Raw genomic sequence first — 56,420 nt, 5'->3', positions numbered from 1 at the left:
GCGTCACCGCCGTACTTCACGGTGACCCCGGCGTCCGCCGCCGCGTCGCCCACGGCCTCGCGGACCGCCGACCGGTCGGCGTCCGTGACGTCCGAGACCTTCTCGTCGAAGCCGAGCTGCGCGATGGCGACCCGGCCGTCCGGCGAGACGGCGCGCGCCCCGAACGGCTCGGCGGCGGAGGCGACGGCGGGCACATCGGCGACCCTTTCCACGGCGGCGAGGACGGCCGCGCGGGGCGCGGCGTCGGTGAGCCTGCGGCCCTTGTCGACCGTGAAGACCAACTGCCCGGAGGCGTTGGCCTGTTCCGGGAACGCCCCCTTGATCCGGTCGAGCGTGGTCTGCGCCTCCGTGCCGGGGACCTTGAACTCCTCGCTCGGCCGTTCCGAGAACGCGGCCGCGGCGCCGCCGAGCAGCACAAGCAGCGCCACCCAGGCGACGAGCACCGCCCGGCGGCGTACGAAGGCGAACCGGCCCAGGCGGTACAGGAATGTCGCCATGGGTCCCTCCCTTGGGTCATGGGGTCGGCGGGCCCCTGCGGACCCCTCCCCCACGCACTGTACGCACGACTTGGTCAGGTGACAAAGTCGAGCGACAACGTCGCCCGCCCGAATGGGCCGATCCGGTCGATACGATGGCCCCGTGGCCCACATCCCCGCCGCCGAACGGCGCCCCCAGCTCGTCCAGGCCGCCATCGACCTGATGGCACGCGAAGGCATCGCCGCGGGCAGCACCCGCGCGATCGCCGCGGAGCTCGGCGTGGCCCAGGCGACGGTGCACTACACCTTCGGCACGAAGAAGGAGCTGTACGCGGCGGTCCTCGAGCGGCTCACCGGGGACATCCTGGAGCGGGTGCGGACGGCCGCCCCGGGCGAGGTGTCCTTCGACGGGACCGTGCAGGCCATGGCGCGGGCACTGGGCGCGAGCCTGCGCGAACGCCCCGGCCAGTACCTGCTCATGACCGAGCTGTACGTCCTCGCGCTGCGCGACCCCGACCTGCGCGAGATGGCCGCGGAGCAGCAGCGCGGCCTGGAGGACACGACGGCCGCCCTCGTCACCGAGGTCTCGCGGCGCAGCGGCACCGACCCGGCCGTGGACGCGCGCACGATGGCGCGCTTCTTCCTCGCCGGGTTCGACGGCCTCGCGATGCAGCACCTCACGGCATCGGCACCCGGCGACTCCGGCGGCCCCCTTGAGGCCGACCTCGAACTGCTCGTGGCGTCGTGCCTGGAGCTGGCGTGCAAGGACCCGCGGGGCTGAGGGGCGCGTCCGGACGGGGCGGGGGCGCGTCCGGGCGGGGCAGGGGGCGCGCGTGGCGGGGAATCACTCCCACGGACAAGGGGGTGCGGGTCGCGCCTTCTTGTCGGGTCCGCCCAGGTTCGGGACCGTTGCGTTCATGATGAAGCGAACCACGAGGACGGCCGCCCTGGCGGTGGCGGGCGCCGCGCTGCTCCTGGCCCCGTTCACCACCGGGCACGCCGTCGCGGCCACCGGGGCCCCGGCCGCCGCCAAGTCCCTCGCCGCCTGCGAACACGGCGGCCCCCACACCGACTTCAAGGGCACCAACATCCACATGCGCAACAAGCCCGGCGGGAGCCACGTCGGCTGGGCCAACCAGGGCGACTGCGCGTACTGGTACCAGGCCGACTCGGGCCCACGCGTGCAGTGCCCCGACGGCAGCCACACCGTCGCCTGGCAGCTCGTCCAGAACAAGCGCACCGGCGTCGTCGGTTACGTCTCGGCGTGCTTCCTGGGCTGAACCCCGGCCGCCCGCCTCACCTCGCCCACGTCGGCCGCCATGTGACCGTGCCGTCGTGGGCGAGCCCGGCGGCGGCGAGGTGGTCGCGGAGCACCGCGAGGGCGGGGTGCGGATTGGTGTCGTACCAGAGCAGCGAGTGCGGGTAGACCGGCGTCGGGTCGCGCAGCGGGATCAGGCGCAGGTCGTGCCCGGCGGGCCAGACCAGCGGCGTCCGCTCGCTGAGGAACGTCGCGAGCGTCGTCGACTCCGCGATCGTGTCCAGCAGGTACTCGATGCCGAAGTTCGGGCGTCCCAGCGTCTCGATCACGCACCCGAACGTCGCCGCGAGCGCGTCGTAGTACGCCGCCCACTCCGTGCCCGCCTCGTTCCCCGGCATCCAGATCCGCTGCCCCGCGAGCCGCTCCGGCGCGAGCGCGCTCTCCGCCGCGAACTCGTGCGCGGGCCCCGTGAACAGGTGCATCGGCTCGTCCAGTACGGGCATGGCCTCGATGTGGTCCGGGAGCCGCCGCCCCGGCATGGTCACCGCCCGGAACGTCGCGTCGATCTCCCCCGACTCCAGCGCCGCCACGGCCGCGTCCACGCCGTACAACGTCACGATGTCCAGCTCGACCTCCGGGTGCGCCCGGTGGAAGTCCCGCACCAGACCCGCCGTCGCGACCCTGCGCCCCACCACGTCCACCCGCAGCGCCCGCTTCCCCGGCCGCACCGAGGCCGCCGCCCGCTCCTCCGCGAGGGCCAGCGCCCGGGCGTGCGGCAGGAACGCCTGCCCGTCGATGGTGAGCCGGGCGCCCTGGGGCGTCCGGTCGAACAGCCGCACCCCCAACTCCTTCTCCAGCGCGGCCACCCGCTTGGACACCGCCTGCTGCGTGACCCCGAGATCGACGGCGGCCTCCTGGAACTGCCCGGACTCGGCGGCGGCGAGGAACGTGCGTACAGCGTTGAGATCCACGGCGACAGACTAGGGGCACAACCAGGGGTTGTCCGGCGGGGGCGGGAGGTTGTTTGCCCCGGGGTGGGGTGCCTCGTTTTGATGCCGGTCGGCGGAGGGGATCGCGGCGGCGGATGTGGTGTGCGGCGGTCGTCGGGACGGCGGAGAAGGAGGCTCGGGATGGCGGTCGGGGACGTGCGCGAGCGGGTCCCGCTGGGGCGCGGGTTCCGGTGGCTGTGGGCCGCGTACGCGATCAGCTCCTTCGGCACCCGGTTCGCCTTCGACGCGTTCGCGCTCATCGCGGTGCTCGTCCTGCACGCCGGGACGGGGCAGGTGGCGCTGCTCTCCGCCGCCGGGCTCGCGGTGGGGGCGGCGGTGGCGGTGCCGCTCGGGCCGTGGGTGGAGCACCGACGCAAGCGGCCGGTGATGGTCGCGGCGGACCTGGTCCGGTGCGCGGCCCTGCTCACCGTGCCCACCGCGTACGCCCTCGACCACCTCACCTTCGCCCACCTGCTGGTGGTGGCAGTGACCGTCTCGGCCGCCGACATCGCCTTCGGCGCGGCGGCCGGCGCCTGCCTGAAGGGGCTCGTACCCCCGGAGGGCCTGCTCACCGCCAACGGCCGCCTGGAGTCGACGTCCTGGACGGCGACCGCACTCGGGCCGCCGCTCGGCGGGGCGGCGGTGGGGATGTTCGGGCCGGTGGTGACGGTGGCGGCGGACGCGGTGAGCTATCTGCTGTCGGCGGTGGGGATCCGGGCGATCGGCGGAGGCGAAGGCCGCGCTGCGGCGATGGCGAAGCCTGCGGCCGGGAAAGCGCCCGCGGCCGAGAAAGCGCCCGCAGCCGGGAAAGGGCCCTCCGCCACGACGAGCGGACCGCCCCGCGTCCGCGCCCGCGACCTCGCCGACGGCTGGCGCTTCATCCTCGCCGACCCGGCCCTGCGCCCCCTGTTCCTCAACACCGTCCTGGTCAGCGGCCTGATCATGGCGACGGCCCCGCCCCTCGCCGTCCTCATGCTCGGCCCGCTCGGCTTCGCCCCCTGGCAGTACGGCCTGGCGTTCGCGCTGCCGTGCCTCGGCGGCCTGGTCGGCGCCCGCCTCTCCCCCGCCCTCGTCCGGCGCCACGGCGAACGAGCCGTCCTGCGCACCGCCGGAACGCTCCGCGCCTGCTGGCCCCTCGGCCTGGCGTTCGTCCACCCGGGCCCGACCGGCCTCGCCCTCGTCATGACCGTCGAGTTCGGCCTGATCACCTGCATGGGCGTCTTCAACCCGGTCTACGCCACGTACCGCCTGACCCGAACCCCACCCGACCGCATCACCCGCACCCTCTCGGCGTGGTCCATCACGAGCAAGGCGACGGTCGCGACCCTGACCGCCCTCGGCGGCCTCCTGGCCACCCTCACGACCCCCCGCACGGCGATCACCACGGCAGGACTCCTCAGCCTGGCGACGCCGTTCCTGCTGCCGCGTCGCAGCAGCAGAAGGGACCGCGAGCTGGTGCGAGGCCGTCAGCCGGAGAGTGCCGAGTGAGCGGACACGATGGTGTACGCGGCTTCGGCTCGCCGGCCTTCGGGAGTGTCGGCGGGGGCGTGGGCAAGGAAGTCGCGAGTGGCGCCGGTGAAGTTGATCGCCCCCTCAGTGAGAACAGTGACGTGGTCGGCTTCCTCGGCGAGGTCGGCGACGTCGTGGGTCGACATCAGAACCTGGACCTCGTCGGTGGCGAGGTTGAGGACCAGGTCACGAAACACACGGCGCTGGGTGGGGTCCATTCCGGCGGTGGGTTCATCGAGGAGCAGCACGCGGGCGTCGTGGACGAGGGCTGATGCGACACCGACCCGCCTGAGCTGACCACCGGAGAGCTGCTTGGTCTTCACCTCTGCCCGGTCCTTCATCTCGACCCGCTCGAGGGCGGCGGCAGCAGCGGTCCAGGCATCCGCGCGATTCATGCCTTTGAGCCAGCCGGTGTAAGCGACCTGCTCGCGAGCGGTGAGGCCTGTCATGGCGGTGATCGACTGAGGCATCCAGGCGACTCTGTTGCGGTACTCGCGGGACGTGGACGCCAGGCGCCCCAGGCGTACGGCACCCGCGGCAGGCTGGTGCACGCCTGCGGCCAGCTTCAACAGGGTCGACTTTCCAGCGCCGTTGGGGCCGAGCAGAACCGTGAAGCCGTGGGGTGCGGTGTAGGAGAGCCGGTCGATGATGCGCGGCTTGTTGCGCCCGTAGGCGTAGGACACGTTGTCGAGTTCAACTGGCATGTGAGGGCAGGCCTTTCACGGGGCACGGCGGGCCCGGGCTTGAGCGACCAGGCCGCCGACGAAGACGGTCGAGCAGATGGCGAGGGAGGGGATGCTGGCGGGAGTGTGCAGAGTGACGGCCCAGGGCCAGGGGCGATCGAAGTCCGCGTAGCCGAGGAAGACGATGGCGAACACCCAGCCCACCGGGGCCACCGTGGCGGCCTGGGGGTGCGCGGCTCCGGCGAGCAGCATGACGCCGGTGAGGAAGGCAGTGTTGCGGCCTGCCACGGTCGCCTCGTCCGAGCCGGAGAGGCCACCGACGACGAGGCTTGCCAAGACTGCGGCCAAGACGCACGCCGCGACCAGGAGTGTGTCGAGGCGGCGCACGTTCCGCATAGCCACTTCCTCGGCCTCGACAAGGCGTTGGGCCAGGCTGTGGGCGAGCGTCGACGTGATCACCAGCGGAACGAGCTGGAGCAGGAACACGCGGTTGCCGCCCCCGCTGAGCATGCCGGGGAGTTCGATGGCTCGGTCGTGCGCGACGGAAAGGATCAGCGCGAAGACGACCGTGCCGGGCAGCAGCACGGTCCCCAGGCGCCGGGCCTTGACCCACCAGATCACGACTGCGCCTCCTGCCCCTTGCCGATGCCGCCGAGGCGGCAGGCCTTCGCCTGTTCCTCGTGGAACCACGCCGCCTGACGGCTGGCGGAAAGCTTCGATGCGTCACCCGCGCGCTCCCGTACCTTCGCCAGGACCTGGCCGGGGTTCTCGAAGACACCGCCATACTCCCCCTTGCGCCAGGCCAGATACGGCTTGTCGGCGTCGATGACCGTGGCCGCCCACAGCATCGCGGCGTCGTGGTTGACGACGTAGTCGGCGGAGGGAGCGGACTCGAACGAAACCGGGAAAGCACAGGGGAAAGTGATGCTCGCGCGCAGGACTGCGTAGCGGATGGAGGTCATACCTCCGCCCGACTGCCCGGCTTGCCGGGACAGCGGGAGCCACCACATCGTGTCCGACGAACGCTCGCGGTCCCGGCCGTTGAGGAGGCTGTCGGACACAGTGTCGGGCATACGCACCTTCGCCCCCGCGGCGCGGAGCCCGGTCACGGACTTCACGATCTCCCGGCGCACGGCGTCGAGTCGGTCGACCGCGCCACCGGTCTCTGCCATGCACACGCGCGGGGCACTGCCGGTGCAGCGAGCGGCGGCATGCCCGGCGGTCACAGGGCCATCCGCGATGGCCCACCCCGACGCGACGTTGGCGCACGACGCCATGACCGCCGCAGCAACCACACCGGCTGCACCACGCGTCGCCCACTGCCGTCCGCGCTCCACCCGGATCCAGAACGCTGCCACCGCAGCTGCCAACGCCGCAACGAACAGGAACGGAACGACCATGGTGGCCGCGCCGTACTGCTCACCGAAAGCGAGCGACGTATCCGGCTGACCCGAAACGTGCCGGGGCCACACCGGGTCGTCGTACTTCACCGTTTCGACGATCACGTAGAACACGCCGACGGCCGCCAACGGGGCGGCGATCAGCCGAGGAGCGACATGCCCAAGGGCACACCCGATCACCGCGTACGCACACACGATGCCCATGGCCATGAACAGCGGCGCCAGCGCGGCCGGCGTCGGCAGCAAACGGGTCTCAATCAGCCGCATCACCACGGGCAGCACAAACACCAGCCACCCCGCGGTGACGACCGGCAGCAACGTGTGTGCTGCCACCCGGTACCGGGACCGCCCGGGTGCGAGCTGCCACACCCCGTCCCGCTTCAACCGCCCGCCCTCCCACACGGCAAGGCCGACCGTGATGGCGTACGCGAAGGAGTAGAAGTAGGACAGCGCCGCTTCGACCTCCGCGGGCGCCCAGAGCGGCCCCGAGATGACTTCCTCGTACGAGTCCTCGAAGTGCAGGGCGTAGAAGTAGTAGAAACCGATGATGCCGAGCCACACGGGCGCGGTCCACACCGCGGGGGAGGTGCGCAGTCGGGTGCGAAGGTTCAAGGAAGGAGACCGCTCTGTGAAGAAATGGGGGAAAGCCGGGAAGCCAAACAGCGCTTCCCGGCTCTGCGTCACGTCGAGTCAGCCGTGACTAGTCGGCCTTCGAGACGTCGACGTACACCTTCTTCACCGACACCCGGGCGTGGGTGTACTCGGATCCGTTGAGCTTGGGGATCGTGAAGTACCGATTGTCACCGTTGGAAGAGTGCACGTCCCACTCGCCCCGGGACGTGTGGCCCGAACCCTTGAAGCAGTTCGTGAACCGCTTCGAACCGAGGCTCTTGTCGAGGGCGAACGGGATGGCCTGGTGCAACTGCACGTCGAGGGAACGCCCGGTGGCACCGTCCATCGTGCAGCCAGTGAACTTGATCTCCGTGTAGTCGTTGTCCGCCCAGTGACGGGACTCCTTGTTGCCGGGCCCCCAGCCACCGACCGAGCTGGTGAAGTTCCTGGCCTGGATCCCGCCCTGCTCAGCATCCGGCGCCTGCAGTTCGAACAGCCCGTCCTCATCCGGGCTGACAGTCGACGCGTCGTCGCTGACCTCGGCGCTGTCGCCGACCGGGACGGTGTCGTCCGCAGTGGCAGCGGTGGCGAACAGCGTGCTCGCCGCAAGAGCGCCTACGAGTACGGCTGACGTGCGAGTGAGAATGCGACGACCGGTCGCAACAGTGGTGATGGTCACAGGAGTCCCCCTCCAGAACATACTGTTCGGGCACAGTCGAAATCCCCGCCTTGTGAGCATGGCGTGCCTGCTTGGTGAAGATCATCTAAACGCTCACCCAAGTAACTCGCCGTGATCAAGACCACACCCAGCCGACACGTCATCCAAAGGTGTCTGACGCGGGCTACTTCACCGCCCACTTGATGGGCTCCTTGTAGAAGCCCTGGGAGTACGTCACGTTCTTGACCTTCGACGTCGCCGGAATCAGGTACGGCTCGCACACCGTGCGCTCCTCGTTCTGCTTCCAGATGTCCTCGCTGCCCAGTTCCTTGGCGCCGTTGAGGAGGTTGCAGTCCTTGGGTGTGCTGGCGAGCGTGCCGATGAGGATGAAGCGGGTCGCGGGCGCGCCCGCGTCGGTCTCGGCGCCGATGTCGCCCATCGGCCTGGCCTCCTTGATGGCGGGGCCGCCGACGTGCTTGGCCTTCACGTAGATCCAGGCGATCTTCTTGTCCTTGTACTTCTTCGGGTCGTCCAGCTCCTTGAGGTCCTCGGGCTCGCCGAGGGACACCTTCGTCGGCGTGATCGAGAACTTGCCGGTCTTCTTGTAGCTGGTGATCTCCTGGACCGGGCCCGGCCGGCCCAGCTTGAGGTTCTTCGGCGCCTCGTCGGCGGCCTTCGACGCGCCGGGCTTGCCGCCCTTGTCCGAGTCGCCGTCGGACGAGCCGCACGCGGTCACCGCGAGGGCGGTGATCACACCCACCGCCGTCAGACCGAGAGACCGGTAGTTCCGCCTACCGCGCAGAGTGCTCATGTGTTCCCCGTGGTCCCACGCCGTGTCCGCCACGGCGCTCTGATCATTGCGACCGCCCATGGTGCCCTGTGCGCCCGAACCCGTCGGCCCCGGCCCCCCTCGACGTACGCTCGGTGGTGACAGGCAGGCACGTTCCGGCACGTTCCGGTGGCCGGTGGGAGGAGAACCCCGTGAGCACCCGGCAGATCGAGGGCGGCGCCGACGCGGCGGAGGTGGCGCGCACCGACGCCCTGGCCCGCGAGGTCTTCATCGGCCTCGCCAACAAGTGGGCCATCCTGATCGTCAGCTCCCTCGGCGAGCGCACCCTGCGCTTCACCGAACTGCGCTCCGCCCTCGACGGCGTCAGCCACAAGATGCTCACCCAGACCCTGCGCGGCCTCGAACGCGACGGCGTCGTCCACCGCACCGTCCACCCGACCGTGCCGCCGCGCGTCGAGTACCGGCTCACCGACGCGGGTGTGGCGCTGCTCCGCACCATCGACGGCATGTGCGACTGGACCCATCGGTACATGGCGGAGATCGAGACGGCCCGGAGTCGGTTCGACGCGAGGCAGGGGGAGGCCTTCGGGTAGCGGGGGAGGCTTCGGGTAGCGCGGACCCGTCCCTCGCCGCGCCTCAGAGGATCACGTGCGGCAGGAACCGGGCGTACTCGTCCGTGACAAGCCCCGCCGATTCCCGTATCCCGAGCCCCGCCGCCTCGTCCCCGACGACCCACGCCCCGAGCACCACACGGTTGCCGTCGAAGTCGGGCAGCGGCGCCAACTCCTGGTAGCAGCAAGGCTCTTGGGGTACCGACAGCGGGGCACCCACCTCGTGCACGGTCACGCCCGCACCCTCCCGGCCGAGCAGCGGCTTCGTCACGTACCCCGTCGTCGTGGCGAGTTCGCGCGGCCCGTCCAAGTAGGCGGGCAGCAGGTTCGGGTGTCCGGGATACAGCTCCCAGAGGACCGCGAGCAGCGCCTTGTTGGACAGGAGCATCTTCCAGGCGGGCTCGATCCACAGCGTCGTACCCGTACCGCCGCCGTTGTCGAGGGTCTCCAGGACGTACGGCGCGAAGCGGTCCGTCGTCAGCCACTCCCAGGGGTACAGCTTGAAGCAGGAGCGGATGAAGCGGAGGCGCTTGTCGACGAAGCGGCGCGAGAGCCGGTCCCAGCCGATGTCCTCGACGGCGATGGCGTCCGTGGCGAGGCCCGCCTGCTCGGCGGTCTCACGCAGGTACGCGACCGTCATCAGGTCCTCGCCCAGCTCGTCGCCCGCCGAGTGCGCGAAGTACAGGGGGCTGCCGGGCGGGAGAAGGCGCGCCTGCTCCCTCCAGGCGTCCACGAGACGCTCGTGCAGGGAGTTCCACTGGTCGGCGCCCGGGAAGCGCTCCTCCATCCAGAACCACTGCGGGCTCGCCGCCTCCACGAGGGAGGTCGGGGTGTCCGCGTTGTACTCCAGGAGCTTCGCGGCGCCCGTGCCGTCGTAGCGGAGGTCGAACCTGCCGTACAGGGAGGGGAGTTCGGCGCGTCGGCGCCAGGCCTCGGCGACGAGGGCGGCGAGGCGCGGGTCGGTGATGCCGAGGTCGGCGAGGCGGTCCTCCCGGACCAGGTGGTCGGCCGCCGCGAGGCACATGGTGTGCAGCTCCTCGACGACGTCCTCCAGGGCCTCGACCTCGGGCAGGCTGAAGACGTAGTACGCGGACTCGTCCCAGTACGGGCGCAGTTCGCCGTCGGGGTGGCGGGTCAGCGGGTAGATGAGGCCCTGCTCCTCGACGGTCTGCTGCCAGCCGGGGCGGGGGGTGATGGTGCGGCGTTCCACGGCGCGACGCCCTCGCCGCTCAGCCGCCGCCGGAGCCGGAGCCGGAGCAGCCGAAGCCGTCCCGGTCGACGGCCTCGCTGCGGCTGAAGGTGCCGTCGTCGGCGTAGCCGCGGCTGACGTCGGCGTCGTAGTACCAGTCGGCGTCGCCCTTGCCGTAGGCGCGAGCGCTGCCGCCGCTCCCGCACAACTGGTCGCTGACGACCCGGTACCCGCTGAGCACGTCGTAACTGTCGCGATCCACGCACCGCTTGTCCGGCTCGGAGCCGCAGGACGTGAGGGCGGCGGCGAGGACGCCCATGGAACCGAGGGCGACGGTGCTTGACCGCACCCGCCGCCGCTTCCGTATCTCTTCCGGCATGGCCTTGTCTCTCCCCCGTTGCTCACCACGTTGCGCGTGCGAAACGTATCGACGACGCAGGGTAGATGACCACGCGGCGCGCCCCGCCGACGGGGCGGGCGAGGCTCCCTGATCTACTGTCCTTTCGTGTCTCTTGGGATGATTTGCGCGCTCGGTTCAGCGGTCTGCTTCGGTACGGCCTCGGTGCTCCAGGCGGTCGCCGCGCGCGCGACCGCGCCCGGCACGGGCTCCGGCGTCGACCCGGCCCTCCTCCTGCGTGCGGTACGTCAATGGCGGTACGTCGCCGGGCTCGCCCTCGACGGCCTCGGCTTCCTCCTCCAGATCGTCGCCCTGCGCTCCCTGCCCATCTACACGGTCGGCGCCGCGCTCGCCGCGTCCCTCGCCGTCACGGCGGTGGTCGCGGCGCGGCTGCTGCGGGTGCGGCTCAGCGGAACCGAGTGGGGCGCCGTCGGCGTGGTCTGCGCGGGGCTCGCCATGCTCGGGCTCGCCTCGGGGGCCGAGGGCGACGAGACGGGGTCGACGGGTCTGCGGTACGCGATGCTGGCGGTCGCCGTGGCCGTGCTGCTCCTCGGTGCGGCGGCGGGGCGGCTGCCCGACCGGGGCCGGGCCCTCGCCCTCGGTCTCGGCGCGGGCTGCGGCTTCGGCGTCGTCGAAGTCACCGTCCGCCTCATCGACGGCGTCTCCCCCGGCGCCCTGCTCACCAACCCCGCGGCCTACGCCCTCCTGCTCGGCGGCGGCGCCGCCTTCCTCCTCCTCACCTCGGCCCTCCAACGCGGCTCGGTCACGGCCGCCACGGCAGGCATGGTCATCGGCGAGACGATCGGCCCCGCCCTGGTCGGCGTCGTCTGGCTCGGCGACCGCACCCGCGAGGGCCTGGGCTGGCTGGCGATCCTCGGCTTCGCGGTGGCGGTGGCGGGGGCGCTGGCGCTCGCGCGGTTCGGGGAGGCGCCGGAGGGGGTGGCCGCGGGGGAGGCGTCCGGGGCCGAGCGGTAGCCCTTACGGCAGACACCGTGCGACGCCCGTCACGGACATGGTGCGACGCCCGTCACGGACACCGGTCGGTGTCCGTGACGGGACGCGGACGCGCTTACCGCGGCTCGACCCCTACCACTTCAGGGGGGTCACTCGGAAAGGAACTCGGCAGGCCCGGCAGAGCGATGCTCTTGCTCAGCGCAGCCACCAGGAACTCGACCGCCCCTCCTTCGAAGGTCCACCAGTCGTCGTTCCTGCCGCTCACCACCACGCGCCAGGAAGCCGGGTCCTTGGAGTTCACCTGCCAGTAGAACTGGTCGCCGGACAGGGAAGATCCCCAGCCCAGCAGTCCGCCCTCCGCGGGAAAGGGAACGTAGCCGTGGCTCTCGTCCACGTCGCTCAGGTCCTGGAGGGTTTCCGCGGTCTCGCGGACACCGGAGACGAACGCGCTTTCCTTCCCCGGACTCGGCACCGTCACCCAGAGGAAGTCGTCGAAGACGAGAACCGGGTAGGCGTCCCCCAGCGCGCGGTAGTCGGGAGGCAGCGCCGTGCCCAACTCGTCCTCGATGACCTGCCAGTCCACTCCTCGCTGTCCTTCGGCCCGCCACCGCGTCAACGACGGCACCGTCCGCTCCAGTTCAGCAATGATCAGCATGTCGCCTGCCACCCCGGCTCGTTCTTCACGGTCTTCTGGAACAACAGGCCCTCCCGGGTGTGCGCCGTCATGGTGATGCTGTCCGGTATCCCGTTCTTGTTCGAGTAGTTCAGTCGGCCCGAGTACTGTACCCAGTTGTCCGCCTTGAGCTGCTTCACCATCTTGTTCTCGCAGCGCTTCATTCCGCTCGTGTTCATGCGGCTATAACCGGTGAACAGGTTCTCGGCGCGCCACTCGCCCCGGAACTTGTCACCGATGATGTGGGAGCGGTGATAGATCGGCTTGCCATCGGGTCCCACGTTGTCCGCCGGGTCGGGGAACCCGTGCACACTCACCGATGCCCCGTCGTCACGGTCGCTGCCGACCGGCTTCACATCGCCCGGGCATATCAGTGCCGTCGCACCCTGCGGTCTGTCGTTCCCGTCCAGCGGCTGGTACTGATAGCGCTTCGACCTGGGCTCGTCTTCACACCGCTTCTTGTTGTCGCGGGTGCCGTTGCGTGAACTCCCGTTGGACTCACCGCCGAAGACCGCGCTCGCGGCCTTCTCCACGAAGCTGTCCACGGCCTTGTCCCAGGGGTTCACGTCGATGACCCCGGCGATCCTGAGGGCGCTGAAGGTGAGCCCCACGGGATTGCGCTTCCCGGCCAGCTTCGCGCCGCCCTTCGCGGCCCCCTTGAAGCCGTTCGTCAGGCCCTCCCGCATGCCCTTGAACGTGTTGGTGATGCTGGGGATGCCGAAGTCGTGGCCGTCGTACTCCAGGAACGTGGTGGGGTTGCCGCCCGCGAACGCGTAGCGGTTGCCCGTCAGCGGGTCGGATCCCAGCTCCATGTCCGCCAGCGCCCCGGTGTACATGTCCCGGGTCGTGAAGCGGTTCAGTCCGGGGCTGTAGTCCCGGAACCCCATGTCGTAGGTCCCCGATGCCCCGTCCCAGCGCTTGGAGTTGAAGCGGTACGGGTTGTACGACTCCTTCGTCGGGTCGGTCGCCGTGGGCTTGTCGATGCCGGTGAAGTCGGCGGGGTCGGCGTTGCCGTAGGCCGTGTAGCCGTACGTGGCCTTGGCGTTGCCGTCCTTGTCCGTGAGGGACTCGACGTCCGTGTGGCTGTTGTAGCCGTAGTAGGTGTCCTCCGTCTTGCCGTCGGCGGCGTGCTTGACCTGGGACAGGCGCTCGCCCCAGGGGCTGTACTGGTAGGACTTCGTCAGCTTGCCCGCGACGTCCTCGCTGAGGACCTCCCCGGACATGCCCAGGTAGTTGAAGTCCGTCTTCTTGCCCGCGGAGTCCGTGCGGTTCGCGGTGCGGTCCAGCGGGTCGTAGGCGTACGTCGTGGCCTTCAGGGCGCGCGCCGCACCGTCCGCCTTCTCGTGCCGCGTGACACGGTCGAAGCCGTCGTAGGTGTTCCGCTCCACCACCTGACCGCCGCTCGTCACCGTCTCCTGACGGCCGAAGGGGTCGTACTGGTACCAGGCCTCCGCACCGCCCGATGCCGCCTTCAGGAGCCGGTTGCGGTCGTAGCCGTACGTGGTCGTCTTGCCCTTGACCGTCTGGGAGATGACGTTCGCGTTGTCGTCGTGGACATAGGTCTCCGTCCCGGCCCCGTCCCCGGTGCGGGTCGACTTGGACAGGCGGTCCGCCGGGTCGTAGGCGTACTCCGTGGTGGAGGAGAGGTACTTCGAGGCGTCGTCGGCGTTCATCTTCTTCGCCTCGTCGCGCGCCTTGTTGCCGTTGGGGTCGTAGGCGTAGGTGTGCGAGGAGACAAGGGTGCCGTTCGGCTTCTTCTCCGTCTGGGACTTGAGGGCGCCGTCCAGGTGGTAGGTGTAGTCGACCGTGTTCTTGTTGGCCTTGGTCTCCTGCTTCTTCTCGCCCCGCCAGGTGTAGTCGTACGACGTGGTCTTCGGGGACGTGTCCGACGGCGACTTGCCGACCGACGCCGTCTTCACCAGCTCGCGCAGGTCGTAGGTGTACTTGGCGTACTGGTCGGGGTGCGTGAGCGTCTCCGGCTGCCCGTTCGCGTCGTACGTGTACGACGTGGCCTTCTTCTCCTGGCCCGCCAGCGCCTCCACGACCTTCTCGACCTGGTTCAGGCCCGTGTAGGAGATCGTGTACGCGTCGACCTTCGTGCCGGTGGACTTGTCGTCGATCGAGGTGAGGTTGCCGTTCACGTCGTAGGCGTACGCGAAGCGCTTGCGCTCGGTGTCCGCCGCGGCCGGGGCGTCGCGGACAAGCTTGACCTTCGAGGCGCCCGCGGCCTTCAGCGTGGTGAACTCGTTCCTCTTGTACGCCTTCTTGTCGAGCTTGATCCAGCCCTTGCCGTCACCGGGACGGTCCGCGTACGCCGTGTACGTGCCGGACTTGGGGATCGGCAGCTTCCACCCGGCGCTCCCGCGCTTCTGGGCCGCCTCCCCCAGGACCTCGTTGCGGCCCACCGGAATCCCGTCGTCGTCCAGCGACTTGAGCTTCCCGTCCGGGTAGTGGCCCCAGCGCATGGTGCGGCTCGAGGAGCCCGCGGCCGAGGTGAGCTGGCGGGCGCTCTGCTGGCCGAGCTTGTTGTAGTCGTAGGTCGTGGTGATGTTCCAGGCGTCCTTGGACGACTTCACCCAGCCGTTGTCGTAATACCCGTAGGCCGTGTCGTTGCGGGTCTGCTCGCCCTCGGACGGCGGCATCGAGACCTTCTCGACCCGGCCCACCGCGTCGTACGTCGTCTCCGTCCAGACCTTCCGGTTGTAGCGCGGGTCCTTCGGGTCGTACGGCTGGATCTGCCGCTTGGGGCGGTTGAGTTCGTCGTACGTGGTCTCGGAGACGAAGGCGTCCGGACGGTCGGCGGCCACGCTGCGCGGCGTGAACACCTTGATCCGGTTGCCGACCTCGTCGTAGCCGAACTTCGTCGTGCGGAGCGTCTTGTCCGCGTACGGGACCTCCGTCACGGCGAGCTTGCCGCGCTCGTCGTAGTGGTTCTTGGTGGTGTTGTTCTCCTGGTCGGTCGTCGACACGACCAGGGAGTCCTTGTCGTAGGCCTGCTTGGTGGTGCGCCCGGCCGCGTCCGTGACCGCGACGACCCGGTGGTTCATGTCGTAGTCGGTCTTGGTGGTGTAGTCGTCGGGGTCGGAGGTGGCGTTCTTCTTCGGGTCGATGACGCGGACCGGGTTGCCCACGCCGTCGTACAGGTAGCTGACCTTCTCCTTCTTGGCGTTGGTGACGGCGGTCAGCTGGTAGATCTCGTCGTAGGTGTTCGTGGTGACGTAGTCGTCGGGGGTCGACGGGGTCGCCACGCCCTTCGGCTCCGTCGTCGTGCGCAGGTTGCCCACTTTGTCGTACGTGTAGAGCGTCCTGCGCTCGCCGGACGTGTCCGTGTCCTTGGGCGCGGTGGCCGAGGTGACCTGGTCGGCCTTGTCGTAGACGGCCGTCGACACCGCGTCGTTCGGGGCGGTGGACTTCTCGACGTTGTCGTTCGGGTCGTACACGGGCGCCGGGGTCGTGATGTACTCGCCCGCCGCCTGGTCCTTCGGGACCTTCGAGACCAGCGGGCGGCCGTAGGTGTCGTAGGTCTGGGTGGTCTTCTTGCCCAGCGCGTCGATGGCGGCGGTGACCTGGCCGCGCTCGTCGTACTCGGTCTTCGTGACCTTGCTGAGGGCGTCCGTGGTGGTGCGCGGATAGCCGGACGGCGCGAAGTCCGAGTAGAGGGTGGGGTTGCCGACCGCGTCGGTGGCCTTGGTCAGCTGGCCGTACGCGTCGTAGTCGTACGTCGTCGTGTAGTCGCCGTCCGCGGGGGTCGAGACGCCCTTGGGGTCGGTGACCTTCTTCAGGTTGCCCTTGGCGTCGTGGCCGAACTCCCAGGTCCGGTTCTCCGCGGAGGTCTTCTTCCGCAGGTCGGCGACGTAGCCGTCCTCACGGGTCTGGTACTCGTAACGGGTCGCGTGCGCCGGGGACTTGCCGGGCGCGCAGTCCGCGGCGGGCGGCACGCCGTCCTTGTTCTCCTCCGCCGACCGCTCCCACAGCGGATAGCCGGTCTTCTCGTCGTAGCAGTAGGCCGTCTTGGCGCCGTTGTTCTCCTCCAGGAGCGTGACGTTGTTGTCGCCGTCCCAACTCATCTTCGTATGCTCGGACTTGGCGTTGACGACCTTCACCGGACGGTCGCCGTCGTCGGTCTCATAGGTGGCGGAGTTCCGCTCGGCGTCGGTGACCCGGGTCTCGTCGCCGCCGCCCTGCCGCTTCTTGTACGCGAAGTCCGTCGTGCCGTCGAGGCGGTCCGTGACCGTCTTCGTGGACCAGCGGTAGTCGGTCTCGGCGGTGACCGAGTAGTCGAGTCCTGTGCTGTGGCCGCGCGGGTCGGTGACCTTCGTCAGCTTCGGGTTCTTGGCGCCCTGCGTCGCGTCGTACGTGAACTTGAAGACCTTGGGCTGCGCCGATCCGTCGCCGTCGGTGAGGCGGCCGAGATGGCCCTTCTCGGTGTAGTGGAAGGCGACCTTGCGCCCCGAGACGTCCGTGACCGACTTCAGGTGGTCGTAGATCCTCGGGTTCCAGAGGTCCTTGCCCGAGGCCTTCTCGCCCTTGTCGTCGATGTACTCGTAGGTCGCGTCGCCCGGCCGGTAGTAGTCGAGCTGGAGTGTCGTCCGCGCCGACGGGTCCTTGATCCGGGTGAGGAACTTGACGCGCCGGTTGCCGGAGTCGCGCAGCTCGTACTCGTACGTCTGCGTGTTGCCGTTCTTGTCGACGACCGAGGTCAGATAGCCGTCACAGCCGATCAGGAAGCGGGTGCCGTCCGGGCGGGTCAGCGTCCAGGCGTCCGGCACCTCGGGGTCGACGCCCGGCAGGCACGACGTGCGCGCGCCCTCCTTCGCCTTCAGGCGGTAGTGGTACCCGGGCGAGGGCTGCCACTGCCCGCCGCCGTCCTTCCGGAAGATCTGCTGGGTGCCGTCGCCGTCGACGACGTACGCCTCGCCCGGATTCACGTCCGGGTGGAAGTCGAGCACGGCGCCGAGCCGCAGCGGCCCCGACGCCTGCGCCGACCAGCCGTGGCCCAACTGGCCGTCGGAGGTGTCCTGCGCGTTGTACGTGAAGCGCGCGAAGGTGTTGATGCCGCGGCCCGGGTTGCTGAACGCGTCGTACGACCAGACGGCGTTGCCCGAGCCGACGTTGGACATCAGGGTCGAGCCCGCGCCGGTGTTCTTGCCCGTGTACGCGTGGTACTTCTCCAGGCCGAGCCGGTCCGCCGTCGGGTCCTCGACGGCCGTCGCCTGGGCGAGGCCGCCGATGCCGGGCTTCTGCGACAGCCAGGAGTCGTCGGCCTTGTTGTAGACGTCCCAGGTCAGGGTGAAGCCCGCGCGCCGGTTGCCGTCGACGGGCGGGGCCTTGACCTCGGCCCGCACGGTCGCGGACGCGCCCGCCGCGAGGGCCGGGACGTCCGTGCGCAACTGGTTGTCGCCGGACGTGGCGTCCGAGCCGTCCGGGAACGCCCACCGGTAGCTGAGCTGTCGCTCGCCCGCGGGCCAGGCCGAGGTCGTCGTGTTGGTGACCGTGACCGTCACCGGGTAGGTGTTGCGGGCGGTCATGCGGGTCGGGGTGCCCGGGGCGTAGTAGGTGTCCCAGGGGGTGGGGGTCGCGTAGACGACACCGAGGCGGGCGCGGCCCGGGTCGGCCGCCTCCGCCTTCACCGGCAGACCCTGGCCGGCCTTCGGGTCCTTGAGCCAGCGGCGGGCGAGGGCCGTGGCGTCCCGCGACAGGTCCTTGCCGTTCCCGGCCCGCAGGTGGACCCGGGCGTCGAGGACACGGGCCTTCTTCGGGATCCCCGCCATCGAGAACTCCAGCGCGTCCCGGGCCTTCCCCGCGCCCTTGTCCGCCGCCGTGACGCGGAGGGTGTGGCCCGCCTTCGGTACGCCCACGCGCCGCACCGGTGAGCCCAGCAGCCGGCCGTCCTTGGTCTTCACCAGGACCCGGTACGCGTAGCGGCGCCCGGTCTCGGTGCGGCTCGACTGCGGGGTCGGTGCGGTGGTGGTGTCCCGATGGCGCGTGGTCCCCTTGCCGAGTTCGGCCACCAAGGTCGATGTCGTCGGCCGGAAGTCCGCCTTCGGCGAGCGGTGCAGCTGATAGCCGACGACGTCGCGCCCCTCGGCTCTGGGCCAGGAGAGCTCGGGGCCGGTCGCGCGGACGACCGAGGGGGGCCTGATGGCGGTGGCGCCGTCCGCGCCGTAGGTGACCTTCAGGCGTGGGGAGTTGCGGGGATAGGACCGCTTCGGCGGGTCCTTCGGCGGATCGGCCCGGGGCTCCGGGGCGTCCACCTGTCTCTGTTCCGGTACGGCGTCGGGCTCCGACGCGAAGGCGATGTGCGGCAGCGCCGTGGCGACCACCGCCGAGATGACGAGGGCGGCTAACGGCCCGCGATGACCAGTTCTCACTGTGCCGACTACCTCTCTGCGCTTCCGAATGAGGGCAGCACGGAGTGCCGCCCCGTGGAATTCCAGGAGCAGGGAACGGAAAACTGGGAGGAGTTCTAGACAGGTGTGCGAGCTCGGGTCAACTGGCCGCAGAAGTCCGGCAGTTGACGTCTCATCACGACAAGAGCGGAGATCTCGGCCGTGCCGGGACCCGTCGGTGCCCGGGGGTGCGCGGGCGCGGGGCGGTCAGGCCGTGCCCGTCAGGAGGCGGCGGGTGCGCTCCGGGGCCCACTCGGGGATCTCGGCCAGGAGGTCGGCGAGGGACACGGAGGCCAGGCTGGCGCGCCACGCCGTGTGCGCGTCGGCCATCCTCGCCGCGATGGGGCACGCCGCCCGGCAGTCCTCGGCGGGCAGCGCGCCGCGCCCCTGCTGCCGGATCTCCCGGCATTCGTACGGAGAGGCCGCACCGTCCACCGCCTCGACGATGTCGAGCAGCGTGACCTCGGCCGCCTGCCGCGCGAGCCGGAAGCCGCCCCGCGGGCCGGTCGTCGCGGCCAGGACGCCCGCCTTGACCAGGGGCTGGAGCTGCTTGGCCAGATACGCCTGCGGCACGCCGAAGTGGCCCGCGAGCTGCGCCGCCGACGCGGTCGCCCCCGGCTCCAGCTGCGCCAGCGACGTGGCGCAGTGCAACACCCACTCGGTACTCACAGGCAGCTTCATGGCGCCGAGTCTATCTCGGACATCCCGGATCCCGGATATTGCGGATAGATTAAGTCCGAGATACCGTTTGCCGCATCGAGCGCGACCAGGCACACACCGACACCCAGGGGAGAAACGTCATGCGTATCGCCGTCGCCGGAGCCACCGGGAACATCGGGGCCCTCACCGCCACCGCCCTGGAGAAGGCGGGCCACGAGGTCGTCCGCATCAGCCGCTCACTCGGCGTGGACCTGCTCACCGGCGAAGGGCTCGACGCCGCCCTCGCGGGGGCGGACGCCGTCGTCGACACCACCAACTGCACGGCCACCGACCCCGAGGAGACCGTCGCGTTCTTCGGCACCGTCACACGCAACCTCCTCGCCGCCGAGAAGAAGGCGGGCGTCCGCCACCACGTGCTCCTCTCCATCGCCGGCATGTCCCGCGTCGACGGCAACGCCCACTACGTCGGCAAGCGCGAGCAGGAGCGCCTGGTCGCCGAGGGCCCGGTGCCGTGGACCATCGTCCCGGCCACGCAGTTCCACGACTTCGCCGAGATGGTGGCCGCCTGGACCGAGCAGGACGGCGTCGCCACGATCGCGCCCCTCCTGGTCCAGCCGATCGCCCCCGCCGACATCGCGGACGTCCTCGCGGAAATCGCGACAGCCCCCCAGGCGCAGGGCCGCTACGTCGACGTCGCGGGCCCCGAGACCCAGGACCTCGTCGACATGGCCCGCCGCACCCACCAGGCCCGGGGCCACGAGGTCAAGCTGATCCCCACGTGGTCGGGCCCGTTCGGCACGTCGATGGCAGGCGAGGTGCTGCTCCCCGGCGAGGGGGCACGGATCGCACCGACGACGTTCGGGGAGTGGCTGGAGGGGCAGAGGAGCGTCTAGCGCACGCTGAACTTGAGGCCCAGGCGAGGGAATCCAGCCCGCCCGCCCCTTGAGGCCGAGGCGAGGGATCCAGCCCACCCGCCCCTTGAGGCCCAGGCGAGGGATCCAGCCCACCCGCCCCTTGAGGCCGAGGCGAGGGATCCAGCCCGCCCGGCGTTTGAGGGCGAGGCGCGGAGCGCCGATGAGGGGGAACAGGGGCGCAGCCCCATAGTCAAGGCAGCGCCCGGCACAACGCGTCCAACGCCGCCGCCCACGCGTGATCGGGCGGCGTACCGTACCCCACGACCAGCGCATCCTCCGAAGGAGCCACAGCCAGAGGGTGACGAAACCGCGACACCCCCTGAAGAGCAAGCCGCTGCCAGTGCGCAGCCTGGACCACGGCCTGCTCCGACCCCGGCGGGAGCCGCACAACCGCGTGCAACCCCGCCGCGATCCCGGTGACCCGCACATCCGGCGCCCGCTCGGCGAGCGCGGCGACCAACTGGTCCCGCCGCCGCCGATACCGCAGCCGCGAGGCCCGCACATGCCGGTCGTACGCCCCGGACGTCATGAACTCCGCCAGCGTCACCTGGTCGAGGGAGCTGCTGGCGGCCCCGGCGGCGTACTTCAACTCGGCGACTTCCAAGGCGAGTTGGTCAGGCAGCACCATCCAGGCCAGCCGAAGGCCAGGGGCCAGCGACTTGCTGGCCGTGCCGAGGTAGACGACGCGGTCGGGGTCGAGCCCCTGGAGCGCGCCGACCGGCTGCCGGTCGTAGCGGAACTCCCCGTCGTAGTCGTCCTCAAGGATCAGCCCGTCCGCGCGCCGCGCCCAGTCGACGGCCGCCGCCCGCCGGTCGGGATGCAGCGGCACACCCATCGGGAACTGGTGGGCAGGCGTCATCAGGACAGCCCGGTGGTCCGCCAACCCGTCGGTGCGGGTGCCGAGTTCGTCGAAGGCCAGCGGGACGGTGCGAAGCCCGGCCCGGGTCAGCCGCTCCCAGTGGAGGTCGAGGCCGTACGACTCCACGGCGACGCTCCGCAGCCCGCGCGCGTGCAACAGCTCGCCGAGGAGGGTCAGGCCGTGCGCGAACCCGGGCACGACGACGATCCGGTCCGGGTCCGCGTGCACGCCCCGGGCGCGGGCGAGGTAGGACGCGAGGGCTGTGCGCAGTTCGACGCGGCCGCGCGGGTCCTCGTAGCCGAGTACGTCGTCGGGGGCGGCGGCGAGCGCGCGGCGGGCCGCCTTCAACCACTCCGCGCGCGGGAACGAGGCCAGGTCCGGCGTGCCCGCCATCAGGTCGTACAGCGGGGCGCCGCCCGTTCTCGGCGGGCGCGCGGGCGCCACCGGCCGCGGCACCTCGCGCTCGGCGACCCGGGTGCCCGAGCCCTGCCGGGCCGTGAGCCAGCCCTCGGCGACCAGGTCCGCGTACGCGTCGGCGACCGTGTTGCGGGCGACGCCGAGGTCCACGGCGAGCGTGCGGGAGGAGGGGAGACGGGTCCCGGGGGCGAGGCGGCCGCTCCTGACCGCCTCGCGCAACGCGTCCGTGAGGCTCCTGCGGACTCCCGAACGGACACCCGGCCGCGCACCCGCGCCCGCCGCGTCCAGGTGCAGGTCCACACTCCAGCCACCGCTGCCGGACCCCTCTCCACCGCCGCGATTGGCCCAGGAATCATCCATGGGAATGGACCATACCGGTGGGCTAATCACGGCGTACGTTCGACACCATGACGACGCACGCGGACAGTGACCGCCTCCCCGAGCACCTCCCCCGCCTCAACATGGCCGAGCACGCCCCCGAGGCGTACAAGGCCATGATCCAGTTCGCCGCCGCCGCCAAGAAGGGCGTCGACCCGGTCCTGTTCGAACTGATCCAGATCCGCGCCTCGCAGATCAACCACTGCGCCTTCTGCCTCGACATGCACACCAAGGACGCGCTCGCCGCGGGCGAGAGCGTCGAGCGGATCGTCCAGCTCAGCACCTGGGAGGAGTCCAAGCACTTCTACACGGCCAAGGAGATCGCGGCCATCGAGCTCACCGAGGCCGTCACCGTCCTCACCGACGGCTTCGTGCCCGACGACGTGTACGAGCGCGCGGCCAAGCACTTCGACGCGCCCGAACTCGCCCACCTGATCGCGGCGATCACCCTCATCAACGGCTGGAACCGGTTCGCGGTGACCTCCCGCATGGTGCCGGGCCACTACACTCCGGGCTCCACCGCGCACCGCCCCGCCGCCCTGCGAGGAGAGCCCAAGTGACCGCCACAGCCCAGGCGTTCGGCGCCCTGCACCGCGGCCGGGCGCCCGCCGAACCGCTCGTCCTGCCCGGCCCCTGGGACGCGGCGAGCGCCCGCGTCTTCGAGGAGGCCGGGTTCCCCGCCCTCGCCACGCCCAGCGCGGGCGTCGCCGCGTCCCTCGGGTACGCCGACGGGGCCGTGCCGCCGCGCGAGATGTTCGAGGCCGTCGGGCGGATCGCCCGCGCCGTGTCCGTGCCCGTCAGCGCGGACGTCGAGGACGGGTACGGTCTTCCCGCCCGGAAGCTGGTCGGGCGGCTGCTCGACGCCGGGGTCGTCGGGTGCAACCTGGAGGACTCCTGGGGGCGCAAGGACGCCGCCGCGCCCGGCACCCTCAAGGATCCTCACGAGCAGGCCGACTACCTCGCCGCCGTGCGGGACGTCGCCGGGGGCGAGCTGTTCGTCAACGCCCGTGTCGACACGTACATCCGCGGGGTCGCGGATCTGGACGAGACCCTGCGGCGGGCCCGGCTCTATGTCGAGGCCGGGGCCGACTGCGTCTACGTCATCAAGGCACCGGTCGACGTGATCCCCGCCCTGCGGGACGGGATCGAGGGGCCCCTCAACGTCGTCTTCCTGCCGGGTGGGCCGTCGCCCGAGGAACTCGGTTCGCTGGGGGCCACGCGGGTCACCTTCGGGCCGGGGCTGCTGTTCCGGGCGATGGACGCGTTGCGGGGGGTGGCGGAGGGGCTGAGGTAGGTCCTCGCGGGGGCGCCCCAGTCCCGCCCCTTCTCCGAAACCGGGGGCTGCGCCCCCTGGACCCCCGCTTTATCGGCGCTCCGCGCCTCGTCCTCAAACGCCGGACAGGCTGAGAATCACCCGCACATTCCCAGCCCGCCCCGGCACCTATCCAGCCCGTCCGGCGATTGAGGACGAGGCGCGAAGCGCCGATTCTGCGGGGGCTGTCCCACCCACCCGGGACCTCCACCCACGGGGGTCCAGGGGGCGCAGCCCCCGGTTTCGGTGAAGGGGTGGGACTGGGGCGCCCCGCGAAGGCAGCCGCTACTTCGGTACCCACCCCCGCCACTTCGCCTCATTCGCGTCGATCCACTTCTTCGCCGCGTCCTCGGGCGACATCTTCTGATCGGCGATCATGAGGGAGACCTCGTTCTGGTCGGCCTCGGACCACTTGAACCGCTTCAGGAACTCCGCCGCCTTGCCACCGTTCTTGGCGAAGTCGGCGTTGAGGAACTTCTGGAGGGGCGTGTGCGGATAGGCGCACTTGATCTTGGCGGGGTCGGCGTCGCAGCCCTCCTTGTAGGCGGGGAGCTTCACCTCCGTCATGGGGACCTTCTTGAAGAGCCACTGGGGCTTGTACCAGTAGGTCAGGAAGGGCTTCTGCTGCTTGGCGAACTGTTCGATCTGGGTGATCTGGGCGGCTTCGGAGCCCGCGAAGACGACCTTGTAGTCCAGGTCGAGGTTCTCGACGAGGGCCTTGTCGTTGGTGACGTAGGACGGGGAGCCGTCCATGAGCTGGCCCTTGCCGCCGCTCTCCGGCGTCCGGAAGTCCTTCGCGTACTTGTTGAGGTTCTTCCAGTCGGTGACGTCCGGGTGCTTCTTGGCGAAGTACGTGGGGACGTACCAGCCGATGTGCCCGGTGACACCGATGCCGCCGCCGGGGACGATCGTCTTCTTGTCCTTGATGTAGCGCTGCTCCTGGTCCGGGTGGCCCCAGTCCTCCATGATCGCGTCGACGCGACCCTGGCTGAGGGCGTCCCAGGCCGGGATCTCGTCGATCTGGACCTTGTCGACGCGGTAGCCCAGCTCCTCCTTGAGGAGGTACTCGGCCACGGCGACGTCGGCCTGCGCGCCCACCCAGGACTGCACGGACAGCGTCACGGTCTTGGCGCCGGCCGCGTTGGCGTACGGCGACGCCTGCTTGGACATGTCGGCCTTGCCGCAGCCGGAGAGGGCGACGAGGGCGCCGAGTCCCGCCACCGCGGCGGTCACGCGTGTACGTACCCGCATGGTCAGGCTCCCTTCTTCGCGCGGCGTTCCGTCGGCTGCGTCACGCGGTCCAGCATCAGACCGAGGCAGACGATGGCGATGCCGCCGACCAGACCGGTCGCGAGGTCACCGCGGGCGAGACCGGCGAGCACGTCGTAGCCGAGACCGCCACCGCCGACCAGACCGCCGATGACGACGACGGCGAGGACGAGGACGACGCCCTGGTTGAGGGCGAGCATCAGCGCGGGACGGGCCAGCGGGAGCTGGACCTGGCGCAGCTGCTGCCAGCTGGTGGCGCCGAGCGATTGCGCGGACTCCATCGCGGCGGGGCTGACCTGGCGCAGGCCCTGCGTGGTGATGCGGATGACGGCGGGCAGCGCGTACACGACGGCCGCGGCGACGGCGGGAGCACGGCCCACGCCGAACAGGGCGACCACCGGGATGAGGTACACGAACTGCGGCATCGTCTGGAAGACGTCGAGGACGGGCCGGAGCAGCGCTTCGAGGCGCTTGCTGCGGGATGCCGCGATGCCGATCGCGAAGCCGAGGACGACGGTCACGGCGACGCCCGCGAGGACCTGGGAGAGCGTGTCCAGGGAGGCGTTCCAGACGTCGAGGACGCCGATCGCCGCCATCGCGAGGACGGCGGTGAGCGCCGTCTGCCACGTGCCGATCACCCAGGCGAGGGCCGCCACGATCAGGAGCACCGACCACCAGGGCAGCCCCTGGAGGCCGTCGCGGATCGGGTCGAGGACGTACGTGGTGAAGTGCGCGGCCCAGTCCGCCGTGCCGCCGACGACGGGCACGCCCGTGTACAGGTGGTCGACCATCCAGTCCTTGGCGGTGTTCACGGGCTCGGCGATCTGCACGACCCAGCTCGTCGGCCACTCCAGGCGGTCCGCGAACCTGGCCGCGAGGGCGCAGGCCAGGGTCACGGCGGCGGCGATCGACCAGCCGCGCCAGCCGCGCAGCGGCGAGTTGTCCTCGGCGTGCGCGCCGAGGCGTTCGCCCGCCGCGCCGGTGACGCGGTCGAGGACGACGGCGAGCAGCACGATGGGGATGCCGGCGGCGAGGGCCTGGCCGACGTCGACCGTGGAGAGCGCCTGGTAGACGCGGTCACCGAGGCCGCCCGCGCCGATCACGGACGCGATGACGGCCATGGAGAGCGCCATCATGATCGTCTGGTTGAGGCCGAGGAGGAGCTCCTTGCGGGCCAGCGGCAGGCGCGCGGACAGCAGGCGCTGGCGTGCGGTCGCACCGAGGGACGCCACCGCCTCCATCACGCCACCGTCGGCGCCGCGCAGGCCGAGGGCCGTCAGACGGGCCATCGGCGGGGCCGAGTACACGACCGTCGCGAGGACGGCCGCGGGCACGCCGATGCCGAAGACGAGCACGACGGGCAGCAGGTAGGCGAAGGCCGGGAGCACCTGCATGGTGTCGAGGACCGGGCGCATCATGCGGAAGATCCGGTCGTTGAGTCCGGCGGCGAGGCCGAGCAGCATGCCGAGGACCACCGACGCGAGCACGGCGACGACCATGAGCGCGAGCGTCTGCATGGTCGGCACCCACATGCCGAGCAGGCCGCAGGCGGCGAACGCGGCGGTCGCGAGGGCGGCGAGCTTCAGGCCCGCCACACGCCAGGCGATGGCGCCCGCGGCGACGGTGACGCCCGCCCAGCCCGCGGCGAGCAGCACCAGATAGACGCCGCGCACGGACAGCACGATGGCGTTGGAGATGTGCCCGAAGAAGTAGGTGAACAGCCAGTGGCTGTCGCGGTTGTCGATGATCCAGTCGCTGGCCTTGGTGAGCGGCTCGGACACGTCGACGGTGAGCGCCTCGGGCCAGGCGCCGGAGGCCCACTTGGCGTTGAGGATCGGTACGGCGACGGCCGCGACGACGGCGAGCAGCAGGAGCTTGACGACGGCGCGGCGCCGCAGCAGGGCGCCGATCCCGGTATCTCGTACCGGGGTGGACGCGGTGGCGGTGGCCATCAGGAAGCCACCTCGCCGGTTACCTCTTTACGTATCGAGGGGCCCGCCTTCGCGGCCGGACCGCCGCGCCCCGCGGCGCCCTTGGGGGTCACGCCCGCGACGACGCCGAGCAGCTGCTCGTGGTCCACGACGCCGAGGCACCGGGCGCCGTCCATGACGCGCGCGGGGAAGCCGGAGCGGGCCACGGCCTCGATGGCCTCGGACACCGTGGCGTCGGGCGCGATGGCCGGGCCCTTGGTGTCCTCGTCGGCGTCGGAGTCGACGGGCCGCATCGCGCTGCGGCAGGTCATGACCTGCTCGCGCGGCACGTCCCGGACGAAGTCGCGTACGTACTCGTCGGCGGGCGAGCCGACGATCTCCTCGGGCGTGCCGAGCTGGACGACGCGGCCGTCGCGCATCAGGGCGATGCGGTCGCCGAGCTTCAGGGCCTCGCTGAGGTCGTGGGTGATGAAGACCATGGTGCGGCCCTCTTCGCGGTGCAGGCGGACGACCTCCTCCTGCATGTCGCGGCGGATCAGCGGGTCGAGGGCGCTGAACGGCTCGTCGAAGAGCAGGACCTCGGGGTCGGCGGCGAGGGCGCGGGCGAGACCGACGCGCTGCTGCTGGCCGCCGGAGAGCTGGCCGGGCCTGCGCTGCTCCAGGCCTTCCAGGCCGACCTTCTCGATGACCTTCATGGCCTTCTCGCGGCGCTCGGCGCGGGCGACGCCCTGGATCTCCAGGCCGTAGGCGACGTTGTCGAGGACGGTGCGGTGCGGGAGCAGGCCGAAGTGCTGGAAGACCATGGACGCGCGGTGGCGGCGCAGTTCGCGCAGGCGGTTCTTGTCCATGGCGAGGACGTCCTCGCCGTCTATCTCGACGGAGCCGGAGGTCGGCTCGATGAGCCGGGTCAGACAGCGCACGAGCGTGGACTTGCCGGAGCCCGACAGGCCCATGACGACGAAGACCTCGCCCTTCTTGACCTCGAAGGACACATCGCGCACGGCGGCGGTGCAGCCGGTGCGCTCACGCAGTTCCACGGGGTCGAGGCCGGTCAGCTCGGCGTTGCCCGGGACGGTCTCGGCCTTGGGGCCGAAGACCTTCCAGAGGTTGCGCACGGCGAAGACGGCGTCCGTGGCCGCGTCGGCGGCGGGGGTGACGGTCGCGGTGTCGCTCATCGGCCGTCACCTCCCAGGATCTCGGCACATTTCTCCCCGACCATGAGCACTCCGATCATCGGGTTCACGGCGGGCATCGTCGGGAAGACGGATGCGTCCGCGATACGGATTCCTTCGAGGCCCCGGATCTTCAACTCCGGGTCGACCACGGCGAGTTCATCACCGGAAGCTCCCATTCGGCAGGTGCCTGCCGGGTGGTAGACGGTGTGCGCGGCCTTGCGCACCAGCTCGCCGATCTCCGCGTCGTCGGTGACCTCGGGGCCGGGGAACACCTCACGCTTGAGCCACTTCTTGAACGGCTCGGCCTGCGCGACCTTCCGCGCCAGCTTGATGCCGTCGACGAGCGTCTGCCCGTCGTAGTCGCCCTCGTCCTCGAAGTACTTGAAGTCGAGCGCGGGCTTGACCTCGGGGTCGGCCGACGTCAGGTAGAGACGGCCGCGGGCGCGGGACTTGGGGATGTTCGGCGTCATCGACACGCCGTGCTCGGGGCGTTCGTAGCCGAGCCGCTCCGGGTTGTCCGTGAACGGAATTTGGTAGAAGTGGAACATCAGGTCCGGGCCCTTGTGGGCCGGGTCCCGCTTCACGAACAGGCCCGCGTCGGAGTCCATCGCCGAGTTGCCGGGGATCGGCCCGTTGGTCTCCCAGACGATGACCGACTCCGGGTGGTCGATGAGGTTCTCGCCGACGCCCGGCAGGTCGTGGACGACCGGGATGCCGAGGGCTTCGAGGTCCTTCTTCGGCCCGATGCCCGAGAGCATGAGAAGGCGGGGCGTGTCGACGGCCCCGGCGCAGACGAGCACCTCGCGGCGGGCGGTGAGCAGCTTCTCCGCGCCGTCCTTGGTGCGGATGTGGACGCCGCGCGCGGCCTTGCCGTCGAGCTCCAGCTTGGTGGCCCAGGTCTCCAGGAAGAGGTGGAGGTTCGGGCGGTCACCGGCCTCCATGTGGGGGTGGAGGTAGGCGACGGACGCGGAGGAGCGCTTGTTGTTCTCCGGGTGGTACGCCAGGTCGAAGAAGCCGACGCCCTCGTCGAAGGGCTTGTCGTTGAAGCCGACGACCTCGGGCACGCCGAGCGCGGTCTTCGTGGCCTCGACCCAGTCGGTGGCGATCTGGTTCTGGTCCTTCTTGGCGACGCGTACGACGTTGTTGCGCAGCTTGCCGTAGTAGGGGTCCATCGCCTCGGCGTTCCAGCCGGTGGCCCCGGCCTCCTCCCACTCGTCCCAGTCGGACGGCAGCGGCTTGAAGGAGATCAGGGTGTTGTGCGAGGAGCAGCCGCCGAGGACCTTGGCGCGGCTGTGCAGGATGTGCGAGTTGCCGCGCGGCTGCTCGGTGGTGGTGTAGCCGTAGTCGAGCTCGCCGCCGAGGAGGCCGAGCCAGCGGCGCAGCGTCAGGACGTCGTCCCGGTCGATGTCGCTGGGGCCGCCCTCGATGACGGCGACGGTGACGTCCGGGTTCTCGGTGAGCCGGGACGCGATCACGGACCCGGCGGTGCCGCCGCCGACGATGACGTAGTCGTACTCGTTCGTTTCAGCCATGGGGGAACTGCTCCTCTTCCTGCGAGGTCGTACAAGGTGCTTTCGCGTAAAGGGGGACGGGCGGATCAGCCCGCGAACCACCGCACCGGCTTCGGCGCGAGGTTCTCGTAGACGTGCTTGGCCTCGCGGTACTCGGCAAGTCCGGCCGGGCCCAGCTCGCGGCCGACGCCGCTCTTGCCGAACCCGCCCCACTCGGCCTGCGGCAGGTAGGGGTGGAAGTCGTTGATCCAGATGGTGCCGTGGCGCATCCGGCGTGCCATGCGGCGGGCGCGCCCGGAGTCGGTGGTCCACACGGCGCCCGCGAGGCCGTACTCGGTGTCGTTGGCGAGGGCGACGGCCTCGTCCTCGGTGCGGAAGGTCTCGACGGTCAGGACCGGGCCGAAGACCTCCTCGCGGACGACCTTCATCTCGCGGTGGCACTGGTCGAGCACCGTCGGCTCGTAGAAGTAGCCGGTCGCGGGACGGGCGTCGGTGGGCTCGGGGCGCTTGCCGCCGGTGCGCAGGACGGCGCCCTCGGCGAGCGCCGAGGCGACGTAGCCCTCGGTCTTCTCGCGCTGCTCCTTGGAGACCAGCGGGCCGCACTCGACGCCGTCCTCGGTGCCACGGCCGAGCTTGATCTTCTCGGCGCGGCGGGCGAGTTCGGCGACGAAGCGCTCGCGCACCGACTCCTCGATGATGAGGCGGCCGCCGGCGGAGCAGACCTGCCCGCTGTGGATGAAGGCGGCGTTCAGGGCCTGGTCGACGGCCGTGTCGAAGCCCTCGTCGGTGGCGCAGGCGTCGGCGAAGACGACGTTGGGGTTCTTGCCGCCGAGCTCCAGGGCCACCTTCTTCACGCCGAGGGCGGCGGCCTGGGCGACCTTGGTGCCGGAGACGAGGCCGCCGGTGAAGGAGACCAGGTCGACGTCGGGGTGGTCGGCGAGGCGGGCGCCGACGGTGTGGCCGGGGCCGGTCACGATGTTGGCGACGCCCGCGGGCAGGCCCGCCTCGGCGAGCAGCTCGATCAGGGCGACCGTGGTCAGCGGCGTGATCTCGCTCGGCTTGATGACGAAGGTGTTCCCGGCCGCGAGGGCGGGGGCGATCTTCCAGCTGGCCTGGAGCAGCGGATAGTTCCAGGGCGTGATCATGGAGCAGACGCCGATGGGCTCGTGCACGACGACGCTGTGGATGTCGTCGGACCCGGCGTCGACGACACGGCCCGCGCCCTCACCGATCACCAGGTCGGCGAAGTAGCGGAAGGCGTCGGCGACGCAGTCGACGTCGACCCGGCCCTCTTCGAGGGTCTTGCCCGCGTCCCGGCTCTCCAGGAGGCCGATCTTCTCGCGGTCGCGCACGAGCAGGTCGGCGACGCGGCGAAGCAGCGCGGCGCGCTCGGCGACCGGCGTGCCCGGCCAGGAGCCCTCGTCGAAGGCCGCGCGCGCGGCGGCGATGGCCGCGTCGGCGTCCTCGGCACCGCCCTCGGCGATGGTCGCGAACGGCTTGGCATCCGCGGGGTCGATGATCTCGCGGGTCGCGCCGGAGGCGGCGCCACGCCACTCTCCCGCCACGTGGATGGTCTGTTGTGCGGACACGTCCCTCTTGCCTTCCGTTCCTGGCATTTTCTGCCGTTTGCCCCACCTGATCACTCGTGGTAGCCGGGAGCACCTGCCCGGACCCTGGAAAAGCATGCGTATTCGATGGCCGAAAGTGCGCTGTGTCACTGCACGTGCGGGTACGCGGGGCGAAACGTACGCTCGAAGCACTTTCTGTCACCGGAGGTGACGCTATGAGCAAAATGCCTCGTACGCGACTGCGGACGGCGGGCGCGGCCTGCACCGCCGCGGTCCTCGCCCTCCTGGTCTCCGGATGCTCCGACGACGACGGCGGCAGCGGCGGCAAGGGCGACAAGGGCGAAGGGACGGCGGACCTGTCCGCCAAGGAGATCTCCGACAAGGCCAAGCAGGAGCTGCTCGACGCCAAGTCCGTCCACCTCACCCTGACGGACAAGGGCCGCGACGTCGACAAGGACGACCCGGCCGCCATGGACCTCGCGCTCGACCGCGACGGCAACTGCGCCGGCACCCTGACCTTCGGCGCGGACGGGGGCAGGGCGGAGCTGGTCAAGCGGGGCGACAAGGTCTGGATGAAGCCCGACCAGGCGTTCTGGAAGACGCAGGTGCCCGGCGGGCAGGGCGACGCGGCCGCCGAGCTGTTCAAGGACCGCTACATCCACGGCACGACGAAGGACCCCATGCTCAAGGGCCTGTCCGAGGTCTGCGACCTCAAGGAGCTCCAGGAGAACGTGAGCGACGACGCGGGGTCCGACGACGACCCGAAGGACCTGAGGAAGGGCGCCGTCACGACGGTGGACGGCACCCGGGTCATCCCGCTGACCGGCAAGGACGACGACGGCAAGGAGACGACGCTGTACGTCGCCGCCGAGGGCAAGCCGTATCTGGTGCGCGCCACGGAGAAGGGTGACGGCGCGGACCAGACGACGACCCTCACGGACTACGACAAGCCGGTGCCGACGAAGACGCCGTCGGCGAAGGACTCGGTGGACATCTCGAAGCTGGAGCAGGAGCTGCAGCAGGTGTGACGGGCTCGGCTACTCGTCGGCGTCGGGCTCGTCCCGCGCCGCGAGTGCCGCCACCCACAGCGGAAGCAGCCAGTGCAGCACGAGGGCGCACACCGCCACCTGGAACACCAGCGCCTTCGCCGTCAGGCCCGCGAACCCGACGACGCCCGTCACCACGACGGCTCCGAGCAGCACCCAGGACATGATCCGGTGCGCCGTGGCCCGCGCCCGGTCCCGCTCGGCCCGCTGCCGCTCGTCGAGCACACGGGGCCGCAGCTCCAGGAGCCCGCGGGTGGCGCTGTTGAGGATGCCGGTGGCCACGCACCACGGCAGCAGCAGGCCGAGCATCACCCAGCCCGCCCAGGACAGCTCGCCGACGACCGTGCCGAGCCAGGCCCCGACGAACCCCGCCGTCAGGGCGACGTGGACCCCGACGACGGCGCGGCGGCGGGCGGCCGTGCTGTGCAGCGCCGCGCCCTCACTCCTGTTCATCAGGTCGTACATCGACTGGTCGTACGCGCTCAACCGCTCCTTCTGCGCCATGACTCAACTGTCCTTCCCGTGCCCGTACACCTGATCCGTGAGCGGCTGGAACGGCTCCAGCGAGAACAGCGCCTCGACGGGAAGACCGAAGAACGCGGCCACCTTCAACGCCAGGTCGAGGCTCGGGTTGTACTGCCCGCGCTCGATGTAGCCGATGGTCTGGTAGTGGACGCCCACGGCTTCGGCGAGGCGCTGCCGGGACACCTTCCGTTCGGCGCGCACCATCGCCAGCCTGTTGTGGACCTGCTCGCTCATGTATAAGAAGTACTACATTCCAGAGTGGTTCAGCAACAGGCTTCTTGCTCTGGCTCGCTCTGACTCACTTCGGCCCACTCCGGCTCACTCCGGCCCGCTCCGGCTCACTCCGCTGCCGCGACCAGCTCCCGGACGCACCCGCGCAGCCACGCGTGCGCCGGGTCCGCGTCGTGCCGCGGGTGCCACGCCATGCCGATCCGCAGCGGCGGCAGCTCCAGCGGGACGGGGAACGTGACCAGGCCGAGCGGATCCATCAGCGGGCGGGCCCAGGACATGCTCAGGCCGACCAGGTCGGTCCGCAGCAGGATGTAGAGGGCGGAGGGGTACGTGCCCACGTTGCCCACCACCCGGCGGCGCAGTCCCGCCGCGGCGAGCGCGGTGTCCACCGGACCGGCCATCCGCCCCTTCCGTGAGACCGTCAGATGATCGGCGGCGGCGAACCGACGCGCCGTCAACTCGCCCTCCAGCAAGGGGTGTCCGGACCGCACGACCCCCACCATCACATCCTCGAAGAGCGGCTCGACCCGCACCTCGGGCGCGACCGTGTCGATCACGCCGACCTCCAGGTCGGCGATGCCCTCGCGCAGCAGCGGCACGTCCAGATGGCTCTCGGTCAGGAAGCGCAGCCGGATCCCCGGCGCCTCCTGCGCCGCGCGGGCGAACAGGGCGGGCGCGTACGCGGCGGCGAGCGCGTCGTTGCCGACGAGGGTGAGCGTGCGCGACACGGCCCGCAGGTCCTGCGCGCCGGGCCCGGCGAACACCGCCCGCGCCCGCTCCACCACCGCGCCCACCTCGGCCTGCACCGAGAGGGCGTACGGCGTCGGCACCATCTGGCGGCCCGCCCGCACCAGGACCGGATCGCCGAGCGCCTTGCGGATCCGGCCCAGCGTGCGGCTCATCGCGGGTTCCGACAGATGCAGCCGGCGGGCGGCACCGCCCACGCTGCGCTCGTCGAGCAGCACGTCGAGGGCGAGCAGCAGGTTCAGGTCGAGTCCCGCGGTGTCGGCCGAGCGTTCCACTTGCGTCACACGCAACCATTCCTTGCATAACTTGCACTGGAAAGCAGGTACCGGGCGAGCCTACGGTGGCCGTACATCCCACGCCACACCGCTCCCGAGGAGGAGCCTTGCCTTCGCCTGCCCAGGTGCCGGTCCCGGCACCGACGACCGCACCCGCCCCGTCCGCACCCGCCCCTTCGACGACGCCCGCGGCCCCGGCGCCGTCCGTCCTGAAGCGCTCGACCCTGCTCGTCCTGTGCGCCTGCGTGATGGTCGCGCAGAGCGTGGTCGCCGCCATCAACCTGCTGATCCCACAGCTCGGTTCGTCCGGCCTCGACCCGTCCGCGAGCGAGATCCTGTGGACCGTCGACGCGTACGTCATCGTCTTCGCGGGCCTGCTCATCCCCGCGGGCGCGCTCGGCGACCGGTACGGCCGCAAGGGCGCCCTGCTCACCGGGCTCGGCCTGTTCGCGGCGGGCGCCACGGTCAGCGCGACCGCCGTCTCCCCCGCCCTGCTCATCGCCGGCCGCGGCATCTCGGGCGCAGGCGCGGCCCTGATCATGCCCGCCACCATGTCCATCCTGATGCGCGTGGCACCGCCCGAGCAGCGGCCCCGCGCCCTGGCCTCCTGGACCCTCGCGATGGGCCTCGGCGGCTTCGCCGGGAACGCGGGCGGCGGCCTCATCGGCGAGTACCTGTCCTGGCGCGCGCTGTTCTGGGTGATGGTGCCGCTCGGCGCGCTCCTCGCCCTCGCCGTGGCCCGCACCACGCCCCGCACCGACCGCTCCGCCGGCACCGCGCACGCGCCCTCCCTCGACCCCGTCGGCACCCTCATCCTCACCGCGGGCCTGGTCGCCGTCCTCTTCGGCGTCATCGAGAGCCCGCTGTACGGGTGGGGCGCGCCCCGCATCCTGTGCGCCTTCGCCGCCGGGGCCGTCCTGCTCGCCGCCTTCACGGCACACGCGCTGCGCTCCCGCGCCCCGCTGTTCGACCCGCGCGTCTTCCGCTCGGCCAGGCTGAGCGCGGCGACCCTCGGCTCGGCGGTCGCCTTCTTCGGCCTGTTCGCCCTCTTCTACGTCAACTCGCAGTACCTGCAGTACGTGAAGGGGTACGGGGCCGCCCGCGCCGGTTTCGCCATCGTGCCGCTGACCATCGGCATGGCCCTGGTGCCCCGCCTCGCGGCCCGCTGGTCGGCCTCGCCCCGCCCCGTGGTGGGCGGCGGACTCCTGCTGATCGGCGCGGGCCTGCTCGGCGTCTCCGCCGCGGACGCGGGCACGCCTTACGCAGCCTACGCCTGCTGGCTGCTCGTCATCTCGGCGGGCACGGGCCTGTGCATGCCCGCCCTCACCCTGGGCGTCGTGTCCTCCCTGCCTCCGCACCAGGCGGGCCTCGGCTCCGGCCTCGGCACCTCGGCCCGCGAGATCGGCGCGGCCCTCGGCGTGGCCGTCTCCGGCACGCTCCTCGCCGCCCACACCGGCACCGGCCACACGGGCGGCGCCGCGGACTTCACCTCCGGCATGGCCGCGGCCCTGCGCGTGGTCGGCGCGGTGGTGATCGTCCTCGCCGCCGTGGTGGCGGCGGGGCTCGGGCCTCGGCGGCGGCAGGACGGCAGCTGAGGGCGCGGCTCAGCCCGGGTCCGAGCAGGGGGCGAGCGGCGGGCAGAACCACTTCAACGCCGTTGCCACAAGCTCCCGTTCGTCCTTCCTGCCGTCCGCGTCGGCGCCGTACCCCGTGAGGGCGTACAGCTTGCCGTTGGTCGCCTCGAAGCGGTGGTCGACCACGTGCCAGGTGCCGATGTCCGGCTCGTCGGTGATCCGGTCGGTGAGGTAGCTGAGGCGGGCTGCGGGGCCCGGGCCTCCCGCGGGGTGGGTCAGGGAGAGCTGCTTGAAACCGGCCGACTTCGGGACCACCGTGTCGTCGAGGAAGGCGCGCAGCGACGCGTCCGGCGTCGGCTCGCTCACCTCGTACAGCTGGAGCCGCCGGGTGTCGTCGGGACTGCGGTAGTTGAGGATGACGACGCCGTTCAGGCCGGTGTTACGGGAGCGGGTCCAGCCGCGCGGGACGGCGAGGCGGTAGCCGTCCTGCGGGTCGATGACCTTCTCGTAGGCGGGCGGCGGGCCTCCCGTCGGGGGCGGTGGCGCGGTGTCCCCCTCACCGGCGTCGGGGCCCTGTGCGGGCTGCCGGTCCGTCAGGTACACCGTCGGACCCGGCTCGTCCTTCCAGCCGAGCGCCCAGACGCCGAAGGCGAGCCCGCACGCCGCGAGCACCGCGACGACCCCGCGCCGGGCGCTCCGCTGGCGCGCCGCGTCCCGCTCGTGGAGCGCCGCCAACTCCCGTTCCCGCTCCCGGCCGACCCACTCCTGCCGGTCCCTGTCGTAGATCCGCACCACCGGCCGCCGCTCCTTCCCCGCTCGTCCGCGTTCAGCCCAGGACCGGGGCGAGGGCCTGGAGGACGGCCGTCACCGCGGCGGCCGTCGCGGTCGCGGGCGCGTAGTCCGCGAGCAGGTCGCGCAGCCGGGTCAAAGGCCCGCTCGCGCTGCGGCCGTTCCGGGCGATCTCGTCCGCGACCTCGTCGAGCGCGGCCACGACCTCCTCGTCCTCGGGTGTCTGCCCGCCCTCGCCAAGATCGCGGCGCAGGGCGCGGACCGTGGCCAGGACGCGGCCGTGGGCCTGGTCCGCGACCACCGTCGTGTGGTTGGTGGACTCGGCCCTGCCGTGGTCGCCGAAGGCCTGGGAGCCGCCGTTGATCGCGTGGATGGTGACGTGCGCTCCGCCGCCGCTCGGGGGCTTCTCGTCGCTCATGGGTGGTCCTTCCTCGGGTGGTCCGGGGATGTCGTCGTGGGGTTCTCGGCGCCGGTGGCGGCGCTCACGCGGTGGTCTTCTCCGTGTGCGCGGCCTGGCCGTGGGTGCCGGTGGCGAGGGCGCCGCCAGACATCTCCTTGATGTAGACCCCGCTGTTGTTGATCTGCGTGATGTGCTGCTCCAGGCGGTCCGTGCGGTAGCCGCCGAGGGACAGCGCGTCGCGCACGCCCTCGCCGATGCGGTCCTGGAGCGTGCGGGTGTAGCGGGCGACGTCCATCTCCTGGAACAGCGAGAGGCTGTCGGTGGCGGCGAGTTGGCGCAGGGAGACCGCCGGGGCGTCGGGGGCGCGGCCGGTGTCCGGCGGCAGGATCCGGGACGCGGCCTCGCGCAGGAGCCGGGTGAGGCGCTGCGGGAAGGGGGCGCTCCTCTTCCCGTGTCCCCCCGGTGCGTACGCCTGACCCTTCCGCGCGTACGTCTCGTCGGTCGTCGGCATCGTCAGCCACAGCCGGGCCGCCGTGCCGAGCGACGGGAGCCAGCGCAGGGCCGTGATGCCGAGGGCGAAGGACAGGGCGGGCGCGGCCACGCAGGCGCGCAGGGCGTCGCGCACGGGTCCTTCCGGTTCGCTCGCCACCAGCGCGTCGACCCGCCGGAACTCGGGCGCGACGGGCCCGAGGACGTGCGGCACGACCTCCAGGACGAGCATGCCGCCCTGGGTGTGCACCCGGACCAGGAGCGAGACGACGACCTGTTCGTTCCAGGCGCCGACGCGGATCCGCAGGAAGTGCCGCCGGGCCTCGCCGCCCTCGCCCGCCGCCTCGGCGATGTGGCGCGCGGCCTGGTCGTCGTCGTACACGACGGCTGTCTTCGTGCCGTCGCCCGTGTACAGCTCCTCGTCGCGCCCCGGCCCCGCGGGCAGATACACGAACTCCTCGATCTCCAGCTGCCGCAGCCGGTCCCTGCTGGTGGCGGCGGCCGACCTGCGCAGGGCCCGGAGGCGGGGCCCGATCATCGCGATGACGTCCTGCGCGGTGAGGGCGCCGGGGGCGGCCTGCCGGGGCACGGCGCCGTTCGGCGCGGGTCCTGGATCGGCCGCATCGGCGTCGGCGGACTCGGTCTTGGCCTTGGTCTCGGCCTTGGCGGGCTTGAGTTCCAGGACGACCGACCAGGGCTTGCGGGGCGTTCCCGCGCCGACGAAGGGGCGGTTGACGTCGTAGAGGGTGACGGAGGCGTCCTGCTCGCGGCGGACGCAGCGCTCGATGCGGCCGTACCAGGCGGGCAGGCGCGGTTGCGGCGTCTCGGCGAACACCTGCCGGGCGAGCTGCCCGCGCAGCGTCCGGGTGCGCAGGAACTGGTGGCGCCAGACCACGGCCGCGACGAGCAGCGGGAAGATCACGGGGTACGGAGAATCGGTGATCTGGGCGCACGCGGCGATGCCGTACGCAAGGGCGCACGACCAGGCCGTGAACGTGAGCAGCCACCCGAAGCGGCGGCGCAGCCAGATGAGCGGCGCGGGCAGCGGCACCGGCCGCAGCGGCTCCCCCACGCCCGTGTCCCGGCCCGCGACGACGCGGGCGCACCACAGCAGCAGGACGACGACCGCGTACGCCAGGGCCCAGCCGCCCGGCACCATGTCACCGAGGGCCGCGCCGCCCGGCTCCGACTCGGCGGCGCCCGCCGCGTCCGTGCCGAACGGCAGCCAGGCGATGTCGCCCGCGGAGAGCCCGGAGTCGCCGTCCGCGCGGTCCGCCGCCGCGTCCCACAGCATCACGGCGTCCGTGGCCAGGAACGCGGCCCAGACCGCGAGCAGCAGCAGCGCGGTGCGCAGCTCGTCGCGCCGGGCCCGCAGGGCGTGCGCGAGGACCGGCAGCACGTCGGCGCCGAGCGGCGGGGCGACGGGGCGCTCGGCGTGGTCGACCAGTTCCTCGACGACGCGCCTGCGGAACGCGGCGTTGACGTGGGCGCCCGCGCAGAGCAGCCGGGTGGCCTCGGTGTGCGCGTAGGAGGGGCGGGGCCTGCGGCGGGAGGGGCGCGGCGGGCGGTGCTCGGGATCCTGCCGGGGCCCTGGCCCGGGCGCCTGCTCGGGCCCCTGTCGGGGTGGATCGGCTCGCATGCCGCGAAAGTTAATGGAGCGGGCCGTGGCCGTCCGGCGAATGGACAGATGTCCCCCGAAAGAAGACACGATGGCCGAAAAGCCCCCGGTGGCCGCGGTGTGCGGCTGCCGGGGGCTTCTCGGTCAGACGTGGCTGACGCCCGTCGGGGGCTTCTCGGTCAGGCGTGGTCGGCGCCCGTCGGGGTCAGATGCCCGTCGGGATCAGATGAGGCCGAGGCCGCGGACCGCCTCGCGCTCCTCCTCGAGCTCCTTGACGGAGGCGTCGATGCGGGCGCGGGAGAACTCGTTGATCTCCAGGCCCTGGACGATCTCGTACTTGCCGTCCTTGGCGGTGACGGGGAAGGAGGAGATGAGGCCCTCCGGAACGCCGTACGAACCGTCCGACGGGATGCCCATGGACGTCCAGTCACCGGCGGCCGTGCCGTTGACCCACGTGTGCACGTGGTCGATGGCGGCGTTGGCGGCCGAGGCGGCCGAGGACGCGCCGCGGGCCTCGATGATCGCCGCGCCGCGCTTGGCGACGGTCGGGATGAAGGTGTCGCCGAGCCACTGCTCGTCGTTCACGACCTCGGCGGCGTTCTTGCCCGCGATCTCCGCGTGGAAGATGTCCGGGTACTGCGTCGCCGAGTGGTTGCCCCAGATGGTGAGGCGCTTGATGTCGGAGACCGAGGTGCCGGTCTTCTTCGCGAGCTGCGAGAGCGCGCGGTTGTGGTCGAGGCGCGTCATCGCGGTGAAGCGCTCCGCCGGTACGTCCGGGGCGGCGGCCTGGGCGATGAGGGCGTTGGTGTTGGCCGGGTTGCCGACGACGAGGACCTTGATGTCGTCCGCGGCGTGGTCGTTGATGGCCTTGCCCTGCGGCTTGAAGATGCCGCCGTTGGCCTCCAGGAGGTCGCCGCGCTCCATGCCCTTCGTGCGCGGGCGGGCGCCGACGAGCAGGGCGACGTTCGCACCGGCGAAGGCGACGTTCGGGTCGTCGCTGATCTCGATGCCGTTCAGCAGCGGGAAGGCGCAGTCGTCGAGCTCCATCGCGGTGCCCTCGGCGGCCTTGAGGGCGGGCGTGATCTCCAGGAGGCGCAGGTTGACCGGCACGTCCGGGCCGAGCAGGTGGCCGGAGGCGATGCGGAACAGCAGCGCGTAGCCGATCTGGCCGGCCGCGCCGGTGACGGTGACATTCACGGGAGTGCGGGTCATGGCGATCTCCGTAAGACAGCTGGCGGTGGGGGTCCCTGCCCCTTGTGCTGGATCCCCTGCCGACGCCCTCGTCGATCGCCTCTCGATGATCGATCTCTTGGCATCAAGAGAGATCCGGCGTCAGGTTATCGCGCCCTTGCCGTCCCGGTACGCCGGGAGGGTGTGGCCCGGCCCACAGGGCCCTTGGAGGGCGGCCGCCACCTCGGGAGAGGAGACGTGGCGGCCGCCTTGGGGGTGTGACCACTCCCGTGGGGGTACGGTGCGTCTGCCCTCCGGGGGGCGGGGTATTCCAGGTGCACGCCGGTTGTTTCCCGCCGACAAAGCTCTCCCACCCGCCCGCCCATTTCACTCGACCGTCAGCTTCTGGCCGCCTGTGCCACTACCGGCCGTCCGGCGTCTGCGGGACCGTCCGGCGCCAGCAGGCCCGCCCAGCGTCGGCGCCCAGCCGCCTCTACTCTCGCCCTGCCGCGGGCAGCTGCTTCCGTCCCACTCTGTGGGTAGGTGACCGACCACGCGCCCCGAGGGCTACTTCGTGCAGGTGGGCGTTCCGCCTGCCTTGAGTGTGGCGCAGGCCTTCGCCGCTGCCGCGTTCTTCACGGCCACCATGGGGGTGTACGCGTCGAGGTCCGCGTTCACGGTCCCGGTCTGGCGGGCCGCCGAGCCGGAGCCGGTGATCGTGACCTTGTCGCCGGGCGCGGCCTGGGTGATCCGCGCCCACGCGGCCCCGCACGTCTTGCTGTACCGCACCTCGACGAGCGTCTTCGTCCCGACGACGGTCACCCGCGACGTGGTCCGGGCGAACTCGCCCCCGCAGCCCATGTTCTCGGGATCCTTGCCGGTGCAGTCGGCCCCGCTGCACTCCACCCCGGCGGGCAGGTCCGCCTTGGACGTCGTCGGCGCCGTGGACGGCCCGGCCTTCCCGTCGCCGTCGTCGTCCTTGCCGATGTCCGTGAGGAACACCGCCGCCGCGATGACGACGAGCGCCCCCACGATCCCCGCGAGGAACATCGTCAGCTTCCGCTTGCGCCGCTGCCCGTCGGGCGACTTCCCGTCGGCGCCCGGCCCGGCCACGGACCCAGGACCGCCGCCCCCGTACCCGGGCGACACCGAGGACGTGGCCGCCACGGAGCCGGGCGGCGCCGACGCCTCGTACGAACGCGACGAAGGCGTGGCCGGCGCCTGGGCACGGGCCTGCGCCTGCGCCTGCGCCGCAGCGGCCGCCGAGTCGGCGCCCGTCGGCCCGGCCGAAGCCGCGCCCCGCGCCTGCGCCCCGTACCGCACGCCCTCCGGCTCCCGCGCCACCGGCGGCACCGTCGGCGAAACCCCGGCGGGCCCCGCGACCCCGGTCACGGCACCGACCCCACCGCGCGCCTTGCCCGCGCCGCCGCTCTCCTTCGGCGCCCGCGGCGCCTTGCCGGACTTGGCGTCCTTGGCGTCCTTCGAGCTGACCGGCGGGTTCGTCGCCAGCTCACCGAGCGCGGCCCGCGCCTGCGAGATGCGGATGGCCTGCATCGTCATGTCGTGCCGCATCTCGGAGCGGCTCCAGGCGCGCTCCGCGAGCTCCCACATGGTGATGAGGTGCACCGGCGGTGTGCCGGTGACTTCGGCGAGCGCGACGATCGCGCCCTTGGGGGCGAGCAGCCGCCCGTTCAGATAGCGCTCCCACGACGTCTTGCTGTAGCCGGTCCGGTCGGACACCGCTGCGATGCTGAGACCGCTGCGGTCGACCAGCCTGCGCAGCTGGTTCGCGAACTCCCTGACCTGCGGGTCGAGCTCATCCGGTAGCGCCTTCCAACGAGGCATTGCTCCCCCTATTCCCCCCGTACGTGCCTGTACTGCCCCCGCGCTTGACGCAGCTGTCCCAGACCTCCGGCGTACCGCACGCGGTCCGCTCGCCCCGGTCCTGAACTACCCAGAGGGATGCACGGAGCCAGGATGTCAGTTCCCGGAATGGGAGCGCACGGGAGCATTTGGGACAGAGTGTGCCCCGTCGCACGCCCCCGGTCCACGGCCCAGTGTCCCACCGTCGTCCCACTCCACAATGCGGAACCCCAGCTCCCGGACCGGGACGTCCCGGAACCTTCCCGAATGCGCTGGTTGGCCCTTTTCCGAGGCGCTCCGGTGCCGAAGCATCGAACACGGCACCGCTGCGCCACAGCAGCCGGACGCCGTGATCGAACCACCTGAACCACCAGTTCCGCCAGGGGGGAACCACATGCACCACCGCACCACCGACCACCGCGGCACCCACCCCGCCACCACCGGCGACACCCGCACCCGGCGCCCGCACCGGCTCCTCGCCGCCGCCGTCGCCGTGACCGCGAGCGCCGGCCTCGCGCTCGCCGCCACCGCCCCGCTCGCCCAGGCCGCAGGGCCGCACGTCGTCGACGGCAGCGGCGACGCGTACAACGACTGGGGCGACGAGGGCACGCTCTCCCGCCACAGCCACGCGCACTCCAACGCCACCTGGCTGTGGCAGAGCGTCCTGTACGCCGACGGCGCCAAGTGGCGCGACGGCAACGGCGTGCGGCACACCTTCACCAAGTCGGACATCGACGGCCACTACGGCTGGAAGACCGCGTCCGCGACCAAGTGGTGGCAGGCCCGCGAGGACCTGGAGGACGTCGACGGCGTCGTCGGCAAGGAGACCTTCGGCGCCGCGGACGACTTCCTGAGCGGCCCGCACGCGAACGGCCAGGTCGACTACACGGGCCACGTGCGCCAGATCGCCTTCAAGCGGATCTCCGGGACGTACTACGTGAAGGTCCACGGGCAGTGGAAGAAGGCCGCGTACCACCGCCTCGGCTGACGCCGGAGTCCGCCCCGGGGCCGTCACTCGGTGGCGGTCCCCGGGGCCTCGCGCGTGCCCAGCGGCTCGGAGACGCTCGCGCCCGGCTTCAGCGACGGCTCCTGGTCCGCGCCGCCGCGCACCCCGGTCACCTGCGTGACGATCCACAGCAGGCTCACGAGCAGCAGGGCGATCACCGCGAGCGCGGAGCAGGCGACGAGGCGCCAGGAAGGGGCGGGGCGCCGGGCGGGAGGAGGCGGGGCCGGAGTCGGGGCCGACGGCGGGCTGTCGGCCGGGGTTTCGGCCAGGGTTTCGGTCCGGGTGTCCGCCGGGGACGGCTCGGACCCGGCGGCCGCTCCCCCGGACGCCCCGGACGCCTCGGCCACCCGCGGCCACACCTTCACCGCCAGCTCCCACCCCGCCGCCGTGCGCGCGCCGTCCACCCCCGCGACCCGGCACAGCGCGAGCACGGCCTCCCGGGGCGGGGGCTGTTGGGCGTTGAGGTAGCGCTGCCAGGAGGACTTGCTGTAGGCGGTTCTGGAGCCGAGCGCGACGAGGCTGAGCCCCGTCCGGTCCTTGAGCCGTCGCAACTGCTCGACGAGATGGCGCACCTCCGGCGGCAGTTCGTCCGGAAGCGGCTGCCAGGCACCCGCGCGCGTCCCCATGGTTGCACCCCCCAGCGCGACCCGGTTTGACCGACTGACGGCGACGGCGCCCGGTTCGGTTCCGTCGGCACCGCCCCGGCCGCCCGTTTCGCCCGATCCTGCCCGGGTCGTCTCGCGTCCGTAGCGGGCCCGGAACAGCGTTGCGGAATGGTCACTTCCGTGCCACAGGGGTAAGGCTTCCCTTGCTGCCGGGATGGCGCGTCCATGACGCTTAAGACGCACAGCGAGCCCCCGGGTTCGCACCGCGGAACGGCGGCGCCCGTCCTCCCACGGGGGAGAGGACGGGCGCCGTCTCACGTCCGCCACCTGCGTGTTCGTACGCGTACGGAGGGCGCAGCGCCCCTCGTCGCCACCGCCCACGAGGGTCGGGCGCGCCGTGGCCGACGGCGGCCCAAGTCCCCGGACGCCGCCAGCGGATGGCCGGATTCCGCCCGCAAGGCCCGCCTTGCCCCGCTCACTTCCGCAGCTCCCCCCACGTCTCCGGCCTGACGATCCCGTCGTCCACGAGCCCCCGCGCCCACTGGAAGCGCCGCACCGCCGCCTTCGTGCTGTCGCCGTACGTACCGTCCGCCGCCCCCGCGCCGAAGCCGTGCCCGCGCAGCAGACACTGGACCTCGACCACCTCCCAGCCGTCGTCGCCCCGGTCGAGGATCGCGTCCCTGGTCCTGCTGTGCCCGGCGTACCGCACCCCGCCCTCGCGGCCGTCCCCGCACCCGTACGCGCGGCCCTTCTCGTACGCGCCGCGCGCAGCGCCGTCCGCGCCCTCCCAGGCCCGGCCCGCGACCAGGCCGCCCACGAACGCGGCGGCCACGGCGAGCGCCAGCGCGGCGAGCGCGGTGCGCAGACGCACGGTGCGGGGTGCGGATCCTGGCGTGGATCCGGGCGTGGATCCGGGCGTGGATCCGGGCGTGGATCCGGGTGCGGGCGTCGCGGATGGTGCGGGTTCCGGCGCGCGTGCGGGCTCGGGTGCCGGGGCCGCGCGGCCCGGCCCCGCGCCCGCCGAGACCCGTGCCTCCTGCGCCACCTCGTACAGCACGAGCAGGCGCGTCGGCTCCGTGCCGCACACCCGGGACAACTGCTCGACGGCCGCGCGCGGCACCGGCTTCTTGCCGTTGAGATAGCGCTCCCAGGAGGAGCGGCTGTACGAGGTCCTGGTGGCCAGTGAGGTCAGGCTGAGGCCGCTGCGATCCTTCATCCGCCGTAACTGGACCGCCAGTCGGCGCTCCTGCTCCCCCAGCGACGCGGGCAGCTCTTTCCAACGCGGCATGTTCACTCCATACGCGTGACAAGGTCCCCCGAGGCGAATCGCCCCCTGCGCCCGATCAGATGGCGGATGCACCAATTCCGGTTCCCCGGCGTTCGTCCCAGGCGTCCGAAAAGGCCACTCCTGGCGCGCGGGACGTCCCACGGCGGTGTCACCGCTCGACGCGTCCCCGCAGGTCGGCGCGCGGGACGGCCCAACTCGTCCCACTGCCCTGGATGTTGACCGGTTCGGATCGGCAGAGTCGGTACCGCACGACGGCCGGCACGGTCCTTCCCGGACCGGCCGCCGGACCGACACCACGGGGAGTTCACATGACCAACAGCACCGCGCCCACCCCTGCGGAGGGCGAACAGGACACCGGCTGGCGGGCCCCGCACCGCACGGGCGGCCTCGCGCGGACCGCCGCCATCGGCATCGCGGCCGCCGCGATCCTGGGCGGCGGCCTCGCCCTGGCCCCCTCGGCGTCAGCCGCGCCCGCCGCCCCGACGTCGTCCTCGGGGGCCTCGGGATCCTCGGGGTCCGCGGACGCGTCCTCGGCGGCCCGCACCGCGGACGTCTCGCCGCGGGGCACCGCGCCCGCCTGCGTCCAGCGGACGGTCAGGGGCCGGACCGCCACCGTGACCAACTACTGCGGCCGCACCGTGCGCGTGAAGGTCGTCGTCAAGTTCGGCCCCGACTCGCGCTGCTTCACCCTGCCGCCCCGGCACTGGGCCCGCTACACCTGGAGCTTCGGCTCCTACGACAAGACCGTGACCTGCTGACCCTGGGCCCACGCGGCGGACGGCGGTCCGTGCTCCCACGGGGGGAGGACGGGCCGCCGTCCGGTGTGCGCGGCGCGGCGGGTGCGCGGGGTCAGAGGCCGGCGCCCGGGGTCACCAGGCCCGTCTCGTAGGCGATCACCACCGCCTGGGCCCTGGTGTCCAGGTCGAGTTTGTTCATGGTGCGGTTCAGATGCGTCTTGACCGTGGCCTCGCTGATGTAGAGGCGGTCGGCTATCTCCGCGTTGGACAGGCCCCGCGCGATCAGCTTCAGGACCTCCAGTTCGCGGCCGGTGAGCGCGGCGAGGTCCGGCGGCGGCTCCTCGGCGGGCACGGCCCCGGAACGCACCGCGAAGGCCTCCACGAGACGACGCGTGACACTCGGCGCGAACAGCGCGTCCCCGCTGCCGACGGCGGCCACCGCCGCGAGCAGCCGCTCCGGGCCGGAGTCCTTGAGCAGGAACCCGGCGGCGCCCGCGCGCAGCGCCCCGTACACGTACTCGTCGAGGTCGAAGGTGGTGAGGACCAGGATGCGGGGCGGCGGCTCGGCGGCGTCGGCGAGGATGCGCTCGGTGGCCGTGATGCCGTTCATGCCGGGCATGCGGATGTCCATGAGGATCACGTCGGGGCGGGTAGCCGCCGCGAGTTCCACGGCCTCGGTGCCGTCGCCCGCCTCGCCGACGACTTCGATCCCGGGCGCGGCCCGGAGCACACCTACGAGCCCGGCGCGGATGAGGAACTGGTCGTCCACGACGAGCACCTTTATGTGGCTCGAGTTCATTCGGTGGTGTCGTCTCCCGGCGGTGCGGCCCGTGCCGACGTCGGCAGGGTCAGTCTCACGGCGAACCCTCCCACGCTGCGCGGGCCGATGCTGATCGATCCGCCGTAGAGCTTGGCCCGTTCGCGCATGCCGATCAACCCATGTCCACCAGGGCTCCTCACTCTGTCCGGAATCACCCCCTCCCCATTGTCGGTGACGGACACCTCGATGTGGTCGCGGCGGTAGTGCAGTTCCACGGTCGCGCTGGCCTGGCGCGCGTGCTTCAGGACGTTGGTCAGCGCCTCCTGCACCACGCGGTAGGCGCACAGCTCGACGCCGGGCGCGATCGGCCGCGGCGTCCCCGTGACCCGGAACTCGACGGGCACCCCGCCCGCCCTGACCCGGTCCGTCATGTCCCCGATGCGGGCGAGGCCCGGCATCGGCGCGTCCGGGACCTCGCCGTCGTCGTCCTGGGCGCGCAACACCCGCAGCATGCGCCGCATCTCCTCCAGGGCCTCGGTGCTGGTACCGGAGATGGTGCCGAGCGCGGTGCGCGCGGTCTCGGCGTCGGAGTCGAAGACGAACTTGGCGAGCCCGGCCTGCACGGAGATCACCGACATGTGGTGGGCGACGACGTCGTGCAGCTCCCGCGCGATCCGCCCGCGCTCCTCCACGACCGCGTGCCGGGCCCGCTCCTGCTGCTCGGCGCGGGTCCTGCGGGCGAATTCGGTGGAGCGCCGGGCCAGGTATCCCATCCGCCACACCAGGGCGTTGACGCCGACGGCCTGCGTCACCACCGTCGGCACGGAGGTGGGATCGTCTTCCAGCACACTGCCGAGCACCCAGATCGCGGAGAGCAGCGCCGCGCACACCCCGGTCGTGCGGGTCTGGCGTTGCAGGGCGACCGTGTAGAGGCAGATCATCGGCCCGAACGACGTCGCCACGGGCCAGTATCCGGCGAGGACGTACACGGTCCAGATCCCGTACGTCACGAGGCAGACGAGGAGCGGTGCCTTCGAGCGGAACATGGTCGGCGCGATCACGAGCAGCGCGAGGCCGTAGCCCCGCGGGTCCAGTTCGGACCAGCCGACCGCCGAGGCCTCGGGGCCGACCAACGCCAGCAGCGCCACCTGCCCGAGGGCGAGCAGCACGTCGACGGTGAACGGGCGGAGGCGCATCGCCGCAGCGTAGCCCGCATACCCATCGGTATACGTCCATCGTTTGCCGTACCGCGGAAGTTGTAGACCGCGCTCGTCTACGACCGGGGTCGTACGGCAACGTCAACCCGGCACGGGACGACGGGCACTTCCGCCGCCGCGTAAGTTCTTGGCCCAGCACCACCACCCGCGCCGCCTTGATACGGCGCGCCGGGGGAAGGGGGCGCGGGCCTGCAAACGGGGGTTTGCACGGGGGACCAGGCCTGCGCCCCGAACAGACAACTACATACCACTGAGGCATGCGGCTTCGTGCAGGGGCGCACGGAGGAACGGGCCCGCAGCCGATCGCACCACCCCCTGCCCCCACGGCCAACGGCCCGTACTCTCCTGGCGAGTACGGGCCGTTGGTATGTGCCGGCGGCGGCCGCCCTCCGGCTAGCTGCTGATCGTGAAGTGCAGCGTGTCGTCGAGGAACGGGATCTCCAGCCACGGATTCGGCTGCGCCATCATCGAGAGCAGCACGATCGCCAGGCCGAGACTGCCGTACGTCACCATGTCCGTGAACCGCGAGCGCACCGCCAGCATGCCGACGCGCGGCAGCCACCAGCGCATCACGGCCCCCGCGAGCAGCGCGACCCCGATCAGTATCGTGCCGACGCGGAACACGTCGAGGGCGGTCAGGAACAGCCCGAGGCCGACCAGCGACACCACGCTGAGCAGCGGCCACTGCCGCGCGGGCGCGGGCGCGTCCCCCGAGGCGGCACGCCCGCCGCCCTCGGGCCGCGCGGTGTCCCGCGTGAACAGCGGGAACCGCCGGGACACCTTGCGGGGCTCACCGTCGGGCCCGGGGGCGCTGACGGCACCCTTGGCGGTGGGCTGGCCACCGGCGTCGGGATCGCCGGACGCCTCCGGCTCGGCGGACGCGGTCGACTCGCCGGACTCGGCGGACCCTTCGCCCTCCGCCGCTCCGCCGGGTGCCGCCGACGCGTCCGGGTCCGTGGCCGCGGGCGCGCCCTGGGACGGATCCGCGGAGCCGTCCTTCGCCTCTACGTTCATGGGGTCATCCTTCCCCCGCTCAGTCCTCGGCGGCGGCACGTTCCGCGGCCTCGACGACGTTGACGAGGAGCTGGGCACGGGTCATCGGGCCGACACCGCCCGGGTTGGGCGAGATCCATCCGGCGACCTCGGCGACGGCGGGCTCGACATCGCCGACGATCTTGCCGTTGCCGTCCCGCGAGACGCCGACGTCGAGCACGGCGGCGCCCGGCTTCACGTCCTCGGCCTTGATGAGGTGCGGCACCCCGGCCGCCGCCACGATGATGTCGGCGCGCCGCAGGTGCGCCGACAGGTCACGGGTGCCGGTGTGGCACTGCGTCACCGTCGCGTTCTCCGACTTCCGCGTGAGCAGCAGCGGCATCGGACGGCCGATGGTGACACCGCGGCCGACGACCACGACCTCGGCGCCCTTGATCTCCACGTTGTGCTGCCGCAGCAGCCGGATGATCCCGTACGGGGTGCAGGGCAGCGGCGCGGGCTCGTTGAGGACGAGGCGGCCCAGGTTGGTGGGGTGCAGTCCGTCGGCGTCCTTGGCCGGGTCCATCAGCTCCAGGATGCGGTTCTCGTCGATGCCCTTGGGCAGCGGCAGTTGCACGATGTAGCCGGTGCACGCCGGGTCGTCGTTCAGCTCGCGCACGACGGCCTCGATCTCCTCCTGGGAGGCGGTCGCGGGCAGTTCGCGCTGGATGGAGGCGATGCCGACCTGCGCGCAGTCGCGGTGCTTGCCCGCCACGTACTTCTGGCTGCCGGGGTCGTCGCCGACCAGGACAGTGCCGAGGCCGGGCGTCACGCCCTTTTCCTTCAGGGCCGCCACGCGGGCGGTCAGTTCGGACTTGATCGCTGCTGCGGTGGCCTTGCCATCGAGAATCTGGGCGGTCATGCCCCCATCCTCGCGGATGAGCCCGCCCGCGTACCAATCCGGGGCCGCAGCCGTCGCCCACGATTGCACTCGCACAACGTTCGGTGAGCTGGCTGGACAAACACGACGGCGCTGAAGAAGCATGAGGGTCACAGTGCCGCGGCCGGTGTCGGGGGGACCGACGCTCCTGTGAACGTTTCCTCCGCGCGTGCCGCGCAGTCCCCGCACGCAGTCCCCGACGGAGGAATCCCCACCATGAGCAACCCCTACGGGCCGCCGCCCCAGCAGCCCCAGCCCGGCCAGGGGCCCGGTTACGGCTACCCGCAGCAGCCCCCGCAGGGCGTGCCGCCACAGGGCGGCTACCCCGGCCAGGGCTACGCGCCCTACCCGCAGCCCGCCCCCGGCCAGTCCCCGTACGGCGCCTACCCGCAGCAACAGCAGCCGGGCTACGGCTACGACCCGAGCGGGTACGCGCCCCGCCCGGAGCTGGCGCACTGGGGCCTGCGCGCGGGCGCGCTCCTCATCGACGGCCTGGTCTTCGGCCTCGTCTACCTCATCATCGGCATCGGTGTCGCGGTGGGCAGGGGCGGCGCCGGAATCGTCCTCATCCTCCTCGGCGTCGCCGCCATCATCGCGTTCGCGATCTACCAGCTGATCCAGGAGGGCAGGACCGGCCAGACCATCGGCAAGAAGGCCGTCGGCATCCGGTTGCTGCGCGAGCTGGACGGGCGGCCCGTCGGCGTCGGCATGGCGTTCGTGCGCAGGCTCGCCCACTTCCTGGACAGCCTCCCGATCTACCTCGGCTGGCTGTGGCCGCTGTGGGACGACAAGAAGCAGACCTTCGCCGACAAGGTCTGCGGCACCGTCGTCATCAAGGGCTGACACCCGCCGCACCAGCCCCGCACGGCACCATCCAGCGGGCCGCAACTCCCCTTTTCCTCAGGGGAGTTGCGGCCCGCCGCCTTATCTCCGGAGCGCCTTCTCCCTACCCTGTGCGGCGGGGAAGCACGGGGACTTCGGGGGAGGACGGGACATGTCCGGTGACAGCGTGATCGTGGTGCCGGGGGCCGGGCACGGGGAGCAGGTCCGGCTCGCGCCCGGGGAGCGGCTGCGGTTCGGGCGGCGGACCGGGGGCAACGACCTGGTGCTCGCGCACGAGGGGGTGTCCCGCGCCGCCGGGGAGATCACCGCGCAGGGCACCTTCTGGGTCCTGAGCAACCTCAGCGCCCACCAGACGTACGCCGTGGAGAACCCGGAGGGCGCGGGCGAGCACATCAAGGTCGCCCCGGGGCGCCTGGACGCGCCGGTGCCGTTCGAGTTCGCCCGCGTCGTCCTGCCCGCCGCGGGCGAACTGCTGCACTTCGACGTGTGGGCGCCCCGGCACGACTACGCGCCCGGCGGCCCCGGGCCCGACGGCACCACCACCCGCCCGGCCTTCGGCCTCGACCCCACCAAGCGCTACTTCGCCGTCCTCGCCGCCCTCTGCGAACCCCGCCTGCGCGGCGCCCCGCACGCCCCCGCGCCCACCGTCGACCAGGTCACGGCCCGCCTGGCCCCGGTCTGGCCGGGGGCGAACCGGGCGGCGGTGCAGTGGAACATCGACTACCTGGCGGTGAAGCTGCGCCTCAAGCCCGACCCGGCATCGGCGGACCAGGGCCCGCGCCTGAACGGCAAGAAGGAGACCCTCGTCGGGCTCGCCCTGCGCTTCGACCTCGTGCGCGAGGACGACCTGCGCGTCCTGGCCGCCGGAGCGACGGAGGTGCCGCGGTGACCCGAGGCCACCGCGCCGTGCCCACGGGCTACCGGGTCGGGTCCTGGGAGGTGCGCGAGCCCCTGGGGACCGGCGCGTTCAGCAGCGTGTACGCGGCCCGGCGCGCCACGGGGGCGGTCACGACGCCGCCGGGTCCGGGCACGGCGGGCCCCGGCACCGGCCCCCTGCCCGCGCGTGCCGCGCTGAAGTTCCTGCCCACCGCCCACACCCCCCGTGGCGTGCGGCAGCTGCGCGAACTCGCCGAACGCGAGATCACCCTCCTCAGCAGACTCCGGTCGCCCCGGCTGATCCGGATGTACGAGGTCCTGACCGTCGACGACCCGGCCCGCCCCGACCTCGACGGCGCCACCGTCCTCGTACTCGAAGAGGCGGAACAGTCCCTCGCCGGGCTCCTGGAGCGCTCGCCGGTGCCGCGGCGCGGGCCCGCGCTGCTCGCCCAGGTCTGCGAGGGGCTGCACCAGCTGCACCGGGCGGGCTGGGTGCACGGCGACCTCAAACCGGCCAACGTGCTGGTCCTCAAGGACGGTTCCGTGCGGCTCGCCGACTTCCAGACGGCCGCCGAACTGGAGGGCACCCACGCCTACTCCGCCGCCTTCTCGACCCCCGACCACACCCCGCCCGAGCTGCTGTGGCCCGACGTCAGCGAGCGCGGCACCCGCATCCGGCCCACCGCCGACCTGTGGGCCTTCGGTGTCCTCGCCCACGTCGTGCTCACCGACTCCTACCCGCTGCCGGGCGGCACCCCGGCCACCCGCAGGGACGCGGCGATCCGCTACGCGCGCGGCGCCGAGGAGCTGCGCCTGTCCCCCGCGCTGCCCCCGCAGTGGCGGGACATCGTCGCCCGGTGCCTGGCCCGCACCCACCAGGAGCGGCCGCCCCTCGCCACGGCGGCGCTGCTGCGCCGGGTGGAACGGGCCGCGCGGGTACCGCGCTCGCCACGGCTGCGGGGGCTGCCCCGGCCCCGTACGCCAAGGGCCCGGCGCACCGCGTGGGCGGCCGGGGCCCTGGCGCTCGCGCTCACGGCGGCGGGCGTCGTGTACGGCAACTGGCCCGTCGCGTACGGCTACCACCGGTGTCCGGCGGGCTCCGTGTGTTTCTTCAGCGAGCGCAACGGCAACGGGGACATGTGCAGTTGGCGCGGCGACGACACGGACTGGCTCGCGGGCGGCCGCACGTGCCGGTGGACCGAGGCCCGGCCGGTGAAGTCCGTCTTCAACAACGACCAGGAGTCGAAGGCGAACCACGACGTGGCGTACTGGCGTGGCCCCGACTTCGTCCCCACCGGCTACGACCGCGAACGCGAAACCAAACGCACCGGCTGCACCTCGGTCAACCAACAGGGCAACCTCGAGGGCACCTACACCCCACGGTCCCACCGCTGGGTGCCCCACTGCTGACCGCGCGCCGGGCACAGGCCTACACGTCGTAGGTGTACACCCAGGCGTTGATCTTGCTGCCCCTCGCGGTCCACGTGTACTCCTCCTTGTCCCCCTTGGGGCAGGCGGCCTTGCTCCGCTTCCAGTCGCCGTTCGGCATCTGCGCCTTCACCTTGACGCACTTGCTGTCGGACCTGGTGTCGGTGACGGTGCCCTCGATCGTGATCTTGCCGTTGTCGCAGGTCAGCTCCCAGTGCGCCTTGCCACCGGGGACCGTCGGGTTGTAGTTCTCGCCGCATCCCCCGCGAGTTCCGGTCGGCTCCGCGTGGGCGGCGGGCGAGAAGCCGACGCCCGCGCCGAGCAGCGCCACGGCAGCCGAACCGACGAGTGCCTTCTTGTACCGATCGCGCATGGCAACCCCCATTGACCTGGGGGGCTCCGGGTGAGCCCCTCGTGCCACCGATGGTGGAACAAGGCGCGGGCGCCGCCCACCTCGGAAGTCCGAGGGTGCGGCGCCCGCGTCGACGTGCGGCCCGGTGGGGGTGCGGCTCAGTGGAAGAAGTGCCGCGTCCCCGTGAAGTACATCGTCACGCCCGCCTTCTTCGCCGCCTCCACGACCAGTTCGTCGCGGACCGAGCCGCCGGGCTGGACGACCGCCTTGACGCCCGCGTCGGTGAGGACCTCCAGGCCGTCCGGGAAGGGGAAGAACGCGTCGGACGCCGCGAAGGAGCCGCGGGCCCGCTCCTCGCCGGCGCGCTCGACGGCGAGCTTCGCGGAGTCGACGCGGTTGACCTGCCCCATGCCGACGCCGACGGAGGCCCCGTCCTTGGCGAGCAGGATCGCGTTGGACTTCACGGCGCGGCAGGCCCGCCAGGCGAAGGCGAGTTCGGCCAGCTCGCCCGGGGAGAGGGCGTCGCCGGTGGCGAGGGTCCAGTTGGCCGGGTTGTCGCCGTCGGCCTGGAGCCGGTCGGTGACCTGGAGCAGCGCGCCGCCGTCGATCGGCTTGACCTCGACGGGCGCGGACGGCGCCTGCGGGGCGCGCAGGACGCGGATGTTCTTCTTCTTGCTGAGGGCTTCGAGCGCGCCGTCCTCGTAGTCGGGCGCGACGATGACCTCGGTGAAGATGTCGGCGACCTGCTCGGCCATCTCCCGCGTCACCGGCCGGTTCACGGCGATGACGCCGCCGAACGCGGACAGCGGGTCACAGGCGTGCGCCTTGCGGTGCGCCTCGGCGACGTTCCCGCCGATGGCGATGCCGCACGGGTTGGCGTGCTTGATGATCGCGACGCACGGGTCGTCGTGGTCGTACGCGGCACGGCGGGCGGCGTCCGTGTCCGTGAAGTTGTTGTACGACATCTCCTTGCCGTGCAGCTGCACGGCTTCGGCGAGGCCGCCGCGGCCGTCGGTGTAGAGGGCGGCGCCCTGGTGCGGGTTCTCGCCGTAGCGCAGCACGTTCTTGCGCGCGTGCGTCGAGCCGAGGAACTCGGGGAAGCCGGAGGCGTCGGCGGCCGCGTAGCCATCGGCGAACCAGGACGCCACGGCGACGTCGTACGCGGCCGTGTGCCGGAACGCTTCGCCTGCGAGCCGCTTGCGCGCGTCCAGGTCGAAGCCGCCCGCGCGGACCGCGGTGAGCACGGCGTCGTAGCGTGCGGGGCTGGTGACGACCGCCACGGAGGGGTGGTTCTTGGCGGCGGCGCGGACCATCGAGGGGCCGCCGATGTCGATCTGCTCGACGCACTCGTCGGGCGTCGCGCCGGAGGCGACGGTCTCCTTGAACGGGTAGAGGTTCACGACGACGAGCTGGAACGGCTCCACGCCGAGCTCGGCGAGCTGCCGCCGGTGGTCCTCAAGGCGCAGGTCGGCGAGGATGCCGGCGTGCACGCGCGGGTGCAGCGTCTTGACCCGGCCGTCCAGGCACTCGGGGAAGCCGGTCAGGTCCTCGACCTTGGTGACCGGCACGCCCGCGGCGGCGATCCGCCCGGCGGTGGAGCCGGTCGAGACGAGCTCGACGCCCGCGTCGTGGAGCCCGCGCGCGAGGTCTTCCAGGCCGGTCTTGTCGTAGACGCTGATGAGTGCGCGCTTGATGGGGCGCTGCGTACCTTCGGCGGCGGTGGCCGTACCTTCGGCGGTCACGGGATAACTACCTTTCGTCCCTCAATCGAGAAGCCGTCGCGGGCCAGGCGCCCCACGACGTCGACGAGCAGTCCTCGCTCGACTTCCTTGATGCGCTCGTGCAGCGCGCTCTCGTCGTCCTCGGCCCTGATGTCCACCACGCCCTGCGCGATGATCGGGCCGGTGTCGACGCCGTCGTCGACGAAGTGGACGGTGCAGCCGGTGACCTTCGCGCCGTACGCGAGTGCGTCGCGCACGCCGTGGGCCCCCGGAAAACTGGGCAGCAGGGCAGGGTGCGTGTTCACCGTGCGCCCACCGAACCGGGCCAGGAATTCCTTCCCGACGATGCGCATGAACCCGGCGGAGACCACCAGGTCCGGCTCGTACGCCGCGGTGGCTTCGGCGAGCGCGCGGTCCCACTCGGCACGGCTCGCGTAGTCCTTCACCCGGCACACGAACGTCGGCAGGCCCGCGCGCTCGGCGCGGTCCAGGCCCGCGATGCCGGTCCGGTCGGCGCCGACGGCCACGATCTCGGCGCCGTAGGCGTCGGCCCCGTGCTCCGCGACGGCGTCGAGCAGTGCCTGCAGATTCGTACCTGATCCGGAGACCAGCACGACGAGGCGCTTGGCCTTGGCCACGGCGGGGCCCTTTCTCGGGAGTGCTCTTTGTACGGTCGTACGAAGGCTTCGTACTCCCCGATACGGGGAACCCTACGAAGCGGCCGACCGTCAGCAACGATACCGGCACACCGGGCGGCCCCTCACGGGACGGGGGCGCGGCCGGAAGGTAGCGTCTGTGGGGGCAGCCGCCTGAACAGTCAGTAGCCAAGCTCCATCGCCGAGTTGCCCGGCTCCGCCGGGCCGCCGGGTTCCACACGACGAGTCTCTGCCCAGGGGCCGGGCTCTACCAAGGGGAAGACGCACACCTGATGCCGGACCGCAGCCTCCGCCTCCCACCGTCCTTCGCGTACGGTCCGCCCCTCGCGGACGGCCCGTCCCTCGCGGAGGGCGCGTCCGGCTCGACCCGCGGGGGGCGGGACGGGTCGACACTGCTGCGGGACGGGGGCGGACAGCCTTCGTCGCCGCCTCGGGGTTCCGAGGGGTCCGGTGCGGCCGGTGGTTCCGGGGGCTCCGGGGGCTCCGGTGCGGCCGGTGGTTCCGGCGGCTCCGGTACGTCCGGCGGCTCCGGCAACGGGTCCTCCGAGGACAATCCGTTCGCGCCGCCGCCCGAGGGCACGCCCGAGCGGCCGTGGCAGCCGCGTCGACCCGCGAACGGGTCCGGCGGCGACGGTTCCGACGGCTCCGGCGGCGGCGAGTCGCCGTGGGGCAGCCAGTGGAGCGACCGGCAGCCCGGACGGTCGTCCGGCGGCGGCTTCGGCGAGCGGCCCGGCAGCCAGGGCCCCGAGGGGTCCGGCTCGGGCTCGAACGGGCAGGGCGGCGGCATGCGCTGGGACCCGACCGATCCGGCCCAGCGCCGCGCCCGCTACGCCCTGCTCTCCGGCATGTGGGCGTTCTTCTTCGCGCTCTTCGGCTGGCGGTACGTGGCGCTGCTGCTCGGCGCGCTCGGTCTCCACTGGGCCATCAGCGCCCTGCGGGCCAAGCCGAAGCTGCCGGACCCGACGGCTCCGGCGCCGGTCGGCGCGGCGGGGGCGCAGGGCGGGGCCGGGGGGAACGGCGCGACCGGCGGGTCGCGGCCCGCGCGGGCCGGAGGACGGCCGCAGACCACGGCGGCGATCAGCGGCCTGGTCACGGCCTCGCTGGCGCTGGCCATGGTGCTCGCCACGTTCGCCGCGCAGCTGATCTACCGGGACTACTACACGTGCCGTGACGACGCGCTGACGAACCAGTCCCGTCAGGAGTGCGAGGACCTGCTGCCGAAGGAGCTGCGGCCGCTTCTGACGGACCGGGACTGACGCGGGCGCCGTCCGGGTGGTGAACGGCTCTTCCACGACTTCGTGGAAGAGCCGTCGCGTTCGGGGGCACGGCTCCGAAGGCACGGCATTGTGCGGCAACGACGAAGGCCCCTCACTCGTGGAGTGAGGGGCCTTCGTCTCTGGAGCGCCCGGCAGGCCTTGCACCTACATTTCCCATCGGATGATGGGCGTCTTTCCTTGGACCACAGACGCGCGACTCCCGTGCTGTGCACCGAAGTTACACCAAGATCGTACACGAATTCCGGAGCGCCGATCAACGTCCGTCGGGGGTTCATCGCGGCTAGGTGTCGCGGCTAGGTGTCGCGGCCCGGGTCGGGGAGGAAGTCGTAGGGCTCGAAGGTCGGGGGCGGGGGTGTGGTGGGGGGCGGAGGTGCGGTGGAGGGTGAGGGGAGGGATCCGGGGGTGGTCGGTGGGGGGGAGGGTTCGGGTGATG

Annotated in this window: 50 protein-coding genes and 1 pseudogene (1 of these 51 running past the window's edge); 16 read left to right on the top strand and 35 right to left on the bottom strand. The window is 71.9% G+C overall.

Annotated features, from left to right (window positions below; translation table 11 throughout):
- Positions 1-497: the 5' portion of an MMPL family transporter gene (locus OO63_RS20895; protein WP_030360761.1), read on the bottom strand. The gene continues 1,720 nt to the left of window position 1, outside the view; only the first 497 of its 2,217 coding nucleotides appear in the window; the start codon lies at positions 495-497; the stop codon falls past the left edge of the window.
- Between the two features lie 142 nt (positions 498-639).
- Here OO63_RS20895 and OO63_RS20890 point away from each other — a divergent pair, with 142 nt between their 5' ends.
- On the top strand, positions 640-1,257 hold the full coding sequence (locus OO63_RS20890; protein WP_030360760.1) for a TetR/AcrR family transcriptional regulator: 618 nt from the start codon (positions 640-642) through the stop codon (positions 1,255-1,257).
- Between the two features lie 136 nt (positions 1,258-1,393).
- Positions 1,394-1,756: a hypothetical protein gene (locus OO63_RS20885; RefSeq protein ID WP_030360759.1), complete on the top strand. Its 363-nt coding sequence runs from the start codon at positions 1,394-1,396 to the stop codon at positions 1,754-1,756.
- 16 nt (positions 1,757-1,772) lie between these two features.
- On the opposite strand, the gene OO63_RS20880 is transcribed toward OO63_RS20885, so the two are convergent.
- Complete coding sequence (locus OO63_RS20880; protein ID WP_030360758.1) at positions 1,773-2,705, bottom strand: LysR family transcriptional regulator; 933 nt, start codon at positions 2,703-2,705, stop codon at positions 1,773-1,775.
- A gap of 159 nt (positions 2,706-2,864) precedes the next feature.
- Here OO63_RS20880 and OO63_RS20875 point away from each other — a divergent pair, with 159 nt between their 5' ends.
- Positions 2,865-4,211: an MFS transporter gene (locus OO63_RS20875; protein ID WP_051811036.1), complete on the top strand. Its 1,347-nt coding sequence runs from the start codon at positions 2,865-2,867 to the stop codon at positions 4,209-4,211.
- Here the strand turns inward: OO63_RS20875 and OO63_RS20870 are convergent.
- From OO63_RS20870 to OO63_RS20850, 5 genes are all read right to left on the bottom strand, one after another.
- On the bottom strand, positions 4,190-4,936 hold the full coding sequence (locus tag OO63_RS20870; RefSeq protein ID WP_030360756.1) for an ABC transporter ATP-binding protein: 747 nt from the start codon (positions 4,934-4,936) through the stop codon (positions 4,190-4,192). The genes OO63_RS20875 and OO63_RS20870 overlap by 22 nt on opposite strands.
- A 15-nt stretch (positions 4,937-4,951) precedes the next feature.
- Complete coding sequence (locus tag OO63_RS20865) at positions 4,952-5,536, bottom strand: hypothetical protein (protein WP_051811035.1); 585 nt, start codon at positions 5,534-5,536, stop codon at positions 4,952-4,954.
- Positions 5,533-6,876, bottom strand: a complete 1,344-nt coding sequence (locus OO63_RS42315) for a hypothetical protein (protein ID WP_051811034.1) — start codon at positions 6,874-6,876, stop codon at positions 5,533-5,535. Before OO63_RS42315 ends, OO63_RS20865 begins: the two co-directional genes overlap by 4 nt.
- 139 nt (positions 6,877-7,015) lie before the next feature.
- Positions 7,016-7,606, bottom strand: a complete 591-nt coding sequence (locus tag OO63_RS42310; protein ID WP_051811033.1) for a hypothetical protein — start codon at positions 7,604-7,606, stop codon at positions 7,016-7,018.
- Positions 7,607-7,769: 163 nt separating this feature from the next.
- Entirely contained in the window at positions 7,770-8,396 is a 627-nt protein-coding gene (locus OO63_RS20850; protein ID WP_157854020.1) for a hypothetical protein, read from the bottom strand.
- A gap of 170 nt (positions 8,397-8,566) precedes the next feature.
- On the opposite strand from OO63_RS20850, the gene OO63_RS20845 reads away from it, so the two are divergent.
- Positions 8,567-8,968 carry a winged helix-turn-helix transcriptional regulator gene (locus OO63_RS20845; RefSeq protein ID WP_030360751.1) on the top strand — a complete coding sequence of 134 codons (402 nt, stop codon included), beginning with the start codon at positions 8,567-8,569 and terminating at the stop codon, positions 8,966-8,968.
- Between the two features lie 43 nt (positions 8,969-9,011).
- Here the strand turns inward: OO63_RS20845 and OO63_RS20840 are convergent, their stop codons facing one another.
- The gene (locus tag OO63_RS20840) at positions 9,012-10,196 is read right to left on the bottom strand and encodes a glutathionylspermidine synthase family protein (RefSeq protein ID WP_030360750.1); all 1,185 of its coding nucleotides are present in this window, start codon (positions 10,194-10,196) and stop codon (positions 9,012-9,014) included.
- 19 nt (positions 10,197-10,215) lie between these two features.
- Complete coding sequence (locus OO63_RS20835; RefSeq protein ID WP_030360749.1) at positions 10,216-10,554, bottom strand: hypothetical protein; 339 nt, start codon at positions 10,552-10,554, stop codon at positions 10,216-10,218.
- 138 nt (positions 10,555-10,692) lie between these two features.
- Between OO63_RS20835 and OO63_RS20830 the strand changes: the two genes are divergently transcribed.
- Positions 10,693-11,547, top strand: coding sequence for a DMT family protein (locus OO63_RS20830; RefSeq protein ID WP_030360748.1), 855 nt, complete (start codon positions 10,693-10,695; stop codon positions 11,545-11,547).
- 94 nt (positions 11,548-11,641) lie between these two features.
- On the opposite strand, the gene OO63_RS20825 is transcribed toward OO63_RS20830, so the two are convergent.
- The 3 genes from OO63_RS20825 to OO63_RS20815 all read right to left on the bottom strand — a co-directional run bounded on the left by OO63_RS20825 (position 11,642) and on the right by OO63_RS20815 (position 19,269).
- On the bottom strand, positions 11,642-12,181 hold the full coding sequence (locus OO63_RS20825) for a hypothetical protein (protein WP_234311309.1): 540 nt from the start codon (positions 12,179-12,181) through the stop codon (positions 11,642-11,644).
- On the bottom strand, positions 12,175-18,570 hold the full coding sequence (locus OO63_RS20820) for a DNA/RNA non-specific endonuclease (RefSeq protein WP_157854019.1): 6,396 nt from the start codon (positions 18,568-18,570) through the stop codon (positions 12,175-12,177). The genes OO63_RS20825 and OO63_RS20820 overlap by 7 nt, the downstream gene beginning before the upstream one ends.
- Positions 18,571-18,795: 225 nt before the next feature.
- Positions 18,796-19,269: an RrF2 family transcriptional regulator gene (locus OO63_RS20815; RefSeq protein ID WP_030360745.1), complete on the bottom strand. Its 474-nt coding sequence runs from the start codon at positions 19,267-19,269 to the stop codon at positions 18,796-18,798.
- A 119-nt stretch (positions 19,270-19,388) separates the two neighbouring features.
- On the opposite strand from OO63_RS20815, the gene OO63_RS20810 reads away from it, so the two are divergent.
- On the top strand, positions 19,389-20,141 hold the full coding sequence (locus OO63_RS20810) for an SDR family oxidoreductase (RefSeq protein WP_030360744.1): 753 nt from the start codon (positions 19,389-19,391) through the stop codon (positions 20,139-20,141).
- Between the two features lie 211 nt (positions 20,142-20,352).
- Here OO63_RS20810 and pdxR read toward each other — a convergent pair whose 3' ends face one another.
- Positions 20,353-21,798 (bottom strand): MocR-like pyridoxine biosynthesis transcription factor PdxR, encoded by a 1,446-nt coding sequence (gene pdxR, locus OO63_RS20805; RefSeq protein WP_078619256.1) that lies wholly within the window; start codon positions 21,796-21,798, stop codon positions 20,353-20,355.
- 47 nt (positions 21,799-21,845) lie between these two features.
- Here pdxR and OO63_RS20800 point away from each other — a divergent pair, with 47 nt between their 5' ends.
- Positions 21,846-22,376, top strand: coding sequence for a carboxymuconolactone decarboxylase family protein (locus OO63_RS20800; protein WP_030360742.1), 531 nt, complete (start codon positions 21,846-21,848; stop codon positions 22,374-22,376).
- Entirely contained in the window at positions 22,373-23,110 is a 738-nt protein-coding gene (locus tag OO63_RS20795; protein ID WP_030360741.1) for an isocitrate lyase/PEP mutase family protein, read from the top strand. Before OO63_RS20800 ends, OO63_RS20795 begins: the two co-directional genes overlap by 4 nt.
- A gap of 303 nt (positions 23,111-23,413) precedes the next feature.
- Here the strand turns inward: OO63_RS20795 and OO63_RS20790 are convergent, their stop codons facing one another.
- The 5 genes from OO63_RS20790 to OO63_RS20770 all read right to left on the bottom strand — a co-directional run bounded on the left by OO63_RS20790 (position 23,414) and on the right by OO63_RS20770 (position 30,630).
- Positions 23,414-24,379, bottom strand: coding sequence for an ABC transporter substrate-binding protein (locus OO63_RS20790; protein ID WP_030360740.1), 966 nt, complete (start codon positions 24,377-24,379; stop codon positions 23,414-23,416).
- Positions 24,380-24,381: 2 nt separating this feature from the next.
- On the bottom strand, positions 24,382-26,349 hold the full coding sequence (locus tag OO63_RS20785) for an ABC transporter permease (protein WP_030360739.1): 1,968 nt from the start codon (positions 26,347-26,349) through the stop codon (positions 24,382-24,384).
- The gene (locus OO63_RS20780) at positions 26,349-27,503 is read right to left on the bottom strand and encodes a quaternary amine ABC transporter ATP-binding protein (protein ID WP_030360738.1); all 1,155 of its coding nucleotides are present in this window, start codon (positions 27,501-27,503) and stop codon (positions 26,349-26,351) included. The genes OO63_RS20785 and OO63_RS20780 overlap by 1 nt, the downstream gene beginning before the upstream one ends.
- Positions 27,500-29,035: a GMC family oxidoreductase gene (locus OO63_RS20775; protein ID WP_030360737.1), complete on the bottom strand. Its 1,536-nt coding sequence runs from the start codon at positions 29,033-29,035 to the stop codon at positions 27,500-27,502. Before OO63_RS20775 ends, OO63_RS20780 begins: the two co-directional genes overlap by 4 nt.
- Positions 29,036-29,100: 65 nt before the next feature.
- Positions 29,101-30,630 carry an aldehyde dehydrogenase family protein gene (locus tag OO63_RS20770; RefSeq protein ID WP_030360736.1) on the bottom strand — a complete coding sequence of 510 codons (1,530 nt, stop codon included), beginning with the start codon at positions 30,628-30,630 and terminating at the stop codon, positions 29,101-29,103.
- A gap of 167 nt (positions 30,631-30,797) precedes the next feature.
- Here OO63_RS20770 and OO63_RS20765 point away from each other — a divergent pair, with 167 nt between their 5' ends.
- Positions 30,798-31,610 (top strand): LolA-like protein, encoded by an 813-nt coding sequence (locus tag OO63_RS20765; RefSeq protein WP_234311308.1) that lies wholly within the window; start codon positions 30,798-30,800, stop codon positions 31,608-31,610.
- A 9-nt stretch (positions 31,611-31,619) separates the two neighbouring features.
- Here the strand turns inward: OO63_RS20765 and OO63_RS20760 are convergent, their stop codons facing one another.
- The 3 genes from OO63_RS20760 to OO63_RS20750 form a co-directional block, all read right to left on the bottom strand.
- Complete coding sequence (locus OO63_RS20760; RefSeq protein WP_030360734.1) at positions 31,620-32,132, bottom strand: hypothetical protein; 513 nt, start codon at positions 32,130-32,132, stop codon at positions 31,620-31,622.
- A 3-nt stretch (positions 32,133-32,135) separates the two neighbouring features.
- On the bottom strand, positions 32,136-32,387 hold the full coding sequence (locus OO63_RS20755; RefSeq protein ID WP_030360733.1) for a helix-turn-helix transcriptional regulator: 252 nt from the start codon (positions 32,385-32,387) through the stop codon (positions 32,136-32,138).
- Positions 32,388-32,491: 104 nt separating this feature from the next.
- Positions 32,492-33,421, bottom strand: coding sequence for a LysR family transcriptional regulator (locus OO63_RS20750; RefSeq protein WP_030360732.1), 930 nt, complete (start codon positions 33,419-33,421; stop codon positions 32,492-32,494).
- A gap of 233 nt (positions 33,422-33,654) precedes the next feature.
- On the opposite strand from OO63_RS20750, the gene OO63_RS20745 reads away from it, so the two are divergent.
- Positions 33,655-35,001: an MFS transporter gene (locus tag OO63_RS20745; RefSeq protein WP_051811044.1), complete on the top strand. Its 1,347-nt coding sequence runs from the start codon at positions 33,655-33,657 to the stop codon at positions 34,999-35,001.
- Between the two features lie 9 nt (positions 35,002-35,010).
- Here OO63_RS20745 and OO63_RS42305 read toward each other — a convergent pair whose 3' ends face one another.
- The 5 genes from OO63_RS42305 to OO63_RS20720 all read right to left on the bottom strand — a co-directional run bounded on the left by OO63_RS42305 (position 35,011) and on the right by OO63_RS20720 (position 41,291).
- The gene (locus OO63_RS42305; protein ID WP_051811030.1) at positions 35,011-35,775 is read right to left on the bottom strand and encodes a hypothetical protein; all 765 of its coding nucleotides are present in this window, start codon (positions 35,773-35,775) and stop codon (positions 35,011-35,013) included.
- Between the two features lie 31 nt (positions 35,776-35,806).
- Positions 35,807-36,187: a hypothetical protein gene (locus OO63_RS20735; protein ID WP_051811029.1), complete on the bottom strand. Its 381-nt coding sequence runs from the start codon at positions 36,185-36,187 to the stop codon at positions 35,807-35,809.
- Positions 36,188-36,251: 64 nt separating this feature from the next.
- The gene (locus OO63_RS41500) at positions 36,252-38,297 is read right to left on the bottom strand and encodes a hypothetical protein (RefSeq protein WP_051811028.1); all 2,046 of its coding nucleotides are present in this window, start codon (positions 38,295-38,297) and stop codon (positions 36,252-36,254) included.
- A 201-nt stretch (positions 38,298-38,498) separates the two neighbouring features.
- Complete coding sequence (locus OO63_RS20725) at positions 38,499-39,488, bottom strand: malate dehydrogenase (RefSeq protein ID WP_030360727.1); 990 nt, start codon at positions 39,486-39,488, stop codon at positions 38,499-38,501.
- Positions 39,489-40,013: 525 nt separating this feature from the next.
- Entirely contained in the window at positions 40,014-41,291 is a 1,278-nt protein-coding gene (locus OO63_RS20720) for a helix-turn-helix domain-containing protein (protein ID WP_030360726.1), read from the bottom strand.
- Positions 41,292-41,703: 412 nt separating this feature from the next.
- Between OO63_RS20720 and OO63_RS20715 the strand changes: the two genes are divergently transcribed.
- Positions 41,704-42,297 (top strand): peptidoglycan-binding domain-containing protein, encoded by a 594-nt coding sequence (locus tag OO63_RS20715; protein ID WP_234311307.1) that lies wholly within the window; start codon positions 41,704-41,706, stop codon positions 42,295-42,297.
- Positions 42,298-42,446: 149 nt separating this feature from the next.
- On the opposite strand, the pseudogene OO63_RS43645 reads toward OO63_RS20715, so the two are convergent.
- Positions 42,447-42,941: pseudogene (locus OO63_RS43645) on the bottom strand (helix-turn-helix domain-containing protein); the annotation flags it as partial.
- Positions 42,942-43,395: 454 nt separating this feature from the next.
- The gene (locus OO63_RS20705) at positions 43,396-44,208 is read right to left on the bottom strand and encodes a helix-turn-helix domain-containing protein (protein WP_030360723.1); all 813 of its coding nucleotides are present in this window, start codon (positions 44,206-44,208) and stop codon (positions 43,396-43,398) included.
- A gap of 308 nt (positions 44,209-44,516) precedes the next feature.
- Between OO63_RS20705 and OO63_RS45450 the strand changes: the two genes are divergently transcribed.
- Complete coding sequence (locus OO63_RS45450) at positions 44,517-44,966, top strand: hypothetical protein (RefSeq protein ID WP_030360722.1); 450 nt, start codon at positions 44,517-44,519, stop codon at positions 44,964-44,966.
- Positions 44,967-45,057: 91 nt separating this feature from the next.
- Here OO63_RS45450 and OO63_RS20695 read toward each other — a convergent pair whose 3' ends face one another.
- From OO63_RS20695 to OO63_RS20680, 4 genes are all read right to left on the bottom strand, one after another.
- Positions 45,058-45,744, bottom strand: coding sequence for a response regulator (locus tag OO63_RS20695; protein WP_030360721.1), 687 nt, complete (start codon positions 45,742-45,744; stop codon positions 45,058-45,060).
- Positions 45,741-46,901 (bottom strand): sensor histidine kinase, encoded by a 1,161-nt coding sequence (locus tag OO63_RS20690; protein WP_030360720.1) that lies wholly within the window; start codon positions 46,899-46,901, stop codon positions 45,741-45,743. The genes OO63_RS20695 and OO63_RS20690 overlap by 4 nt, the downstream gene beginning before the upstream one ends.
- A 414-nt stretch (positions 46,902-47,315) precedes the next feature.
- Entirely contained in the window at positions 47,316-47,936 is a 621-nt protein-coding gene (locus tag OO63_RS20685; protein ID WP_030360719.1) for a DUF3017 domain-containing protein, read from the bottom strand.
- 19 nt (positions 47,937-47,955) lie between these two features.
- Positions 47,956-48,816: a bifunctional methylenetetrahydrofolate dehydrogenase/methenyltetrahydrofolate cyclohydrolase gene (locus OO63_RS20680; RefSeq protein WP_030360718.1), complete on the bottom strand. Its 861-nt coding sequence runs from the start codon at positions 48,814-48,816 to the stop codon at positions 47,956-47,958.
- A 234-nt stretch (positions 48,817-49,050) separates the two neighbouring features.
- Here OO63_RS20680 and OO63_RS20675 point away from each other — a divergent pair, with 234 nt between their 5' ends.
- The 3 genes from OO63_RS20675 to OO63_RS20665 all read left to right on the top strand — a co-directional run bounded on the left by OO63_RS20675 (position 49,051) and on the right by OO63_RS20665 (position 51,963).
- Complete coding sequence (locus OO63_RS20675; protein ID WP_030360717.1) at positions 49,051-49,677, top strand: RDD family protein; 627 nt, start codon at positions 49,051-49,053, stop codon at positions 49,675-49,677.
- A 151-nt stretch (positions 49,678-49,828) separates the two neighbouring features.
- A complete protein-coding gene (locus OO63_RS46850) occupies positions 49,829-50,566 on the top strand; it encodes an FHA domain-containing protein (protein WP_030360716.1) in 738 nt (245 codons plus the stop codon).
- The gene (locus OO63_RS20665; protein ID WP_051811026.1) at positions 50,563-51,963 is read left to right on the top strand and encodes a serine/threonine-protein kinase; all 1,401 of its coding nucleotides are present in this window, start codon (positions 50,563-50,565) and stop codon (positions 51,961-51,963) included. The genes OO63_RS46850 and OO63_RS20665 overlap by 4 nt, the downstream gene beginning before the upstream one ends.
- Before the next feature lie 19 nt (positions 51,964-51,982).
- On the opposite strand, the gene OO63_RS20660 is transcribed toward OO63_RS20665, so the two are convergent.
- The 3 genes from OO63_RS20660 to purN all read right to left on the bottom strand — a co-directional run bounded on the left by OO63_RS20660 (position 51,983) and on the right by purN (position 54,692).
- Complete coding sequence (locus OO63_RS20660; protein WP_030360714.1) at positions 51,983-52,354, bottom strand: hypothetical protein; 372 nt, start codon at positions 52,352-52,354, stop codon at positions 51,983-51,985.
- Positions 52,355-52,491: 137 nt separating this feature from the next.
- A complete protein-coding gene (gene purH, locus OO63_RS20655; RefSeq protein WP_030360713.1) occupies positions 52,492-54,075 on the bottom strand; it encodes a bifunctional phosphoribosylaminoimidazolecarboxamide formyltransferase/IMP cyclohydrolase in 1,584 nt (527 codons plus the stop codon).
- Positions 54,072-54,692: a phosphoribosylglycinamide formyltransferase gene (purN, locus tag OO63_RS20650; RefSeq protein ID WP_030360712.1), complete on the bottom strand. Its 621-nt coding sequence runs from the start codon at positions 54,690-54,692 to the stop codon at positions 54,072-54,074. The genes purH and purN overlap by 4 nt, the downstream gene beginning before the upstream one ends.
- 290 nt (positions 54,693-54,982) lie before the next feature.
- On the opposite strand from purN, the gene OO63_RS20645 reads away from it, so the two are divergent.
- Positions 54,983-55,966: a membrane protein gene (locus OO63_RS20645; RefSeq protein WP_033264306.1), complete on the top strand. Its 984-nt coding sequence runs from the start codon at positions 54,983-54,985 to the stop codon at positions 55,964-55,966.
- The last annotated feature ends 454 nt before the right edge of the window (positions 55,967-56,420 follow it).

Origin of the sequence: Streptomyces alboflavus (assembly GCF_000716675.1) — a bacterium.
Taxonomy (GTDB): Bacteria; Actinomycetota; Actinomycetes; order Streptomycetales; family Streptomycetaceae; genus Streptomyces; species Streptomyces alboflavus.
This window is presented reverse-complemented; position numbering and strand designations above follow the sequence as displayed.

Bases quoted from the DNA above. Each gene is read 5' to 3' on its own strand.
- OO63_RS20695 (WP_030360721.1), bottom strand. From the start codon at position 45,744: ATGAACTCGAGCCACATAAAGGTGCTCGTCGTGGACGACCAGTTCCTC.
- OO63_RS45450 (WP_030360722.1), top strand. From the start codon at position 44,517: ATGACCAACAGCACCGCGCCCACCCCTGCGGAGGGCGAACAGGACACC.
- OO63_RS20825 (WP_234311309.1), bottom strand. From the start codon at position 12,181: ATGCTGATCATTGCTGAACTGGAGCGGACGGTGCCGTCGTTGACGCGG.
- OO63_RS20885 (WP_030360759.1), top strand. From the start codon at position 1,394: ATGATGAAGCGAACCACGAGGACGGCCGCCCTGGCGGTGGCGGGCGCC.
- OO63_RS20875 (WP_051811036.1), top strand. From the start codon at position 2,865: ATGGCGGTCGGGGACGTGCGCGAGCGGGTCCCGCTGGGGCGCGGGTTC.
- OO63_RS20660 (WP_030360714.1), bottom strand. From the start codon at position 52,354: ATGCGCGATCGGTACAAGAAGGCACTCGTCGGTTCGGCTGCCGTGGCG.
- OO63_RS20690 (WP_030360720.1), bottom strand. From the start codon at position 46,901: ATGCGCCTCCGCCCGTTCACCGTCGACGTGCTGCTCGCCCTCGGGCAG.
- OO63_RS20755 (WP_030360733.1), bottom strand. From the start codon at position 32,387: ATGAGCGAGCAGGTCCACAACAGGCTGGCGATGGTGCGCGCCGAACGG.
- OO63_RS20790 (WP_030360740.1), bottom strand. From the start codon at position 24,379: ATGCGGGTACGTACACGCGTGACCGCCGCGGTGGCGGGACTCGGCGCC.
- OO63_RS20760 (WP_030360734.1), bottom strand. From the start codon at position 32,132: ATGGCGCAGAAGGAGCGGTTGAGCGCGTACGACCAGTCGATGTACGAC.
- OO63_RS20705 (WP_030360723.1), bottom strand. From the start codon at position 44,208: ATGCCGCGTTGGAAAGAGCTGCCCGCGTCGCTGGGGGAGCAGGAGCGC.
- OO63_RS20685 (WP_030360719.1), bottom strand. From the start codon at position 47,936: ATGAACGTAGAGGCGAAGGACGGCTCCGCGGATCCGTCCCAGGGCGCG.
- OO63_RS20835 (WP_030360749.1), bottom strand. From the start codon at position 10,554: ATGCCGGAAGAGATACGGAAGCGGCGGCGGGTGCGGTCAAGCACCGTC.
- OO63_RS20770 (WP_030360736.1), bottom strand. From the start codon at position 30,630: ATGCCAGGAACGGAAGGCAAGAGGGACGTGTCCGCACAACAGACCATC.
- OO63_RS20775 (WP_030360737.1), bottom strand. From the start codon at position 29,035: ATGGCTGAAACGAACGAGTACGACTACGTCATCGTCGGCGGCGGCACC.
- OO63_RS20720 (WP_030360726.1), bottom strand. From the start codon at position 41,291: ATGCCTCGTTGGAAGGCGCTACCGGATGAGCTCGACCCGCAGGTCAGG.
- OO63_RS20850 (WP_157854020.1), bottom strand. From the start codon at position 8,396: ATGAGCACTCTGCGCGGTAGGCGGAACTACCGGTCTCTCGGTCTGACG.
- pdxR (WP_078619256.1), bottom strand. From the start codon at position 21,798: ATGGATGATTCCTGGGCCAATCGCGGCGGTGGAGAGGGGTCCGGCAGC.
- OO63_RS20745 (WP_051811044.1), top strand. From the start codon at position 33,655: ATGGTCGCGCAGAGCGTGGTCGCCGCCATCAACCTGCTGATCCCACAG.
- OO63_RS20780 (WP_030360738.1), bottom strand. From the start codon at position 27,503: ATGAGCGACACCGCGACCGTCACCCCCGCCGCCGACGCGGCCACGGAC.
- OO63_RS20735 (WP_051811029.1), bottom strand. From the start codon at position 36,187: ATGAGCGACGAGAAGCCCCCGAGCGGCGGCGGAGCGCACGTCACCATC.
- OO63_RS20725 (WP_030360727.1), bottom strand. From the start codon at position 39,488: ATGACCCGCACTCCCGTGAATGTCACCGTCACCGGCGCGGCCGGCCAG.
- OO63_RS20815 (WP_030360745.1), bottom strand. From the start codon at position 19,269: ATGAAGCTGCCTGTGAGTACCGAGTGGGTGTTGCACTGCGCCACGTCG.
- OO63_RS20765 (WP_234311308.1), top strand. From the start codon at position 30,798: ATGAGCAAAATGCCTCGTACGCGACTGCGGACGGCGGGCGCGGCCTGC.
- OO63_RS20810 (WP_030360744.1), top strand. From the start codon at position 19,389: ATGCGTATCGCCGTCGCCGGAGCCACCGGGAACATCGGGGCCCTCACC.
- OO63_RS20680 (WP_030360718.1), bottom strand. From the start codon at position 48,816: ATGACCGCCCAGATTCTCGATGGCAAGGCCACCGCAGCAGCGATCAAG.
- OO63_RS20785 (WP_030360739.1), bottom strand. From the start codon at position 26,349: ATGGCCACCGCCACCGCGTCCACCCCGGTACGAGATACCGGGATCGGC.
- OO63_RS20870 (WP_030360756.1), bottom strand. From the start codon at position 4,936: ATGCCAGTTGAACTCGACAACGTGTCCTACGCCTACGGGCGCAACAAG.
- OO63_RS20830 (WP_030360748.1), top strand. From the start codon at position 10,693: ATGATTTGCGCGCTCGGTTCAGCGGTCTGCTTCGGTACGGCCTCGGTG.
- OO63_RS20675 (WP_030360717.1), top strand. From the start codon at position 49,051: ATGAGCAACCCCTACGGGCCGCCGCCCCAGCAGCCCCAGCCCGGCCAG.
- OO63_RS20645 (WP_033264306.1), top strand. From the start codon at position 54,983: ATGCCGGACCGCAGCCTCCGCCTCCCACCGTCCTTCGCGTACGGTCCG.
- OO63_RS20800 (WP_030360742.1), top strand. From the start codon at position 21,846: ATGACGACGCACGCGGACAGTGACCGCCTCCCCGAGCACCTCCCCCGC.
- OO63_RS41500 (WP_051811028.1), bottom strand. From the start codon at position 38,297: ATGCGAGCCGATCCACCCCGACAGGGGCCCGAGCAGGCGCCCGGGCCA.
- OO63_RS20715 (WP_234311307.1), top strand. From the start codon at position 41,704: ATGCACCACCGCACCACCGACCACCGCGGCACCCACCCCGCCACCACC.
- OO63_RS46850 (WP_030360716.1), top strand. From the start codon at position 49,829: ATGTCCGGTGACAGCGTGATCGTGGTGCCGGGGGCCGGGCACGGGGAG.